Origin of the sequence: Streptomyces sp. NPDC102270, from assembly GCF_044766405.1 — a bacterium.
Classification (GTDB): Bacteria; Actinomycetota; Actinomycetes; order Streptomycetales; family Streptomycetaceae; genus Streptomyces.
Window position 1 is genome coordinate 56646 of sequence record NZ_JBIWLX010000004.1, and the last position, 55543, is coordinate 112188.

A 55543-nucleotide genomic window follows, 5' to 3' on the forward strand; every position below is an offset into this window, starting at 1 on the left:
GAACCCGGTGCTACGGCGCGGGGCGGAACTGCAGAAGCGGGCTCTGGAGGACCTCACGACAGCCGTAAGCCGCACACCCCTGGAACGGGACGTCGGCTCCGCTCGCGAGGAGCGACGGGTGCGGGCGGCCGTGGCTGAAGGTGACGGATCAGGACCCGCGCACCGGGGTGGGTGACGGTTCCGGCTACGGGGAACGCCGCACCTCCTGGAGCGGGAAGTGGTCTCCCGGCCGCGTCGAGCACCGCCATGCGTACCGCGAGACGGGTTGTACCGGGGGATCGAACTGCTCGGCCTGACGGGGCTGCTCCTCGTGATGGCGACAGTGGCACTGCTCGCGGGGCGTCATCCGGTTGGTGCGTCAGCATGCCAGGGGTGCCCCTGCCCGCAGCGCGGCGTGCCGGCGAACGGGTGGACGAGCGGACCCCTCTCTGCGGTGGCAGCCTGGGGAAGCGGCGATGCCCGACCTCACCGAGGCCTACCCGGCGGCAGGACAGGGGTTATGAGGCAGCCCGACGCGGACACGAACCGCAGGAATTTGCGGCCCGTCCCGGCGCCGACACTGTGCGAGTAGGGGCGGAGACTCCGCGTTGCCACAGTGGCGCGAAGCGATGGCAGGGAACCCGTGCTGGGCCCGTTGCTGCGTGGCGGGCGCACCGTGCCGGAGGACGCGAGCACTGGAGGTGTGTGATGAGTGCCGACCGCTCCCACGAGAGCACTGGTGGTCACGTACTGGTCCTCGCTGCCGGCTCTTCGAGCCTGCACATCGCTCTGTTCACGGCGGACGGTGAAACGGTGGCGGCTCGAGACGCCTCGAAGCCCCCGGGGCCTGCTTCGGTGGCGGAACTGCGGAACTTCCTCAGCGAGGTGCCCGCTCCTGCGTCGGTCGGTCACCGCATCGTCCACAGCGGTCCGCACCTGACCGGACATACGCTGATCGACGCACGCGTACGTGCTCTGCTGGCGGACGTCGCCGATCTCGCGCCGCTGCACGTTGCCCCTGCCCTGCCTGTCGTCGATGCCGCACGAGAACTCCTGCCCGACGTTCCTCATGTCGCCTGCTTCGACACTGTCTTTCACCAGGATCTGCCGGCAGAGGCGCGCACGTACGCCGTGCCGGAGCGATGGCGAGCCGAATACGGGCTGCGCCGGTACGGCTTCCACGGGCTTTCCTACTCGTGGGCACTGCAGAGGACGGCGCAGGCCCTGGGCCGACCCGTCGACAACCTCCAGGTCGTGCTGGTGCACTTGGGCGGCGGATGCTCGGCCTGCGCCGTCCGGAACGGACGCAGCGTGGACACCACCATGGGCCTCACTCCGCTGGAAGGCCTGGTGATGAGCCGGCGCAGCGGCAGCCTCGACCCCGGCGCGCTGCTGTGGCTGCAGCGGCGGCACGGTCTGAGCACGGACGAATTGGATGAGGCACTCCACCGGCATTCCGGTCTGCTCGGCCTCTCCGGTACTTCGGGAGACACCCGGGACCTGGTGCGCGCCCGCGCGGAGGGTGATGCCGCGGCCGCGTTGGCGCTGGCGACGTTCACACTCAGCTGCCGCAGAGGCATCGCCTCGATGGCCGCCTCGCTGGACCGGCTGGACGCGCTGGTCTTCACCGGGGAGATCGGCGAAGACCAACCCGAGGTACGCGAGGAGATCTGCTCGGCCCTGACTGTTCTCGGTATACGAGGCGGGCTGCTCGTCCCCGAACTGGAAGATCTGATGCGGGAAGGCCTCCGGCGCATCGATCAGGAGGGGAGAGGTGTCCCGGTCCTCGTGGTCGCAACCGGCGAGACACAGCAGATCGCCGCCGAGACCCGACGGGTGCTCGGCATGTGACTGGCCAAGGCGACTGCCGGCACATCCACACTTGCCTGGTTCTTGGACTTGTTCCCGTCCGCGTTCCGCCGGCCGCTCGCCTTGTCGTTCTGCTTCCCCGGTTTCACGTCGCCCGCGTCCTTCGCGTTCCCCGCGCCCTTCGCGTTCCCCGCGCCCTTCCCGTCGCCGGAGCCCTTCGCGTCGGCCGGGTCCGTGAGCGCGGCGCAGTAGACGCTCACGTTCGCCTCGCCGCCGGCCGCCGTCACGAGCCGCTGGAACGCCGGGGAGTCCGGCGCCTTGCCCCGGCCCCGGAGCTTCTCGTAGACACGGCAGTGGGCCAGGGTGTCCTTCGCGGTGGGCGGGCGCTCCGCGGGGGCGGACGCGGAGGGCCGCGCGCTGCTGTGCGACTCGGCCGCGCTGCTCGCCGAGACGCTCGGCCGTACGACCTTGCCCTCGGCCGCGCCCCCCTCCGGACCGTCGCCCGCCGAGCCGATCGCCCCGTAGGCGACACCGCCGAGGGTGAGGCTCGCGAGGAGCACGGAGAGCGTCGCCTTCAACGAACGTGTCCGGCGCCGCGGCGTGCGGGGCCGCCAGTCGTCCCGGCGCCGCGTCCGCGCCCGATGGGCCCCGGTGTCCCGCGCCGCCCGGAAGGCGGCCACGGCCCGCCGCTCCGCGTCACCGCCGGAGCTCTCCGCGCGGATGGCCACCGCGAGCAGCGCCGCGAGGGAGCCGTCGTCGTACGACGGCTCCGGCCCGGCAGCGGTGCGGTTCACGTGGACCGGCGTGGACGCGGGGGCGCCGGGGCCCCGGCGTGCCGCCGCCCGCCCGCTGGAACGCCGCCCGCCGTCGGCCGATTCCCGGCCGAGGACACCTGGGCCCGGGCCCTGCCCCTGGCCCTGGCCCCCGGCACGCGTCCGCTCCTCCTCGGGCACACCCTCGTCATACGACCGCTGCCGCCCCGGCACGGGGCTGTCACCCTGCGGCCGGCCTCCCACAACGGGGCCTGGCACTGAGCCGTCGCCGTGTTCCTGGCCCCGCACGGGCTCCTGCGGGCGCGCAGACCGGCGGCCCGCCGCGTCGCCGCTCCGCTCGTCGCCCATGCCGTGTCCGTCCCTGTCCGAGGTGGTGTCCTCACCTGTCATGTCGACTCCCCCAGCGTCCGGGGGCCGCCATCCGTCACTCTCTCGGCGCCCAGTTCGTGCGCCAGCCGCTTCAGGCCCCGGTACGCCGCGGTGCGCACCGCGCCGGGGCGCTTGCCGAGGACGCGGGCGGCGGCTGGGCCGTCCAGTCCGACCACCACCCGCAGCAGCACCGCCTCGGCCTGGTCGCGCGGCAGCCCCCGGACCAGTCGCAGGGCGTACTCGGTGGAGAGGGACTCCAGCGCCTGGTCGTGGGTGCTGTACGGACCGGGCAGGTCCAGCATGTCCTGCTCCAGCGCCGCCGACCGGGGCCGCACCTTGAGCCGGCGCAGATGGTCCAGCGCCCGGTGCCGGGCGATGGTCGCCGTCCAGCCGCGGAAGCCCGCCCCGTCGCCCCGGAACCGGCCCAGGTCCCGGGCGATCTCCAGCCAGGCGTCCGACGCCACGTCCTCCGCGTCCTCCCCGACCAGCCCGCGCAGATAGCCGAGCAGTCCGGGCTGCACCAGCCGGTAGGCGATCGCGAAGGCACTCTCGTCGCCCTCCTGGGCCCGCGCGACGGCCGCGCCCAGTTCCCCGTCGTACACCTGCACGCGGCGGGGTTCCCCTCCCTGGCCCAAAAACTTTCCCGTCCGTACCGGTTCGTGGCGATTCCGCACCGTCCGGCACGGTCACCCTGCCCATGTCCCCCACGGTCAACAGCGCCGGACCTCACAGAAGTGTCACAGCGGGCCGGACATCCCGGGCACCCCACTTCGAACACCTGTAACAACTGGCAGAGTTCGTACGCTGTATAAGTGCCACCTGTGTGACAGGTGGTTTTTCTGTGACCAAAATCAGGGGTGGGTAGTGAGTCGTCGTAAAAGCCGTGCGTACAGACCGCTCAGCATGAAGCGGAGGGCGTGGCTGACGCTCGGTGCGGTGGTTCTGGGGGGCGGCGGCATCGCGACCTACGCCGCCGCAAGTCCGTCGACCGACGCCTCGGGGGACCTTCAGCCCAAACGGCCGGTGAAGGTCTACAACCTCGCGCTGAAGGCTCCCGAGACCGGCGAGCGCGAGCTGCCGCGCACCGAGACCAAGCAGTTCTCGCTGCTCGGTATCTCCTGGACAGGGGCGACCAAGCGCCTCGACGGCAAGGCGCAGGTACGCACCCGGAGCATCGACACCGGCGCGTGGACGTCCTGGCAGGACCTGGAGACGGACGCTGACCCGGTGGAGGACGCCGACGAGCGGGCCGGGGCGCGCGGCGCGTCCGAACCGTTGTGGGTGGGCCCCTCGGACGGTGTCGAGGTACAGGTCGTCCACGAGGACGGCACCACCAGCGCCGGACTGCCCTCGGGTCTCAAGGTCAACCTGGTCGACCCGGGCATCGCGACCGCCGCGGAGCAGCGGGACGCGGGCGACGACACGGACCCGGCGGCGTATGCCGAGGACGTGACGCCGAGCCCGACCCCGACCGACACGGCCACGTCCACCGCCTCCCCGACGGCGACGCCGACACCCACGCCGACCCCGACCGCCACCACCCCCACCGCGCCCCCGTCGACGGTCCCCGAGCCGTCGATCGTCTCCCGCGCCGGCTGGGGAGCCGACGAGAAGCTCAGCCCCGACCCGTCGGAGTACAACGCGGATGTGAAGGCCGTCTTCGTCCATCACACGGCCGGGTCGAACGACTACACCTGCGCCGAATCGGCGTCGATCGTACGGGCCATCTACGCGTACCACACCGCCCCAGCCCCCAGCGGCAACGGCTGGAACGACATCGGCTACAACTTCCTCGTCGACAAGTGCGGCACGATCTTCGAGGGCCGCAAGGGTGGCGTCGACCAGCCGGTCCTGGGCGCCCACACCTACGGGTGGAACCGTGAGTCCACCGGCATCGCGGTCCTCGGCGAGTACACCGCGACGGGCGCCTCGAACGCCGCCCTCACCTCCGTCGCCCGGATCGCGGCCTGGAAGCTCGGCCAGTACGGCGTCGACCCCGACTCCACCGTCCAGCTGAAGGCCGGTGCGACCCAACAGAACCTCGCCGGTACGAGCTTCACGGCCGGTGAGTCCTACACCTTCAACCGGGTCTCCGGCCACCGCGACGGCTACGCCACCGAGTGCCCGGGCACCTCGCTCTACGCCCAGCTGCCGACCATCCGCGCCTGGGCGTCCGGCCCGGTGCAGGGCCTGGAGCTCACCTCGCTGACCGGCGCGACCCTGTCCGGCACGACGTACTACACGAAGGGCGCGATCACGGCGAAGTGGTCCACCACCACGCCGGGTTCGCTGATCTCCAAGTTCGAGCTGCTGGTGGACGGCAAGGTCGTCGCCACCGCGTCCGGTACGGCCACCTCGGCGAGCACCACCCTGGCCGCGGGCAGCCACAAGGTCGCCGTACGGGCCGTGCACCAGTCCGGCAAGGCCACTCCCGCGACCGGCGCGCTGACCGTCGTCACCGACACCACCGCGCCGACCTTCTCCACCACCCCGAAGATCACCCTGCGCACCGGCACGGTCAACCCCACCGCCGTCCCGGTCACCCTCGGCTGGAAGGCCGCCGACTCCCAGGCCCTCACGTCGGTGAGCCTGCTGTCCCCGACGACGGCCACCTTCGGCCCGACCACCACCAGCTCCAGCCGTACCGCCAAGTCCGGTACCGCGAGCGTCTGGTCGATGAAGGCGTCCGACGTCGCGGGCAACACCCGCACCTCGTCGCCCTCTTACACGCCGATGATCCTCCAGGAGACCTCGGCCACGAAGTCCGGCAGCTGGACGAGCCGTTCCTCCACCAGCTACCTCGGTGGCAAGTCGTACTCCAGCGGTTCCAAGAACGCGAGCCTGACCTGGACGTTCACCGGCAAGTCCGCCGCGTGGACGGTCTCGCGGGCGGCCACCTCCGGGCAGGCGTACGTGTACGTGGACGGCACCAAGGTCGCGACCGTGGACCTGAAGTCCTCGACCACGAAGTACCGCGACGCGATCTGGACCAAGTCCTGGTCCAGCAGCGCCAAGCACACCGTGAAGATCGTGGTGGTCGGCACCAGCGGCCGTCCGACGGTCACGACGGACGGCCTGGTCTACATCAAGTAGCCCGTCACAGCGCCGAATCCACCGGCTCGGGCGTCCGCTCCCCCGCACCCTGGGGAGTGGGCGCCCGTTCCGCGTTCACCACGACTCCCGCGATCAGCGCGGCCAGCAGCAGCGCGCCGAACGCCCACCAGGTGGCCACGTTGAAGCCGTGCACGGTCGCCTCGGCCTGCAACAGTTGTTTGTCGACGCCGGGTCCGGCGTGCGCGGTCAGGTAGGTCGCGGTCACGCTCGCGGCGATCGTGTTCAGCAGCGCCGTACCGATCGAACCGCCCACCTGCTGCGCGGTGTTGAAGGTCGCCGAGGCCGCCCCCGAGTCGCGCGGCGCGACACTTCCGGTGGCCAGCGAGATGGAGGTCATCATCGCCGTACTCATACCGAGGCCCAGCATCAGCATCCCGGGCAGGACGTGCGAGGCGTACGCCGGTTCCACGCCGACCTGCGCGATGACCGCCAACCCTCCCGCGGCCACGAGCAGTCCGGGCACCATCAGCGTCCTCGGCGGCACCTTGCTCAGCAGCCGTGCGGCGATCTGCGTCGAGCCGACGATCATCGCGGCGGTCATCGGCAGATATGCGAGCCCGGTCTTCAGCGGCGACCATCCGAGGACGCCCTGGAGGTAGTAGGTCAGAAAGAGGAACACGCCGAACATCCCGACGGTGACGAACAGGACGGTCAGGAAGGCGCCGACGCGCTGCCTGTCCTTGACCACCGACATCGGCAGCAACGGCACCCGCGCCCGGGTCTGCCACACCGCGAAGGCGGCGAGCAGGACGACTCCGGCGACCAGCAGGCCCACCACGAGCCCGTCGTCCCAACTCCGGGACGCCGCCTCGGAGAAGCCGTACACCAGCGACAGCATGCCGCCCGATCCGAGCAGCGCGCCCGGCACGTCGAGGTGGGCGTCGGGATGCCGTCCGCCGGGCGCGAGGATCGCCCATGCGCCCGCGAACGCGACCAGCGCGATGGGCACGTTGACGTACAGGCACCAGCGCCAGTCCAGATACTCGGTGAGCAGCCCGCCCGCGAGCAGCCCGATCGCGGCACCCGCCCCGACGATCGCCCCGAACACCCCGAAGGCCTTGGCCCGTTCCTTCGGTTCGGTGAACGTCGTCGCGAGCAGGGACAGCGCGGACGGCGCGAGCAGCGCGGCGAACACGCCCTGCAGTGCCCGCGCCCCGAACAGCATCCCCTGACCCGTCGCGGCCCCGCCGAGCGCGGAGGCGGCGGCGAAGCCGAGGAGTCCGATCATGAAGGCGGTCTTGCGCCCGGCGAGGTCGGCGATCCGGCCACCGAGCAGCAGAAGCCCGCCGAAGGCGAGGGTGTAGGCGGTGATGACCCACTGTCTGTTCCCGTCCGACATGTTCAGGTCGGCCTGGGCGGACGGCAGGGCGATGTTCACGATGGTCATGTCCAGCACGACCATCAACTGGGCGAGCGCGATGACCACCAGCGCCCACCAACGACGGTTGTCGGCCATGACCCCATCGTGCGCCTGCCGCCACCCCTTTGGGAACGGCAGCGTCTCTTATTACGGTTTTTTTGCGTCGCCCGCCTTGTCCGCGGGGTCAGCGCCGCACGGCACCCGTCGCATCCCGGCACAGCAGCCGCAGCGAGCCGTCCCCGGCGAAGCAGCGGCGGGCCTCGTCCACCGGGTCCCACAGCCGTCCGTCGGGCGTACGGACCCAGTGCTCGCCGCCGCTCGTCCACCACTCGGCACCGGTCTGGCGGACGACGACCTCACCGGCGTAGGCGCCGAGCCCGCGCAGCACGGTCTCCACGGCGGCGTACGGCGCCCCCTCCCGCCGTATCTCCTCGATCAGCCGGTCCACGCGCCACAGGCTCTGCGCCGAGTAGTCGAGCCGGACGCGGGCACCCTCGCGCAGGGCCGACACCGCGTCGGCGGCCCACCGCACGGGCTTGGCCGCGGCGGAGGGCCGGGGGGCGGGCGCGGCTGCCCGGCGGGTCGTCACATCAGTCGTCACATCAGTCGTCACATCAGCCATCACAGGGGAAAAAGCGTTTCGGCGGGGTGTTTCGTCACCCGGATCAGGGGCTTTCCGCCGGACCGGTGCAGGACCGACGCACCTTCGCCGCAACCCTTTCCGGACGGTCACAGGACCCTCCCGGTAGCGAGGTTGACGCGGGAGTGACGATTCGTCCCTCCCGCGCGCTCCTGTCTTCGATGAGCGACTACTTCCATCTCCGCGCGGTGCCGCCCTCGGCCCTGCGCAACAGCGCGAACTGGCTGCAACGGTTGTTCGAGGACGACTGGGACGCCGTACGCGAACGCATCGGACGACACCGGGAGGAGGTGCTGGACAAGTCCTACCTGGACCACGAACTCCTGTACGCCGGCGCCGAGGTGGTCCTCGGCGGCCTCCCGGTCCAGCCGGGCGACCACGGCAGACCCCCGTTCCTGCTCCTGACCGCGGCCCGGGCGAACCGCGTCTCCACATACCTGGGTGCGGCCGACTTCGAGGCCCTGTGGCGGGTCGTCCGCGAGGAACTGCTGCCGAGACACGGCGGGTCGGCCGCGGAACGGGAGGCGCGAGGGCTGTTCGCGGCGGCGCACCGGGACCTGACGGCGTTCTACGGACAGACCGCGCAGTACGGGGACGCGGTGGTCAAGTGGCTCGTCCGGTAAGCCGCCCGCCCGGTCAGCCACTCGCCCGGTGAGGAGCCGGTCCTCAGCCGCGCCGCCGGCTCCTGCGGGACACCACCGCGCGCAGCACCCGGCGACCCTCCGTGGAGACCTCCAGAGCGGGGCGCAGTCCTGCCGGGCCGTGGCCGGCGAGGAGTTCCAGGACGCTGATCTGGCGGCGCAGCTCGGCGGCGACGAGGGGGGACATACCCTCCGTACGGCCCTCACGGCGGGCGTCGACCGAGTCGCCGGCGCCCTTCAGGGGGTCGAGCAGCCGGTGGATCTGCAGCGCGGCGACCGAGCAGGCGTCGGCCCACGCCCGTACTCCGGCGGCGGACCGCTCGGCCGGCGCGGCGGCGAGCATCCGACGGGCCAGCCGCACGGCCTCGTCGTCACCGGAGCCGGAAGATTCACCGGTGGCCCCCTCGGCCGCCCCGAACTCCGCGTCCCCGCCCAGCTTCCCCCGCACCTGCTCCAGCCGTTCGCCCCACTCCTCGGCCCCGGCGTCGTCCGCGAGCCCGGCCCACAGGGGCCGCAGGACCTCGTCGTCGCCGCCGAGCAGCGGTACGCACCGATCCAAACAAGCCAACCCGCTGGCGGCCAGGCCGCGTTCGTCGGCCTGGCCGATCAGCTCCACCAGACTCATCCACGCCTCCCTCGCCGAGCGGCATTCCCTCACGGAACCCGCACTTCCCCTTACTGCGTGCGATGGCCCGGGAGTGTCACAGGGGCACCACACCGAGCCGGTCGAGCATACGGAAGAAGAGGTTTTCGGCCAACAGGTCGGGTTCGGCGCTCAGCACGTCCAGCAGGGGCTCCTCGGCCACCTCGTGCCCCGCCTCCGCGGCCCAGGCGACGGCCCGCGCGGCCGCGTCCCGGGGTTCGAGGAAGTAGTCCTCCAGGACCGGCCCCTCCTCGCCCAAGGCACCGGCCCCGAGGTGTCTCGCCATGGCGGCCCGGGCCAGACAGGTCGTCCAGGCCCCGCTCTCGGGCCCCGCCGCCTCCAGGACCACCGAGGCGCTGTCCATGACGTATCCGAAGAGCGCGGGCGAACCGGTCTCCAGGGCGAGGGCGTTCATGTTCCCGACCTCGCCCTCACCGCTCGCGTACTCCCAGACCTGCCATCCGCCGGGCGCCGACTCCCGCAGGACCATGCCCTCGGCACCGGCCAGCGCGTCCAGCTCGGCGAGCGGCCGCTCGCCGCGGCCCACGACGAAGTAACCCCAGTAGCCCATCCGCGGCCCCCCTGGCTGCTCGGTACGGTTCGGGCCCGAATACACCACATTCGTACGGTAGTTCGCAGCAGGATGGACCAAATCCGTCACACGGCGACGGGTGCTGGTCCCCGGCGGGCCTTCTCGTCCTGCATCCGGGTCAGCCGCAGCACGACGGCGGCGGCGAGCAGGGCGGCCACGAGGTCGAGACCGTCGGCGACCATCGCCTGCGTCACGGAGTCGTGGATCTCCTGTGCGGTGTCGGCGTCGTCGAACACGGTGTATAGGAACTCCCCGAGGGTGATCGAGAGGAGCCACAGCGTCCACCAGGCGTTGATCAGGGCATGCCCGTCGGGCTTGTCCCCCGTGCTGCTCGCGTCCCAGACGTCGGCCACGACCCGGCGCGGGTACCACAGGCTCACGATCGGCACGACCCAGCCGGCGATCACCCAGGCGCGCGCCTTGCGGTGTCCGTTCGGGGCGAACACCTCGGCGTTGAGCCGGACCCGCCACAGCCAGACGACGAAGACGACGGCGCAGGCCACCAGCAGGAGCGCCTGTGCGGCACCGGTCACGTCGGTGAGCGTGTCCGCCAGCTCGGACCGGTCCCATACGTCGGCCGCGGTGCCGCCGGCGAGGTCGCCGGCGACGTCGTACACGAGGAGGTGCCCGCCGAGGGCGCACACGTCGACGACCGCCGCCAGCGCGAGCAGCGCCGCGGTGGCCCGCCCGAGCCCGAGCGGCGAACGCAGCCGGATCGTCGGTGCGACACCGGCCGGCGGGGCCGCGAATCCGGCGGGCGTGGCGCATCCGGAGCACAGGACGCCGTCCGGTGCCGCTTCGAAGTGATGGCAGCGCGTGCAGAGCATGGTGAGGTCCCCCCGAGGTCCGGATGATCAACCGACCGCGCGGGTTCTCCCCAGAAGCTCACGCGCGGCATGCGGAACATACGGTTTGCCGGCCCGTACGTCCACCGGGAATCCCCGGTTCCTCATCCCAGCCGGTTCCCCAGCGCCTTGAACCGGGACCAGGTCAGGGCGGGCTTCCCCGGATCCCACAGCTTCTGCGTGGTGGCCCGCAGCGGCATCCGGATGCCCGACGCCACCTGGTCCTGCGTCTGCGCGTTCGGGAAGTCGCACCACACCGCGAAGTACCCGCCGAGGATCTGGCTGTCGTACTTCGAGGGGACGGCTGTCGTGCCGCGGAGGACTCGCGGGGTCCACTCCTCGTAGATCCGCTGTCCTGTCGGGTAGTAGAACTGGTTGGGCTGCCCGAGGACGTAGTAGAGGAACTTGTCGTTGTAGTTGACGACCTTGCGCCCCGCGCTCAGGTACTCCACCGGCTGCCGGGCGCCGATCTCCTTGCCCGTCCAGTACCCGACCCGGATGTCGCCGGCGGCCCGGACGGACGTCCCCCGGAAGAATCCGTCGTTCCACGCGAGCGGGGCCTTGCCGTGCGCCCGGACGGTGGCGGCGCGGTCGTTGAGCCAGCCCGTTGTCAGGTCCTCGACGCCGGCGCCGGCGCCGTAGGCCTTCCTGGCGGCGGTGGCGAGCTGCGGGTAGGTCGCCTCCGGGTCGGAGACCATCAGCGCACGGTACTCGTCGCCGCCGAGGTGCCAGTCGGCGCCGGGGAAGAGGCCGGCGTACTCCTTGAGCAGGTCGTCGACGAGCTTGGCGGATGCCGGGTTGGAGATGTCGACGGCCCCGCGCGCCGCGTTCCCCGCCGCACTGCGCAGCTGAAGCTCGGGGTGGGCGGCGAGGACGGCGCCCAGGTGCCCGGGCGAGTCGATCTCCGGCACGACGGTGATGTGCCGCTGGGCCGCGAGCGCGACGATCCTCTTCACCTGCGCCTTGGTCAGGTGCTGCGCGGACACGATCTCCGGGTGCGAGACGGACTCGATCCGGAAGGCCTGGTCGTCGGAGAAGTGCAGCTGGAGCCGGTTGAACTTCAGGTCGCCCAGCTCCCGGACCCGGTCCTCGATCCAGCCGGCCGTGAAGTTCTTGCGCGCGATGTCCAGGGAGAACCCGCGCACCGGCTTGGCGGGCCCGTCGCGCACGACGCCCTCCGGTGCCGTGGCGCCGCCGCGCACCTCCTGCTTGAGCGTGCGGGTGCCGTAGAAGACGCCCGCGTCGTCCGGCCCGCTGATGGCGACCCGCCCGCCGCGCACGGTCATGCGGTACGACTCCGGATCCGCGCCTTCGTCGTCGTCGAGCGTGAGGCGTACGTCCCCGGCGCGTACGTCGTCCTTCTGCCCGGCGTACGTCAGCCCCAGCTCTCCGGCGAGAAGGCGCCCCTCGTCGGCGAGGTCGGCGTCGTTCACGACCACGCGCAGCCCCCGGGCGGGACGCCAGCCGGGGCCGCGCGCCGGGGTGTGGGCGCGGACGGCGGGGATGGTGCGGGGGGTGGTGGACAGGGGGTAGGACCGTGTGGGGCTGGGGGCCGGGCTCGGGGATCTCGCCGGGGTCGGGGCACCTTCCGCTGCGCCGCCCGAGGGGGACTGGGCCTGGGACGTGGCCGATCCGGCCGGGCCGCTGTCGCCGCCCGCCCACAGCCCGAGGCTCACCCCGGCCGCGACGGTGACGGCCACCGCCCCCACGATCAGCCCCCGTGCCTGCTTCTCCGGTCGCTTCCTGTGCTGGCTCACATCGCCAACCTAGGGCCTCGAGGGAGCGGACCGTGTCCACCACACGTTCCGAAACTCTCCCGTGCGGGTGAAATTCGGGCATCCGTCGGACAGGTCATGTCCACTCTCGATAGCCTGAGGTCACATCGCTCACAGCTTCCCCTGCCGAAACACACGTGACGCCCACACATTCTCCCGGCCGACTGGCCATGCCGTCCCTGCCCACCGTCCTGGACGCCCTCAACAGCGCGCCCGCCGACGAGGCACGGCCCCTGCTCCTGGACTGTCTGCGCAGCCTGCGCTGGGCGGAGCGGGTCGTGGCGCACCGCCCCTATCCGACCGTGGACGCGCTGCTCGCGGCCGCGGACGAGGCGGCGTACGACCTGACGGTGTCGGATCTCTCCGAGGCCCTGGCGGCCGAGACGCTGCCCGTGCTGCCGGAGGACGCCCACTCGGCCGCCCACATGGCGATGGACGCGGCCCACGCGGCGTACGAGGCCCGCTTCGGCCACGCCTTCGTCATCTGCCTGGACGGCCTGCCCCCGGCAGAGGCCCTGGACCACGTCCTGGCGGGCATCCGGTCACGATTGACGAACGATCCGGAGGAGGAGCGGATGGTCGCGGCCGAGGAACTCCGCCGCATCGCACGGGGCCGCCTGGTGTCCGCCCTGAAGGGCGCAAGGCGGTAGACGGCACATAACAGCTCAGACCACCCCATCAGCCATCGAGTTCCCCCATCTGCGTGCCACTTTGATCACACAGGTAGGCCCCGGGTAAGCCCAGCGGCAGCGCATCGCTACGATGCTGGGGGCCGGTGGACCGTACCCGGCCGGGCCCGACCGACAGCACAAGCCGGCTGGCCCCGATACCCCGCTCCCGGAGGGACTTCCGTGCCGGCTGGAACGCTGTACCGCGGCCGGGAAGGAATGTGGTCCTGGGTGGCTCATCGAGTCACCGGCGTCCTCATCTTCTTCTTCCTGTTCGTTCACGTGCTGGACACCGCTCTCGTCCGTGTCTCACCCGAGGACTACGACAAGGTCGTAGCCACGTACAAGACCCCGCTCGTCGCGTGTCTGGAGTACGGCCTCGTGGCCGCCATCCTCTTCCACGCGCTCAACGGCCTGCGCGTCATCGCCGTCGACTTCTGGTCGAAGGGCCCGCGCTACCAGAAGCAGATGTTCTGGGTCGTGGCCGGCGTCTGGGTCGTGCTGATGCTCGGGGCGATCTACCCCGTCCTCGGCCACGCCGCTCGTGAACTGTTCGGGAGCTGATACCGATGGCGACCACTGAAACCACCCCGTCCGGTATCGGCCCCGTCGAGGGCGCCTCCGGCTACGGCGTCGACAACCCGGCGCCCCTCATCGAGGCCCCGCGCAAGCGCACCAAGAAGTCCCCGAAGTCCACGCGGGGCAACTTCGAGATGGCCGCCTGGCTGTTCATGCGCCTGTCCGGCATCGTGCTGGTCGTCCTGGTCATCGGCCACCTGCTGATCCAGCTGGTGCTGGACGGCGGCGTCTCCAAGGTCGGCTTCGCCTTCGTGGCGGGCCGCTGGGCGTCCCCGTTCTGGCAGGTCTGGGACCTGCTGATGCTCTGGCTCGCGATGCTGCACGGCGCCAACGGCCTGCGCACGATCATCAACGACTACGCGGAGCGGCCGGGCACCCGGCTGTGGCTCAAGGGCCTGCTCTACACCGCCACGGTGTTCACCATCCTGCTGGGCACGCTGGTGATCTTCACCTTCGACCCGAACATCCGCTAGGCACGGGGCTGCGAGAATCATGAAGATCCACAAGTACGACACCGTCATCGTCGGCGCCGGTGGCGCGGGCATGCGCGCGGCCATCGAGTCGACGAAGCGCAGCCGCACCGCGGTCCTGACCAAGCTGTACCCCACCCGCTCCCACACGGGCGCCGCGCAGGGCGGCATGGCCGCCGCGCTGGCCAACGTGGAGGAGGACAACTGGGAGTGGCACACCTTCGACACGGTCAAGGGCGGTGACTACCTGGTCGACCAGGACGCCGCCGAGATCCTCGCGAAGGAGGCCATCGACTCGGTCCTCGACCTGGAGAAGATGGGCCTGCCGTTCAACCGCACCCCGAACGGCACGATCGACCAGCGCCGCTTCGGCGGTCACTCCAGGAACCACGGCGAGGCCCCGGTCCGCCGCTCCTGCTACGCGGCCGACCGCACCGGCCACATGATCCTCCAGACGCTGTACCAGAACTGCGTCAAGGAGGGCGTGGAGTTCTTCAACGAGTTCTACGTCCTGGACCAGCTGATCACCGAGGTCGACGGCGTCAAGCGCTCGGCCGGTGTGGTGGCGTACGAGCTGGCCACCGGCGAGATCCACGTCTTCCAGGCGAAGGCCGTGATCTACGCGTCCGGCGGCTGCGGCAAGTTCTTCAAGGTGACGTCGAACGCGCACACCCTGACCGGTGACGGCCAGGCGGCGGTCTACCGCCGGGGCATCCCGCTGGAGGACATGGAGTTCTTCCAGTTCCACCCGACCGGCATCTGGCGCATGGGCATCCTGCTGACGGAGGGCGCCCGCGGTGAGGGCGGCATCCTGCGCAACAAGGACGGCGAGCGCTTCATGGAGAAGTACGCGCCGGTCATGAAGGACCTCGCGTCCCGTGACGTCGTCTCGCGCTCCATCTACACGGAGATCCGTGAGGGCCGCGGCTGCGGTCCCGAGGGTGACCACGTCTACCTGGACCTGACCCACCTGCCGCCGGAGCAGCTGGACGCGAAGCTCCCGGACATCACCGAGTTCGCGCGCACCTACCTCGGTATCGAGCCGTACACGGACCCGATCCCGATCCAGCCCACCGCGCACTACGCGATGGGCGGCATCCCGACCAACGTCGAGGGTGAGGTCCTGGCGGACAACACGACGGTCGTCCCGGGCCTGTACGCGGCCGGCGAGGTCGCCTGCGTGTCCGTGCACGGCGCCAACCGCCTCGGCACGAACTCGCTGCTGGACATCAACGTGTTCGGCAAGCGGGCGGGCATCGCCGCCGCCGAGTACTCCCAGAAGGCCGACTTCGTCGAGCTGCCGGAGAACCCGGCGGAGCTGGTCGTCGCCCAGGTCGAGCGCCTGCGTGACGCCACCGGCACCGAGCGGGTCTCCGTCCTGCGCCGCGAGCTGCAGGAGACCATGGACGCGAACGTCATGGTGTTCCGCACCGAGCAGACGATCAAGACGGCGGTCGAGAAGATCGCGGAGCTGCGCGAGCGCTACCTGAACGTCTCGATCCAGGACAAGGGCAAGCGGTTCAACACCGACCTGCTGGAGGCCATCGAGCTGGGCAACCTGCTCGACCTGGCCGAGGTCATGGCGGTGTCGGCGCTGGCCCGCAAGGAGTCCCGCGGCGGTCACTACCGCGAGGACTACCCGAACCGCGACGACGTCAACTTCATGCGCCACACCATGGCGTACCGCGAGGTGGGCGACGACGGCACCGAGTCCATCCGTCTCGACTACAAGCCGGTCGTCCAGACCCGCTACCAGCCGATGGAGCGTAAGTACTGATGGCAACCCCGACCCTGGACAAGGCGGATGCGGCCGGCACGCCCGAGCCCGGCTTCGCCGACTCCCCGTACATCACGGCCACCTTCCGCATCCGCCGCTTCAACTCCGAGGTCTCGGCGGAGGCGACCTGGGAAGACTTCCAGGTGGAGATCGACCCGAAGGAACGTGTCCTCGACGCCCTTCACAAGATCAAGTGGGAGCTGGACGGCACGCTGACCTTCCGCCGCTCCTGCGCGCACGGCATCTGCGGCTCGGACGCCATGCGGATCAACGGCAAGAACCGTCTGGCCTGCAAGACGCTGATCAAGGACCTCAACCCCGAGAAGCCGATCACGGTCGAGGCCATCAAGGGCCTCACGGTCCTCAAGGACCTGGTCGTCGACATGGACCCGTTCTTCCAGGCGTACCGCGATGTGATGCCCTTCCTCATCACGAAGGACACCAACGAGCCGACGCGTGAGCGTCTCCAGACGGCCGAGGACCGCGAGCGCTTCGACGACACGACGAAGTGCATCCTGTGCGCGGCCTGCACCTCGTCCTGCCCGGTCTTCTGGAACGACGGCCAGTACTTCGGCCCGGCGGCCATCGTCAACGCCCACCGCTTCATCTTCGACTCGCGTGACGAGGCGGGCGAGCAGCGCCTGGAGATCCTCAACGACCGCGACGGCGTGTGGCGCTGCCGCACGACCTTCAACTGCACGGACGCCTGCCCGCGCGGCATCGAGGTCACGAAGGCGATCCAGGAGGTGAAGCGAGCGCTGATCACGCGCCGCTTCTGATCTCCGTTCTCCTACGGTGAGGTGGGCCCCGTATCCCGGTTCGCACCGGGGCGGGGCCCTCGCTCGTTTCCCGGGCGTCCGGTGCTGCCCCCATCAGCCAACTCCCGTGTGCCCACTGTTACTTGGGGGGCGTGAGTTGCAGACTGGTCTCATGGCACTCCTGAGGAAAGCCGCCGCCGCGCTCTGCGCCGCCGCAGCGGTACTGCTCGTGACACCCCCCACTGCCTCCGCCGCCCCCTACGGACCGCCCGTCCGGGAGAACTTCGACCGGCTGCCCCTCGGTCCCGTCACCGGGGGACGCGGCTGGTCCACGGACACGGCCGACGGCACGTTGACGATCGTCCGTGGCGCCCCGGGGCACGGGCGTGAGCTGCGGATCCGTACCGAGGGCAATGGTCGGGCCTTCCTCGTGTTCGATGGGCTCTCCGCGCCCGGCAACAGCTTCTGGGGGCGGGTGCGGCTGCGGGTCGCGGGCTTTCCCACAGCGCCGGACTGGGCCCACTGGACGATCGCCGAGGCGTCCGGGGCGGACTCGCCGACGCTGGTGCGTCCGCTCGGCGGGCAGTTCGCGCCGACCGACGGCGGCAACTTCTGGGGTGTCGGGTCCGACCTCGGGCCCACCGGGGACTGGACCTCCTGGAAGACCTCCTCGCCGGCCGTCGCCGGGGCGTGGCAGTGCGTCGAGTTCCATCTCGATGCCACCGACAACCGGGTCACCGTGTACCTCGACGGCGTGGAGCACTCCGACCTGACCGTGTCCACCGAGGAGCACGGAGGCACCGCGGACGATTTCGTCTTCCCCACCTTCGACAGGCTGAAGCTGGGCTGGCAGCTCTACCAGGCGAACCCGACGCCTTCGTCGTACGACATCCGCATGGACGACATCGCACTCGGCACCCGGCGAGTGGGCGGCTGCGGAAACGGGGACTGAATCCGAGATTGCCCGGGAAGTCGTCAGGGACGGTTACGGGAACCTGTGACGGCCTTGCCGGCGGTGCTAGACGATGTTGCGGGCCAGCGTCCAGGCCACGGCCGTCGCGAGGACGGCCACCTGCGCCCGGGGGCTCAGTGTGGGACGCCAGCGCCGGCCGTGCAGGCCCGCCCACGCCCAGCGGGCCAGCAGGAGGACGGCGTACGGCGCGGCGAGCAGCAGGGCCCGGTTGTCCAGCCAGGCCTCGGCGAGGTGGCCATGCATCAGGTCGTACACCATGCGGGTGCCGCCGCAGGCCGGGCAGAGCAGGCCGGTGAGCATGCGGAACGGGCACTGCGGCAGGACATGGCCGGGCTCGTGCGGGTCGGTGCGGTAGAGGTACCCGGCACCGGCGGCTCCCGCGGCGAGCACCGCCGCCGGTGCCGTCGCGGGGTGGCGGAGCGGGGAGCGCCGTTCGGGCACCGGGATCTCGGCCCCCGGTGCCCTAGCTGCGGAGGATCCGGCCTTGTTCATCGGTGTGGTCGTTCCCGGTGAGCAGGAGGATGCCGTCGATCAGCGACCAGACGCCCAGGCCGCCGCAGGTGAAGAGCTGTGCGAGCCCCATCCCGACGTTGCCCAGGTAGAAGCGTCCCACGCCGAAGCCGCCGAGGGTGAGCTGGAGGATGCCCGCGATGACCTTCGACTTGTCGGAGTACGGCCGCCCGTACGGGTCGTAGCCGTAGGGGGCGTTGGGGTCTCCGGTGTACGTCCCCGGGGGCGGCGGGTAGTAGCCCGGCGGGGGGAACCCGGGAGGCGGGTACCCCGGCTGCTGATAGCCCGGCGGGGGGTAGCCCGGCTGGGGTCCCGGCGGCGGATACCCCGGCTGCTGTGGGCCCGGCTGGGGGTCCTGCTGTTCCTGACCCTGCTGTTCGCTCAAGGGAGACTGCTCCTGGGGACCGAAGCGGGAGGACCCGCGAAAAGACGACAATGCGCCCGGTCATCATGCCCGACGACACCGCGTCGCAGAAGCCCGTTTCCGCACCCCCGGCTTAATCTGACGGCATGTCAGATGACCAGTCGTACGAACTGCTCGGATTCGACAACGTGCTGCTGCCCGTCGGGGACCTCGGCGAGGCGCTCTCCTTCTACGGGCGCGCGGGCTTCACGGTGGGCTTCCGGCTCGACGAGGCCGGGATCGCGCTGCTGAAGGTGGGCGGTGAGACGCCCGGGATCCTGCTCCGGCAGGAGGAGGGGCTGGGGCACCGGCCGCCGCCGTGGCCCGCCACACGCGTGTGGCTGGAGGTACCGGATGCCAGGACCGCCGCCCGGGAGCTGCGGACGGCCGGGGTCGAACTGCTCGACGAGCCCTTCTCCGTGGCCACCGGCTGGACCGTCGAGGTCGCCGACCCGTGGGGGAACGTCCTCGGGTTCACCGACTACACCAAGCGTCCGGAGCTCGCCCGGCGAGCCTGAGGTCAGGCATGGTTAGGCTCTCTTTCCGTGCCTGCGAACAACGAAGGGCCCGACGAGGGCGGTACCACCGGCAAGTCCGAGCCGACGAGCAAGTCCGAACAGACTCGCGCGCTGATCCTGGAGACGGCCATGCGGCTGTTCCGGGAGCGGGGGTACGACAGGACCACCATGCGGGCCATCGCCCAGGAGGCCGGCGTCTCCGTCGGCAACGCGTACTACTACTTCGCGGGCAAGGAACACCTGATCCAGGGCTTCTACGACCGGATCGCCGCCGAGCACCGGGTGGCGGTCCGGGAGCTCCTGGCCCGGGAGAGCGACCTGGAGGCCCGGCTCGCGGGGGTCCTGAAGATCTGGCTGGACATCGCGCGGCCGTACCACGAGTTCGCGGTGCAGTTCTTCAAGAACGCCGCCGACCCCGACAGCCCGCTCAGTCCCTTCTCGCCCGAGTCGGAGCACGCGCGCGTGGAGGCCATCGCCGTGCACCGCGAGGTGCTCCGGGGCGCGACGAGGACGAAGGTGCCCGAGGAACTCCAGGACATCCTGCCCGAGTTGATGTGGCTGTCCCAGATGGGACTCGTCCTGTACTGGATCTTCGACCGCACGGAGGGCCGTGAGCGCAGCTACCGGCTCGCGGAGCGCGGTGCCCGGCTCACCGCGAGGGGCGTGTCGCTGGCCCGCTTCCGGGTGCTCAGGCCGCTCGTACGGGAGGTGCACGAGCTGTTCACGGACTTCCTGCCGGGGATGACGAAGGTGATGCCGGACCCCGGCAGGAAGGCGTAGTCACGTCAGTTGACGGCGTCCACCTCACCGTCGGCCAGTTCCACGTCGTACACCAGCGGCCCCTCGCCCACGACGACGTGCCGCGCGCGTGAGCCGTAGGACGCGGCCGTGGCCGCCAGCAGATACGTTCCCGGCTCCGGCACCGAGACGATGTACGAGCCGTCGGCCAGTGACTCCACCCGGTCCAGTTGCCGGCCCCCGGCCGACAGCAGCGTCACCGCGGCGCCCTCCAGCGGCTCCCCCTCCGTCGTACGGACGAAGCCGTGGACGGCCGATGCCGGGCCGCCGCTCGCGGGAGCTTCGGTCGGCGCGGCCGCCTCCTCCTTCGGCTCCACCGCCAGGTGCGGCAGCCGCTTCTCCAGCCCCTTGGGCAGCCACCAGTTGGAGTCGCCGAGCAGATGCATCGCGGCCGGCACCAGGGCGGTGCGCAGGATGAAGGCGTCCAGGGCCACGGCGGCCGCGAGGCCCACGCCCGCCATCGCCGCCCCGGAGTCGCCGCTGAGGACGAACGCCAGGAACACGCAGACCATGATCAGGGCGGCGGAGTTGATCACGCGGCTGGTCTCGGCCAGGCCGACGCGGACCGCGCGGGCGTTGTCCTTGGTGTGGACCCATTCCTCGTGCATCCGGCTGACCAGGAACACCTGGTAGTCCATCGAGAGGCCGAACAGCAGGGACAGCATGATGACCGGCAGGAAGGCGTTGATCGGACCCTCCTTGCCGAGGCTCAGCAGGTCGAGTCCCCAGCCCCACTGGAAGATGGCCACGAGGACGCCGAAGGAGGCGGCCGCCGCGATCAGGTTCATCACCGCGGCCGTCAGCGGCACCACCAGGGACCGGAAGGCGACCAGGAGGAGCAGGAAGCCGAGGCCGATGATGGTCGCGATGAAGAACGGGAGGCGGTCGCCGGTGACCGTCGCGAAGTCCTTGGAGACCGCCGTGACACCGCCCACGTGGGCCTGCGCCCCGGCCTGCGGGATCACCTCGTCCCGCAGGGTGTCGATGAGCCGGTCGGTCTCCTCGGACTGCGGTGACGTGGTCGGGACGACCTGGATCACCGTCACGCCCCGCGCGGGCGGCAGCGCGGCGACCCGGGCGACCCCCTCCGTGCCCTGGATGCCCTTGACGAGAGCGGTGGCGTCGCCGCCGTCGGTGACCACCTGGAGCGGTCCGTTGAAGCCGGGGCCGAAGCCCTCGGCGAGCAGGTCGTACGCCTTCCTGGTGGTCGTCGTGGTGTCGTCGTTGCCCTGGTCGGTCGCGCCCAGGCGCAGCGACAGCACCGGCAGCGCGAGGACGGCCATGACGGCGAGGGCGAGCACGGCGGTCCGGCGCGGGCGCTTCTGCACGCCCGCCGACCAGCGGGCGGCCAGTCCGCTCGTCCGCTCCGGCTCGGGCCCGGTGGCGGCGAGCCTGCGTCGCTGCCGGCGGCTGAGCACCCGCCTGCCCAGGAAGCCGAGGAGCGCCGGCAGCAGGGTGGTGGCCGCGAGGACGCTGAGGACCACGGTCAGCGAGGTGCCGATGACCACGCCGTCAAGGAAGCGCAGGTTCGTCACCAGCATCCCGGCGAGCGCGATGCACACCGTGCCGCCCGCGAACAGCACGGCACGGCCCGAGGTGTTGAGGGCGGTGACCGCCGACTCCTCCGGGTCCATGCCGCGCAGGATGCCCTTGCGGTGCCGGGTGACGATGAACAGGGCGTAGTCGATGCCGACGCCGAGGCCTATCAGGGTGGCCAGCAGGGGGGCCAGGTCGGGGATGTCGGTGCCGTGGCTGAGCAGCTGCGTCGAGAACAGGCCCATGCCGACACCGAAGACGGCGACGGCGAGCGGCAGCAGCATCGCGTAGAGCGAGCCGAAGGCCAGGAACAGCACGACGGCCGCCGCCACGATGCCGACCATCTCCGCGAGACCGGTGGGCGGCTCCTGCACCCGCTGGATGGCCTGACCGCCCAACTCGACCTGCAGTCCGGCGCGTTCGGCGCCCTGTGCGGTGTCGACGACGTCCTGGACCAGTTCCTTGGGTACGGCGTTCGCCTGGTCGGTGAAGGTGATCTGGGCGTAGGCGATCCGTCCGTCGCCGCTGATCTGGGCCGCGCCTGCCTTGTAGGGGCTGGTCACGCCACCGACGCCCCTCATGCCGGCGATCTTGTCGAGTGCGGGCTGGACGCGGGACCGTACGGCCTGGTCCCGTACCGAGCCCTCGTCGACCTTCCACACCACCGTGTCGGTGTCGCCCGCGCTCTGCGGGAACGCCTTCTCCATCAGGTCGTACGCGCGCTTGGAGTCCGTGTTCGGGAGGGAGAAGACGTTCGCGTAGTCCGTGCCCGCCGTCGAGGCCGAAAAGCCCAGGCCGAACAACGCCCCCACCCACAGCAACAGGACCACCAGCCGGTGCCGGTAACACCACCGTGCCAATGCCGCCACGCTCAACAGCTCCTTACTCGGTCGGTTGGTCCCCCAGGTCCTGCGCAACAGATTCGGTGGCGCCACGCGCGCGTGGGGGCGGCACGCCATGAGTCACAAGGAACTCCAAAGCAGCGAAGCCGCGCGGTTGTCAGTGGGCCCGTCGATACTGGGAGCATGACTGGGGGCATCGCCGGGGGAGAGACGAAGAGTCCGGGCACCGTGCTGGTGGTGGAGGACGAGGAGAGCATCGCCGACGTCCTCGCCATCGCCCTGCGCTACCACCGGTTCGAGGCGATGGTCGCGGGCTCCGTCCGCGAGGCGCTCGCGCTCACCGACCGCACCCGCCCGGACGCGGCCCTGCTCGACGTCATGCTGCCCGACGGCGACGGGCGCGCCCTCGGCCGTGAACTGCGCGCGCGGCGGCCCGACCTGGCCCTGGTCTTCCTCACCGCCCGGGACTCCCCCGCCGAGATCGTCGGCGCCCTCGGCTTCGGCGACGACTACATCACCAAGCCGTTCAACATCGACGAGGTCGTCGCGAGGATCACCGCCGTGCTGCGCCGCACCCGCCCCGCCGACGTCCTGCCGCAGCGCCCGCCGCTGCGCTACGGCGACCTGGAGCTGGACGAGACGACGTACTCGGTGCACCGCGACGGCCGCACGGTCGAGCTCACCCCCACCGAGTACGCGCTGCTGCGCTTCCTGGTGCGCAACGGCGGCCGGATCGTCCCCAAGGAGCAACTCCTGCGCCACGTCTGGCAGTACGAGCACACCCCGCCCGAGTCGACCGTCGTGGAGACCTACATCAGCTATCTGCGGCGCAAGCTGGACGCCCTGGGACCGCCGGTGATCACCACCCGGCGGGGTGTCGGATACGGGCTGGCATGAGGTTGCGCCCGCCTCGTCCCCGACCCGGCATCCACTCGCTGCGCGCCAAGCTGACGCTGGCCAATGTGGCGCTGCTCGCGATCGGCATCGTCGCGGCGACCGCCGTGAGCGTGATGGGCATGCGGTACTACCTGCTCGACCAGATCGACAGCCAGCTCCTCAAGACCCGCGACTCCCTGGCCGGTTCGCAGCTCACCCTGCGGGAGATCGACTCGCTGACCATGCTGAGCTTCGTCCGCGACCGGCTCATACCCGCCCAGCAGGACGACGACCACACGGCCGAGACCGTCTTCGCGGCCGTCGACGGCCGGGGCGAGCCGATCGGGATCCTCGGCTTCGATCCGACCGAGTCCCAGCGGGGCCTGGCGAAGGCGGCGGGCGACCCGCGCGCGCTCGCCGCCGACTCCGCGCCGCACGACGTCACCATGGACGGCTCCACCTACCGCGCCACGGCGGCCCGGCTCGGCGACGGCACGTACGCGCTGCTCGCCGCGCCCACCGACGTCCTGCACCAGGGCGTCGCCAAGGCCGTCAAGCTCGATCTCGCGATCGGCACCCTGCTGCTCGCCCTGCTGGCCTGTCTGACGATGTTCAGCGTCCGGCGCCGGATGCGGCCGCTGGAGGACATGGTGGAGACCTCGTCGGCGATCGCCGAGGGCGATCTGACCCGGCGCATCCCCTCCAGTTGCGAGGCCACCCTGGAGGTCGAGCAGCTGCGGGTCGCCCTCAACTCCATGCTCCACCAGGTCGAGTCGGCGTACCGCACGCGCGAGCGCAGCGCGGCCCAGCTGCGCAGCTTCGTCGCCGACGCCTCGCACGAGCTGCGCACCCCGCTGTCCGCGATACGCGGCTACCTCCAGCTGTACGACAAGGGCATGCTGTCCGACCCGGACGACCGCAAGCGCGCCTGGGCCAGGGTGCTCGCGGAAACCGACCGGATGGGGCGGCTCGTCGACGAGCTGCTCACCCTCGCCCGCCTCGACCAGCAGCCCGAACTGCGGTTCAGGAACGTCGACCTGAGCCGGCTGGTGCGGGACGCGGCCGAGGACCTGCGGGTGCAGCAGCCCGACCGGCCCGTCGAGGTCGCCGCCGAGGGCTCCGTGCTGGTGCGGGCCGACGAGTCGGGGCTCCGACAGGTCCTGGGCAACCTGGTGGGCAACGTGCGCACGCACACGCCCCCCGAGGTGCCGGTGCGGCTGACGGTGGAGCGCGAGGACGGGATCGTACGGCTGTGTGTCGCGGACGACGGTCCGGGGCTGTCGGCGCAGGACGCGGCCCGCGTCTTCGACCGGTTCTTCCGGGTCGGCGGCGGCGCGGGCAGCGGCCTGGGCCTGGCGATCGTGCAGGGGGTGGTGCGGGCCCACGGCGGCGAGGTGGCGGTGCGCACGGCCCCGGGCGAGGGGCTGGCGGTGACGGTCACCCTGCCGGTGCGGGTGCCGGCGGGGCAGTGACTCGACGCCGTACGTCCTGCCGTCCGCTCAGTCGGCCATCACCAGGGCCCACACGGTCCTGCCGTGCCGGCCCCGGTTCCACACCCCCCAGGCGGTGGCGAGGTTCTCCACCAGGTGCAGGCCCCGGCCGGTCTCCTCGGACTGGCCGACCACCCGCAGCCGGGGTTCCAGCAGGCCCTCGTCGGAGACCTCTATGAGGCAGGAGCCGTCCGCGAGGGCGGTCACCGCGACCTCGAACTCCCGCTCCAGGAGCGGCCCGTGGCGTACCACGTTGGTGGCCAGCTCGGACACCAGCAGGACCGCGTCGGCCAGCGCCGGATCATCCGTTCCGTGTCCCCAGTCGGCCAGATGGTCGCGGACCCGGCGCCGGGCGAGACCGACGGAAGCCGGATGCCGGGGCAGCCGGAAGGAGTTGCGTCTCAGCACGTCTGCTCCTCACCCCGCGCACACCTCCGCCACATGGTGCTGCGTCGAGTGGCTGCCCGGCGTCACCCGGGCCAATGCCGGTGCTGCGCAAACGCGCCGGATACGGCGCGATGACGTCGGGGTCAGATCCAGCTGAGGCGCCAGAGCCGGAAGACCCCGGTGCCGTCCGAGAGGTACTGGCCGCCACCGACGTCCTCGGTGGTCACGACGTAGTCCTTGGCCTGCCACAGCGGGATCACCGGGATGTCGTGGGCGATCGACGCCTGGACGTCGCGGAAGTCCTGCTCGGCCTCGCCGCGGTCGGCGTAGCGCTGGCTGTCCTGAATCAGGTGGTCGACCTCGTTGCTGCTGTAGCCGGTGTTCATGGTGCCGTCGGTGCCGACCAGCGGGGAGCCGTAGGTGTCCGGGTCGGGGTAGTCGGCGACCCAGCCGACCGCGTAGGCGTCCAGCTTCCCGGTCGCCCAGCTCTTTTGGAAGTCGGTCCATTCGTAACCCTTGAGGGTCACCTTGAACAGGCCGCTCGCCTCCAGCTGCTTCTTGAGTTCCTTGGCCTCCGCGGCGGCGGAACCGCTGTTCAGGCCGTAGCCGTAGGTGAAGTCGACCGGGGTGCTCACGCCGGCCTCGGTGAGCAGGGCGCGCGCCTTCTTGACGCTCGGCTCCGGGTAGGCGTCGAAGAACGACGTGGTGTGGCCGGTGATGCCGGCCGGGATCAGCGAGTAGAGCGGGTCGACGGTCCCCTCGTACACCGAGGCGGCCAGCTGCTCGCGGTTGATCAGCCAGGCCATGGCCTGACGCACCTTGACGTCGTGCAGCGGCCTGCCCGCGCGGGTGTTGAGGTAGAGGTTGCGGACCTCGGAGCTGTCGGCCTCCGAGACGCGCTGGCCGGGGTCGCTCGGGTTCAGCGCGGCGAGCACGCTGGGCGGCAGCTGGCGGTAGGCGACGTCGATCTGCTTCGCCTTCCAGGCACTGTTCAGCTTGGCCGAGTCGCCGTAGTAGTCGAGTTCGACTGGGCGCCCGGTGCTGCTGATCTCGCCCTTGTAGTCGCCGTTGGGCGCGAGGACCGCCTCCTTGCCCTTCGTGTACGACGTCAGCTCGTACGGCCCGGTGCCGTCGACGCCGTTGTCCTTGCGCAGGGAGTTCGCGGGGTACTTGGTGCTGTCGACGATGGCGCCGGCTCCCGTGGCCACCTTGAACGGGAAGGTGGCGTCGGGCGAGGACAGCCGGAAGGTGACCGTCCGGCCGCTGGCACCGACCGACTCCAGGGTGTCCAGCAGGGCGGCCGGACCGACGTCGGAGTTGATCTTCTTGACCCGGTCGAAGGAGTACTTGACGTCCTTCGCGGTCATCTCGCGGCCGCTCGGGAACGTGATCCCCTGGCGCAGCACACAGCGGTAGGTGCGCAGATCACTACCCTCGAAGGCACAGCTCTCGGCCGCGTCGGGCACGGGCGTGACACTGCCAGGTTCGAAGGCGAGCAGTGACTGGAAGACATTGTTGAACAGCGCCCAGGAACCGGCGTCATAGGCGCCGGCCGGATCGAGTGAGGTGACCTCGTCGGTCGTCCCCACCTTCATCGCCTTGCCCGCGCTCCCCTCTGCGGGGAGCAACTGCCAGCCCCCTACTCCCACGACTCCCAGAACGAGCAGCGTCGCGAGAATCCGCATGCGAACCGACCGCATCGGTTTGCCCTCCCCGGACCCCTGCGGGTCCCAGTGCACATGCCACCCCTAGTGGCGCGGATCACCTAATCACAGGTGTTTCACCTGGGGGAAGAGGGATTTGGGGAGTTGGGCAAGACGTTACCGCAAGGCATTTCGGCCATGTTTCACAGGGCTCCCACAGAGTCTCCCGGAGAAGATCCTCCAGACGTTGTTCAGGCCTGCTTCGACGCCAGTTCGATCACCGTGATGTCCGACGGGGCACCCACACGCGTGGGCGGGCCCCAGGCGCCGGCGCCGCGGCTGACGTAGAGCTGGGTGTCGCCGTAGCGCTCCAGACCGGCGACGGTCGGGTTCGCGAGCTCCGCGACGAGGTTGCCGGGCCAGAGCTGGCCGCCGTGGGTGTGGCCGGAGAGCTGGAGGTCGACGCCGTGGTCGACCGCGTCGTGGATCTGGACCGGCTGGTGGGCCAGGAGCACGCACGCGCGTGCCGTGTCCCGGTCGCCGAGGGCCTTGGCGAAGTCGGGGCCCTGGCCCTCGCTCTCGCCCGCGATGTCGTTGACGCCGGCGAGGTCGAACCAGGCCAGTTCGGTGCGGTCGTTCTCCAGTGGGCGCAGACCGAGCCGCCGTACCTCCTCGACCCACTGCTCGGCGCCGGAGAAGTACTCGTGGTTGCCGGTGACGAAGAACGAGCCGTGCCGTGCCTCTAGCCGGGCGAGGGGAGCGGCGGCCGGGCCGAGGTCCTTCACACTGCCGTCGACCAGGTCGCCGACGACCGCGATCAGGTCGGGCCGGGTGGAGTTGATGGTGTCGACGACCTTCTGGGCGAACCCGCGGCCGAGCACCGGGCTCAGATGGATGTCGCTGACCACCGCGATCCGGTAGCCGTGCGCCGCGCGCGGGAGCTTCGCCAGCGGCACGGTGACCCGCTTGACCCTGGGGCCGCGCAGGACGCCATAGGTGCCCTGGCCGACGGTCCCCACGGCGGCCGCTGCGGCGGCTCCGGCGACGACCCGGGAGACGAACAGGCGGCGGGAGGGGGCCGGGGTGGGCAGCCCGGGTTCCCGCGGCTCCTCGGACGCCGGCCCGCCCTCGCCCGACTCCTGCGACTTCTCGCCCGGCGCTCCCGCCGGCACCCGCTCCGGCTGCGGTACGGCTGCCACGGCCGGCTGCCCGCGCCCGTCCCGGCGTTCGAGGAAACGGCGCAGCAGGGGCCGTACGGCCTCTCCCGCCACGACCGCGAGCAGCAGGTAGATCGACAGCGCCAGCCACAGGAAGCCGGGCCACGCGAGCACGCGCTGGAGCCAGAAGGGGGCGCCCGTGCGCTCCGCGACCAGAGCGGCGACCGCCAGCACCCAGCCACCGCCGATGAGCACCGCGCCCGCGCGGCGGACCCGGCCGGGACCTTCGGTGGTGTCGCGGAACAGTCGACGCCACAGGTACCAGTTGGCCGTCACGAGGACGGTGAGGGCGAGCAGTGCGAAGACGATGACCACGGTCTGCTAACTCTCGGGGGTCGGCTGTGAGTTCCGGCGCAGTACGCGCACCGAACGCAACCCGATGAGCCCGACGACCGTCCCCAGTACGAAGGAGACGACAGCCAGCAGCAGGTGCACCCAGAAGTAGCCCGTCGGGTCGCCCGCGTCGTCGAACGCGAGCCCGCTGGCGTCCTTGACGAGGTTCTTGACGAAAGTGATCCAGATGATCCAGCTCCACACCCCGAAGGCGAGCAGGAACCAGGAGACGGGGCGGCTGAGCTTCATGGGTCCAGTATCGCGGTCCGTTGTCCGATTCGGCGGCCGGGGTGGGGAGGGCGCCGGGACTTCACCGTCCGCGGCATGTACGTTCCTGAGCGTGTCCGCACCCCACAAGAAGACCGCCGGGCGATCCCTGCTGGTCACCTCCGCCGCCCTGTCGTCCCTCGCGCTGACCGCGCCCGTCGCCCTCGCGGCTCCCCATCCGTCACCGAGCGCGTCCCCGAGCGCCACTCCCCCGGCGCGCATGTCGACCGTGGGCGGCGCGCGGCTCGGCCAGGCGGGCACACAGGTCAATCTCGCGAGCGGGGTGCCGGTGCTGCCGAAGGACATCACCGCGCGCTCCTGGATCGTCACCGACGCCGAGTCCGGCGATGTGCTGGCCTCGCACAACGCGCACTGGCGGCTGCCCCCGGCGAGCACCATGAAGATGCTCTTCGCGGACACCGTCCTGCCGAAGTTCCCCAAGACCGGCAGGCACAAGGTCGTCCCCTCCGACCTCGCGGGCATGGGCGCCGGCTCCAGCCTGGTCGGGATAAAGGAGGGCGAGACGTACACGGTCCACGATCTGTGGCTCGGCGTCTTCCTTCGCTCCGGCAACGACGCGGTACATGTCCTGTCGGCGATGAACAAGGGCGTCGTCAAAACCGTCCAGGAGATGAACGAGCACGCCGAGGAGCTCCAGGCCCTCGACACGCATGTGGTCAGCCCCGACGGCTACGACGCCCCCGGCCAGGTCTCCTCGGCCTACGACCTGACCCTGTTCGCCCGCTCCGGTCTGCAGAAGAAGGACTTCCGCGAGTACTGCTCGACGGTCACCGCGAAGTTCCCGGGCGAGTCGAAGAAGGACAAGAAGGGCAAGCCCGTCCGCAAGCCCTTCGAGATCCAGAACACCAACCGGCTGCTGAGCGGCGACTACGACATCGCGCAGTACCAGGGCATCGCAGGTGTGAAGAACGGCAACACCACCAATGCCGGCGCCACCTTCACGGGCGTCGCCGAGCGCAATGGCAGGGTGCTGCTCGTCACCGTCATGAACCCGTCGAAGGAAGAGCACAACGAGGTCTACAAGGAGACCGCAAAGCTCTTCGACTGGGGCTTCAGGGCGGCCGGAAAGGTGCAGCCGGTGGGGGAGCTGGTGCCGCCCAAGGGCGCGGCGCAGCCGGGGACCTCCGGTGAGGCCGGGGGCGGTTCCGGGGGCTCCGGGAAGTCCGCGGGTCAGGGGGCTTCGGCGAAGCCGGTCGCGTCGGCCACGGCCGACGGCGGCTCCCGCGGCATGGGGACCGCCTTCGCGATCGCCGGCGGACTCGTCGTGTTGCTCGCGGGCGCCGCGTTCCTCGTCAACCGCCGCTGGCCGCTGCCGGATCTGGTACGTCGTCGCTCGCCCCGTCCGTGAACTCCTGCTCCTTGCTCCCCGTCGCCGTCCACGCGGCGCAGAACAGCACCAGCTTCGCCGTGAAGTTGATCCACAGCAGCAGGGCGACGGGGACGCCGAACGCGCCGTACATGCTCTTCGTCGCCACGCCCTGCATATAGCCGCTCAGCAGCAGCTTCAGCAGTTCGAAGCCGACCGCGCCGGTCAGCGCGGCGACGAACAGCCGGCGGCGCCTCGGCTCGACCCCGGGCAGCAGGGTCAGCACGTACAGCAGGAGCAGGAAGTCGGCGAGTACGGCGATGACGAACGCGGCGACGCGCAGCAGGGCCCGGCCCGCGCCGCCCTCCTGGAGGCCGAGCCCGCCGCCGATCCAGTCGACCAGCCCGGAGGCGACGGTCGAGATGGCGAGCGTGACCAGGACGGCGCCGCCGAGCCCGACCAGGATGCCCAGGTCCTTGCCCTTGCGCAGGATCGGGTTCTCCTCTTCGTCGGGCAGCTCCCACACTGCGCGCAGACACTCGCGCATCCACCCGGCCCAGCCGATGCCGGTGAACAGGAGGGCGGCCGCGGCGATGAGGCCGACGGTGCCGGCGTTCTGCACCAGGTCGCCGATGTTCAGCTGGTCGGAGATGCCGGGGACCTGGTCGGCGATCTTGTCCTGGAGGTCGTTCTGCTGCTCCGTGCTGAGCGTGGCGGCGGCGATCGCGGCGGCCACGGTGAGCAGCGGGAACAGCGCGACGAAGCTGGAGAACGTCATCGCTGCGGCCAGCCGGGTCCACTTCACCCGGTCCAGCCGCTCGTACGACCGCCACGCGTGCGTGGCCGTCAGGCGCACCCAGAGCGGCCCGACGACGGGGAGTCTCTTCAGCCAGTCCATGAGCGGATCTTGCCCTCCGTGCGGAAGACCGATGTGTGAGTACCCCTTCGAACCTCCCCAGTCGGCAACTCCGGCCATATTGAGCGACATCCCATTAATCACCCATTCCGAGTAGGGAGATGAGGTTTATGAGCCGATTGCCCCTATAGCGGCGATACGGTCACCGGCATGTCTGCCGACACCGTTTCCGTCACGGGATGGGGCCGCACCGCCCCCACCGCGGCCCGTCCGATCCGCCTGCGGAGCTACGGGGAGGCCGTGGCCGCCGTCCGGGACCGCGGGGCCCGCGGCGGCATCCCGAGGGGCCTGGGGCGGGCCTGCGGGGACGCGGCGCAGAACGCCGGCGGCGCGGTGTTCGACATGACCGCTCTGAACCGCGTCCACGCGATCGACGCCGAGGGCGGCACCGTGCTGTGCGACGCGGGCGTCTCCCTGCACCGGCTCATGGAGGTGCTGCTGCCCCTGGGCTGGTTCGTTCCGGTGACGCCCGGCACCGGCTACGTCACGGTCGGCGGTGCGATCGGCGCGGACGTCCACGGCAGGAACCACCATGTGTCCGGCTCCTTCTCCCGCCATGTGCTGTGCTTCGAGCTCCTCACCGCCGACGGCGCGATCCGCACCGTGCGCTGCGGCACGCCCCTGTTCGACGCGACCACCGGCGGCATGGGCCTGACCGGGATGATCCTCACCGCGACGGTCCAGATGCAGCCGGTCGAGACCTCGCTGATGTCGGTCGACACCGAACGCACGCGGGACCTGGACGATCTGATGGTCCGTCTGACCACCGGGGATCGCGGTTACCGCTATTCGGTCGCCTGGATCGACCTGCTGGCCCGCGGGGCGGCGACGGGGCGGGCGGTGCTGACCCGGGGCGACCACGCCTCGCTGGAGACGGCGGGGCAGCTGGGGGCGGCGGGGCCGCTTGCCGGGGGCACACGCGCGCGTAGAGACCCGCCGGCCTTCCGCCCCCCGCGCTTCCCGGGCCCGCCCGCCTTCCTTCCCGAGGGTCTGGTCAACCGCACGACCGTGGGGCTGTTCAACGAGCTCTGGTACCGGAAGGCGCCCCGCGCGCGTACCGGCCGGCTGCAGAGGATCTCCGCCTTCTTCCACCCGCTGGACGGCGTGCCCCACTGGAACCGGGTCTACGGCCGCGGCGGCTTCGTGCGGTACCAGTTCGTCGTCGGACACGGCCAGGAGGAGGCGCTGCGCCGGATCGTGCGGCGGGTCAGCGGACAGCGGTGCCCGTCCTTCCTCGCCGTCCTCAAGCGGTTCGGGGACGCCGATCCCGGATGGCTCTCCTTCCCGGCGCCCGGCTGGACCCTGGCCCTGGACGTCCCGGCCGGCCTGCCGGGCCTCGGCGCCCTCCTCGACGAGCTGGACGAGGTGGTGGCCGCGGCCGGCGGTCGGGTCTGCCTCGCCGAGGACTCCCGCCTGCGGCCGGAGCTGCTCGCCGCGATGTACCCGCACCTCGACGACTTCCGCGCGCTGCGCGCGCAGCTGGATCCGCGCGGGGTGTTCGCCTCCGACCTGTCCCGCCGTCTCGCCCTCTGAGTCCTCTGAGTCCTCTGAAGATCCCCGGCCCTCCCAAGGAGCTGCTCGTGAAGGACGCCTTCGGCATCCCTCAGTCCCTGCTCGTCCTCGGCGGTACGTCCGAGATCGCGCTGGCCACCGTCCGCCGTCTCGTCGTCCGTCGCACCCGCACGGTGTGGCTGGCGGGACGCCCGTCCCCCGCCCTGGAGTCGGCCGCCACGCAATTGCGCTCTCTGGGGGCCGAGGTCCACACCGTCGCCTTCGACGCGCTGGACCCCGAGTCCCACGAGGCGGTGCTCGGGAAGGTGTTCGCCGAGGGCGACATCGACATGGTGCTGCTCGCCTTCGGGATCCTCGGCGACCAGGCCCACGACGAGCGCGAGCCGGTCGCCGCGGTGCGGGTGGCGCAGACCAACTACACGGGCGCCGTCTCGGCCGGTCTGGTGTCCGCGCGCGCGTTGCAGACCCAGGGGCACGGTTCGCTCGTCGTGCTCTCCTCGGTCGCCGGCGAGCGCGCCCGCCGCGCCGACTTCATCTACGGCTCCAGCAAGGCCGGCCTCGACGTCTTCGCACAGGGGCTCGGCGACGCCCTGCACGGCACGGGTGTGCACGTGATGGTCGTACGGCCCGGGTTCGTGCGGTCGAGGATGACGGCCGGTCTGGAGGAGGCGCCCCTCGCGACCACTCCGGAGGCCGTCGCGACGGCGATCGAGCTGGGTCTGCGGCGCCGCTCGGAGACGGTGTGGGTGCCCGGAGTGCTGCGGGTGGTGATGGCTGCGGTGCGGCATGTCCCGCGGGCGGTGTTCCGGCGGCTGCCGCTGTGACTGCGGTTACAGCAGCTGTACCAGGAGTTACAACTGGCTCGTGGGCAGGGAGCCGCGCTCCACGTGTCCCGCCTGCGGCGGTACGACCGATCTCCCGAAGGTGAACTCGCGCAGCTTGCGCCACACCCCGTCGGCGCCCTGTTCGTAGAGCGCGAAGCCGGTGCAGGGCCACTCGGCCTCGAAGTCGGCGAGCTCCTCGAAGGCACGGTCCATGGCCGCCTCGTCGATGCCGTGGGCCACCGTGACATGCGGGTGGTACGGGAACTGGAGTTCCCGCGCGACCGGTCCCGAGGCGTCACGGACCTGCTTCTGGAGCCAGGTGCAGGCCTCGGCGCCCTGGGCGACCTGGACGAAGACGACGGGTGAGAGCGGCCGGAAGGTGCCGGTGCCGGACAGCTTCATCGGGAACGGCCGGCCCGCCGCGGCGACCTCGGTGAGGTGCGCCTCGATGGCGGTCAGCGCGGTGTCCTCGACCTCTGTGGGCGGCAGCAGCGTGACATGGGTGGGGATACCGTGAGCCGCGGCGTCGCCGAAGCCCGCGCGCCGCTCCTGGAGCAGGCTGCCGTGAGGCTCCGGGACCGCGATCGACACACCGATCGTTACGGTCCCCACGTCGTCTCCTGTTCGTCCCTGTCGCCCTGTCGGATTCATTCCCGGCCGTCCGCCTATCGACTGTACGGCCACGGCTGTGCTGTGGGCAGGCGCAGGCATAGTGATGTGCAGCGCTCTGTCCGGTGGTGCTGTGTGCGGTGGTACGCCCGGTGCCCGCCGCCGGTGCCGACGGGCCGGGCGGCGATCAGTGCTTGGCGGGCAGGAAGCCGACCTTCTCGTACGTCTGGGAGAGGGTCTCCGCGGCGACCGCGCGGGCCTTCTCCGCGCCCTTGGCCAGGATCGAGTCCAGTGTCTCCGGGTCGTCCAGGTACTGCTGGGTCCGCTCCCGGAACGGCGTGACGAAGTCGACGACGATCTCGGCGAGGTCCGTCTTGAGCGCGCCGTAGAGCTTGCCCTCGTACTGGTGCTCCAGCTCCGGGACGCCGGTGCCGGTCAGGGTCGAGTAGATGGTGAGCAGGTTGCTGACGCCCGGCTTGTTCTCGGCGTCGTAGCGGATGACGGTGTCGGTGTCCGTGACCGCGCTCTTGACCTTCTTGGCGGTGGCCTTCGGCTCGTCGAGGAGGTTGATGAGGCCCTTCGGCGTGGACGCCGACTTGCTCATCTTGATCGACGGGTCCTGGAGGTCGTAGATCTTCGCCGTCTCCTTGAGGATGTACGGCTTCGGGATCGTGAAGGTCTCGCCGAAGCGGCCGTTGAAGCGGGCGGCGAGGTCGCGGGTCAGCTCGACGTGCTGACGCTGGTCCTCGCCGACCGGGACCTCGTTGGCCTGGTAGAGCAGGATGTCCGCGACCTGGAGGATCGGGTACGTGAACAGGCCGACGCTCGCGCTGTCGGCGCCCTGCCGGGCGGACTTGTCCTTGAACTGGGTCATGCGGGAGGCCTCGCCGAAGCCGGTGAGGCAGTTCATGACCCAGGCGAGCTGGGCGTGCTCGGGGACGTGGCTCTGGACGAAGAGCGTGCAGCGCTCCGGGTCGAGGCCCGCGGCGAGGAGCTGGGCCGCGGCCAGGCGGGTGTTGGCCGTGAGCTCCTTCGGGTCCTGCGGAACCGTGATCGCGTGCAGGTCGACGACCATGTAGAACGCGTCGTGGGTCTCCTGCAGGGCCACCCACTGGCGGACGGCGCCGAGGTAGTTGCCGAGGTGGAACGAGCCTGCGGTGGGCTGGATTCCGGAGAGCACGCGGGGTCGGTCTGAAGCCATGCTCACCATTCTCTCAGGTGGCGGGGGGCGATCCGGAACCAGCCGGAAACAGATGTGCCACGGGTGGGAACCGATTCGGTCCGGGCGGTGTATCCATCGTGTGAGGACCCGGGAGGGGGGCCGCATCGTCGATGAGGCCGCGGTGATCGAACGCGTACGCGCCGGAGACCCGGAGGCGTACGCGGAGCTGGTGCGGGCCCATACCGGCCTGGCGATGCGAGCGGCCACCGCGCTCGGGGCGGGAGCGGACGCGGAGGACGTGGTGCAGCAGGCCTTCGTCAAGGCGTACTGCTCGCTGGGCCGCTTCAGGGAGGGCTCGGCTTTCAAGCCGTGGTTCATGTCCATCGTGGCCAATGAGACGAGGAACACGGTGCGCACGGCGGCACGCCAGCGCACCCTCGTCGGTCGTGAGGCGGCCTTCGCGGAGGCCGAGCCGCTGATACCGGAATCGGCGGACCCGGCGGCCGCGGCCGTGGAGATAGAGCGCCGCGCCGCACGGTCACGGTGACGGCCGAGCCGCAGGGGCGGTCCCCGGTGAGCCTGTGCTGGCGTGAGCGGGGGCGCACCGTCCGGCTGGACGAGTACCCGGCCCGTCTGGACATCGGCTTCACCAAGAGTGTGCGGGAGCAGCCGGAGTGGCTCTCGCTGCGCGGGGACTCCTCGGACCCCTCGGACCTCGAAGCGGTCAAGGACACGGCTCTGTGGTTTCCGCGACCGCACCTGCTGAGCTTCTGGCTGGTGGACGCGGCGGGCTCCCACTACACCCGCGAGCAGCGCACCGCCGGGCCGACGCTGCTGTGGACGCACGGGTCGGACGTCTTGGACGTGCCGGAGGTGACGCTGCGGCTGGAGGGGGTCGCATCGAAGGCGCGGGCCGTGGACATCGCGCGCTCCCTCGGCGAGCCCGGGAGCGAGGGCGCCGGGAAGCCCTCGCATTAGTGCGGGCGAGGTGGGAACCCCGCCGGGCCGGGCGGTGTACCAGAAGTGACACGCGGCTCGCTGCGCGGGAAGCCGGGGCCGCGGCAGGAAACGCGTGATGGGTGACGAAAGGAGGTGCTCGCGAGCTTGGGGAAGCGTGGGTGCGTCGATCGAGGGGGACGGCAGTGCGGAGCAGACTCGCAGGACTTCGGCTCGGGCCGCGCAGGGCGCTCGCGGTGCTCGCACCGGTGGCGGCGGTGGCGGCGGCGGTGACCGTGCTCGCGGCGCCCGCGGCCGACGCGGCGGCACCGTCGGCGCGGGAGGCGGTCCTGGACAGGCCCCACCTGGCGATGGTCGTCACCGGCGGGTCGGGGCGGACGAAGGCCGTGCGTGCCGACGAGCCGTACTTCACTCGCCTGTGGGAGTTGCTGCAGCCCACGGACACGGGCACGGAGCGGGTCTCGGCCGCCTGGGAGGAGGTCCGGTATCCGCCGGTGCGGTTCACCGTGGTGTGGGGGCTGACGGGGGTGGGCGGCTGGCCCCGGACGGATTCGGCGCCGGGTGGTGATGTGGCGGTGGCGCGGCAGGACCAGCTGTTCCTGGCCGGGGACGGCACGCCGTGGGTGCGCTCGGATCCGGCGCCGGAGCGGGAGGACGACGACATCCGCTGGCACCGGGCGCCCCGGGCGGTGTTCGACCGGCTGGACCGGGCGGGCCTCGCGGGCGGTGCCGGTCAGGGGCAGGGCGACGGTGCCAAGGGTTCGTCCGGTCCGGAGCGTGGCGTGTGGTGGGCGGTGCCGGGGCTCGTCGCGGGATTCGCCGCGGGAGCCGGCGGCACGCGGCTGATACGCCGCGCGGCGGCCGGGCCAGGAGCCGGACCGCCGCGGGACGAACCACGCCAGGAACTCATCGATCTCTAGGAGTCACCGGTCTTTGACAACTCAAGAGAGGACTCAACGGAGGACGGGTGTCAGCCGAGGTCGATCTCCGGGTACAGCGGGAAACCGGCCACGAGGTCGGTGGCGCGGTGGGAGATCTCGTCCGCGACCTTCGGGTCCAGGACGTGCTGGGCCTTGGAGGGCGCCCCCGACTTGGTGGTGCCGGGCTCCGTGGTGGTGAGGACGCGGTCGATGAGTCCGGCGACCTCGTCCATCTCGGCGGTGCCGAGACCACGGGTGGTCAGTGCGGGGGTGCCGATGCGGATGCCGGAGGTGTACCAGGCGCCGTTGGGGTCGGCCGGGATGGCGTTGCGGTTGGTGACGATGCCCGAGTCGAGCAGGGCGGCCTCGGCCTGGCGGCCGGTGAGGCCGTAGGAGGAGGTCACGTCGATCAGGTTGAGGTGGTTGTCGGTGCCGCCGGTCACCAGGGTCGCGCCCCGGCGCATCAGACCCTCGGCCAGGGCACGGGAGTTGTCGACGATCCGCTGGGCGTAGTCCTGGAAGGAGGGCTGCCGGGCCTCGGCGAGGGCGACGGCCTTGGCGGCCATGACGTGCGGGAGCGGGCCGCCGAGGACCATCGGGCAGCCGCGGTCGACCTGGTCCTTGAGGGAGTCGTCGCACAGCACCATGCCGCCGCGCGGGCCGCGCAGGGACTTGTGGGTGGTGGTGGTGACGATCTGGGCGTGCGGGACAGGGTCGAAGTCGCCGGTGAGGACCTTGCCGGCGACGAGACCGGCGAAGTGCGCCATGTCGACCATGAGCGTGGCGCCGACCTCGTCGGCGATCTCCCGCATGATCCGGAAGTTCACCAGACGGGGGTACGCGGAGTAGCCGGCGACGATGATCAGCGGCTTGAACTCGCGGGCCGAGGCGCGCAGCGCGTCGTAGTCGACGAGGCCGGTGGCGGCGTCGGTGCCGTAGGAGCGCTGGTCGAACATCTTGCCGGAGATGTTGGGGCGGAAGCCGTGGGTGAGGTGGCCGCCGGCGTCCAGGGACATGCCGAGCATGCGCTGGTTGCCGAAGGCCTGGCGGAGCTCGGCCCAGTCGGCGTCGGAGAGGTCGTTGACCTGACGGACGCCGGCCTTCTCCAGGGCGGGGACCTCGACGCGCTGGGCGAGGACGGACCAGAAGGCGACGAGGTTGGCGTCGATGCCGGAGTGCGGCTGGACGTAGGCGTGCCGGGCGCCGAAGAGTTCCCTGGCGTGCTCGGCGGCCAGGGACTCGACGGTGTCGACGTTGCGACAGCCGGCGTAGAAGCGGCGGCCGATGGTGCCCTCGGCGTACTTGTCGCTGAACCAGTTGCCCATCGCGAGGAGGGTGGCCGGGGAGGCGTAGTTCTCGGAGGCGATCAGCTTGAGCATCTCGCGCTGGTCGTGGACCTCCTGGCCGATGGCGTCGGCGACGCGCGGCTCGACGGCGCGGATCACGTCGAGGGCGGCCCGGAAGGCCGTGGACTCGGTGGACAGGGGCTGCTCCTCTGACATGGCGGCCTCCGGGCTGCGTGGCTTGAAGCGGTCACGGATCACGGTTCGGCCCAGGCGCACGGCACTTGGTCACTCACAGGCCGCTCCCCGATGGTCCGTCCCATCCCTGCGCGCCAGTCACGGCCTGCCGGCCAGCCTACCGGGCACGCCGAAGGGCACCTGCGCGACGTCCACCATGCGAGCGACGGCTTCGAGGCCGGGACAGGGACCGGGGGCCTCAAAGCCGGCGCGGTGCAGGACCTCAGAACAGGGCGTCGGCGAGGCGGTCGATCTGGTCGGTGTCCGAGGCCCAGCAGTAGAGCATCACCTCGTCGGCGCCGATGCCGACATAGGCGTCGCCGGTCTCGCGGATCTGACGCGGTGTGGTGAGCAGACCGGCCTCCATGTATTCCACGTGGCCGCTGAAGGCGTAGTAGTCGCGGAGGTTGCGGCGGGCCCGGTCCAGGGTGTCGTCGGGGCCGAGAGCGACGTTCGCCTGGGCGACCAGGCGGGGGCGGCCGGGGCGGTCGTGTTTCTCCCAGGCCGTTTCGGCGGCGCGGAACAGGTTGGACATGAAGGAGGGCGGCAGGGCGGCGCCGAGGAATCCGTCGCCGAAGCGGCCGACGCGTTCGAGGGCAGCGGGGGCGAAGCCGCCGAACAGTACCTCCGGGCCACCGGGGGTGGCGGGGGCGGGACCGATGGGGCCGATGCCTTCGCCGTACGGCTCTCCGGACCAGGTGCGGCGCAGCAGGGTCATCTGTTCGTCGAGACGGCGGCCCCGGCGGTGGAGGTCGGTGCCGGCGGCAAGGCAGTCGTCCTCGCGGCCTCCGACACCGACGCCGAGCGTGAAGCGGCCGCCGGAGAGGCGGTCGAGGGTCGCGGTCTGCTTCGCGAGCAGGGCGGTGTTGTGGAGGGGTGCGAGCAGTACCTCGGTCTGGACGCGGATGCGGGACGTGGCGCCGGCGAGCGTCGCCAGGGTGACGAGGGGCTCGGGGTTGTCGTAGACGAGGCGGTCGAGCAGGCCGAGGGTGCTGAAGGGGCCCGCGTCGGCGCGCCGGGCCCAGGTGAGCAGCCGGGCGGGGTCGTCGACGGGAAGGCCGAGGCCGATGTTCATGGGAGAGTCCTCCGGAGGGCGTACGGGATCCGCCGGTCGGCCGGATCCGGTGCCGCCCCTCCGTGGTGCCGCGCGCTGTGCGCGGACCTGCTCCCGTTCTGCGGCGATGGTTCCAGAGAGCGTGTGCGTCAGAGTGTGGCGACCGTAACGCCGTCGGGCGGAGTGCGACAACGCGTTTTTCGCGGGCCGCTCGCGGACACGGCCTCGGGGACACGGCTCGTGTCCTGCGGACAGTGGGAGATCAGTGAGAGCCGGTCCGGAACCGACCCGCCCGTCACCGCCTCCCCTAAGGTCACTTCGTGCTCTTCGGAATGGTGTGTGCTCTCGGTGCCGCGGTCTGCTTCGGCACGGCCACCGTGCTACAGGCGATGGCGGCGCGTGCGGCGGACGCGGACGGCGGTGACGGCGAGGGGACGGCGTTCGCGGTGACGCTGTTCCTGCGGGCGGTGCGGCAGTGGCGGTATCTGGCGGGGCTGGCCCTGGACGGGGTGGGCTTCCTGTTGCAGATCGCCGCGTTGCGGTCGGTCCCGATCTACGCGGTCGGCGCGGCGCTCGCGTCGAGTCTCGCGGTGACCGCGGTGGTGTCGGCGCGGCTGCTTCGGGTTCGGCTCGGCGGGGCCGAGTGGGGCCCGGTCGGGGTGGTGTGCGCGGGGATGGCGCTGCTGGGGATCGCGTCCGGGACGGAGGGCGACCGGGGCGGCCCTGCGGCCTTGAAGTACGCGATGCTCGGAACGGCCCTGGCGGTGCTGGTCCTCGCGCTGCTGGGTGGGCGACTGCCGGACCGGGGGCGGGCGTTGGCGCTCGGGCTGGGTGCCGGGTTCGGGTTCGGGGTGGTCGAGGTGGCGGTACGCCTGATCGACTCGCTCGCGCCGTCGGCGCTGCTGGCCAACCCGGCGACGTACGCGCTCCTCGTCGGTGGTGGTGCGGCCTTTCTGTCGCTGACCTCGGCGCTGCAGCGGGGGTCGGTGACCACGGCGACCGCCGGGATGGTGATCGGGGAGACGATCGGGCCGGCGCTGGTGGGGGTGGTGTGGCTCGGGGACCGTACGCGGGAGGGGCTGACGTGGGTGGCGGTGCTGGGGTTCGCGGTGGCCGTCGCGGGGGCGCTGGCGCTGGCCAGGTTCGGGGAAGCCCCGGAGCATTCCGCTCCGCATTCTCCTTCCCGAATTCTGTAAAGGGGTTGCTCAAGTTACTTTCGGTACAGCTCGACAGAATGAGCCATGCCGACCGAAAGGCCGATAAAGAGTCACGATCCGGGCAGCCGAAAAAGCTTCGTTGAAGATTTGAACGTGCCGTGAAAGGCCCTGCGTATACGACGGCGTGCGCAGTAATCCCGTCACCGTCACCGTGGCCTATCACGTGGTGTCGGGCCGTGAGGCCGACTTCCATTCCTGGGAGTGGGCCATGCTGGCCGCGAGCGCGCAGCAGCCGGGCGTTGCGAGCGGGCACGAGCTACGAGGTCTGTCTGACGAACGCGGCCCGGTTACCCGCTCCGCCGGACGCGTACGCGTTCTACCGGGTGCTGCGCCGGGTCAACCCGGCCCCCTACGCGGCGTTCCTGCGGTTCGGGGACGTGGACGTGGCGGAGCCATCGCGGGCGGGACGATCGAGGCCTTCGCCGACGTACGGCGGTCCGCGGCGCTGTTCAACAGTGCCGCCGCCGGGGCCGCCCTGGACCACCTGCGGCCCCGGCGCCGGATCGTCCGGGCTCGTCAGCGGGCGGCGGCGGCGCTCGCGCCGGTGCTGCCGTGGTGCGGCTCGTGGCTGGAGCACGCCCCGTACGGGCCACGCCACGGAGCGCCGGTGAACGCCGGCCGAAAGTACTGAGGAAGGAGCGGCTGTGACAGAACCCGTCGTCGTGGAGGGGCTGTCGGTGTGGTCACCGGCCCGTGGGCTGACCCCTGCCGCGGAGCCGACGACACCCCTGCTCGTCGCGGACTCGTGGCTGGTGCGGGACGGCAGGGTGCGCGGGCTCGAACGCCACCGGGAGCGGTTCCTGCGGACCTGCGGCGAGGCGGGCGGGCCGCCGCTGCGTCGGCTGCTGGAGTTCTGGCGGGACATGACCGACGCGCTGCCCCGTACGGGCGAGTGGTTCCCCCGCATCGAACTCACCGCCGGTTCCCTGGAGTTGCGGCTGTTGCTGCGACACGCTCCTCCGCTCGGGACCGGCGTGCGGGTCTGGGCCACGGGCCAGGACGATCCACGGACCGTGCCCCGTCGCAAGGGGCCGGACCTCGGCGCCCTCGCCCGGGTGCGCGAGCGGGCGTCCGGCGAGGGGGCGGACGAGGCGGTGCTGGTCGCGCTCTCCGGCTCCGTGCTGGAGGCGGCCACCGCCAGCGTCCTGTGGTGGGAGGACGACACCCTGTGTCTGCCTCCGCCCCGGCTGCCGGTCCTGCCCGGGGTGACCGTCGCCCTCGTCCAGGAGCGGGCCCGACGCGAGGGCATCCCCGTCTCCCACCGCGAACGGACCGTGGCCGGGCTGGACGGCCGTGAGGTGTGGCTGGTGAACGCGCTGCACGGAATCCGGCCGGTGACGGAATGGATCGGAGGGCCGTTGCAGGCGGCACCGGCGCGGCGCGCCCCGGAATGGCGGGCGTGGCTGGACAGCCTCATGGTGCCGCTGCCGAGCAGGTGAATTCCCTACCGGAAAATGCGCCGGACCATAAACGGTCCAGCGCATTCAAAGATGCCCGAATTCAATTCTTCGGCGTCGGCTGATAACTCCCCGGCGCCATGCGCGTGGCAATGGCGATCCGGTTGTACGCGTTGATGACGGTCGCCGCCCAGATCAGCGCCGCGATCTGCGTCTCGTCGAAGACCTCAGCGGCCTCGGCGTAGACCGCGTCCGGCACCTGGCCGTCGTGCACCAGGGTCACGGCCTCGGTCAATGCCAGTGCGGCGCGATCGCGTGCGGTGAAGAAGGGGGTCTCCCGCCAGGCGTTCAGGGCGTAGATCCGCTGCTCGGTCTCGCCCGCCGCACGGGCGTCCTTGGTGTGCATGTCGAGGCAGAAGGCACAGCCGTTGATCTGCGAGGCGCGGATCCGGATCAGTTCCAGGAGTTCCGGTTCGACCTTGGCGTCATGAGCCGCGGAAACGGCGGCGGCGTGCAGGGAGCCCATCGCCGCCGACACGTCGGGAGTGATTTTCTTCAGGGCCACACGGGATATGGATGCCCTGCTGCTCATGGGGTGACTATATCCACGCGACCGTATTCCGGAATGAGGAACAGCTGAAATGGACGGCGCTATTCGGGCAATACCGCGCACAGTGCCTCCAGTGCTCCGGACCAGGCGTGGTCCGGCGGTGTCCCGTAGCCCACGACGAGCGCGTCGCGCCGCTCGACGCCGGCCTCGGGGTGCTGGTAGCGGTGCAGGCCGTGGATCGCGAGGCCCTGCCAGGCCGCCGCCCGCAGCGCCGACTGCTCGGTGCCCGGCGGGAGCCGCAGCACCACGTGCAGTCCGGCCGCGATCCCGGTGGCGTGGACCTTCGGGGCGCGCCGCGCCAGTTCGGCGACGAGGGCGTCGCGGCGGCGCCGGTAGCGCAGTCGGGCGGCGCGCACATGACGGTCGTAGGCGCCGGAGGTCAGGAACTCGGCGAGGGTCAGCTGGTCGAGGGAGCCGCAGGAGTCGATGCCGCCCTTGGCGGTCAGCACCTCCTCCATGAGGCCGGGCGGCAGCACCAGCCAGCCCAGTCGGAGGCCGGGGGCGAGGGACTTGCTGGTCGTGCCCGCGTGGACGACATGGTCGGGGTCCAGGCCCTGGAGGGCGCCGACGGGCTGGCGGTCGTAGCGGAACTCGCCGTCGTAGTCGTCCTCGACGACCAGCCCGCCGGTGCGGCGCGCCCATTCGACGACGGCCGCGCGACGGTCGCGGTGCAGGGTGCCGCCCATCGGGAACTGGTGGGCGGGGGTGAGCAGCACCGCGTCCTGGTCGCTCAACTCCCCCGGGTCCGTGCCGCGTTCGTCGAACGGCAGCGGCACGGTCCGCAGCCCGGCGGCCGCGAGCAGGTTCCAGTGCACGTCGAGGCCGTACGACTCCACGGCAACCGTGCGGGCGCCCCGGGCCCGCAGCACCGCGCCGAGGAGGCGCAGGCCGTGCGAGAAGCCGGCGCAGACCAGGATGTGTTCGGGGTCGGCGCGCACCCCGCGGGCGCGGGCGAGGTACTCGGCGAGGGCGGTGCGCAGTTCGATGCGGCCGCGCGGATCGCCGTAGTCGAGGGCCTGGTAGGAGGCGGTGGCGAGGGCGCGGCGGGCGGCCTTGAGCCACTCGGCGCGCGGGAAGGAGGCGAGGTCGGGGGTGCCGGGGACGAGGTTGTGGGTGGGGCGCCCGGGTTCGCGGGGGCGGGGTGCGGGGCCGGTGGGCGGGACCACCGTTCGCTGCGAGACGTGGGTGCCCGAGCCCTGGCGGGCGGTGAGCCAGCCCTCGGCGACCAGGTCGGCGTAGGCGTCGGCGACGGTGTTGCGGGCGATGCCCAGGTCGGCGGCGAGGGCGCGGGAGGAGGGCAGCCGGGTGGCGGGGGCGAGGCGGCCGGTGCGGACGGCTTCGCGCAGGGCGTCGGTGAGGCCCCGCCGGACGCCCCCTCCGGTGGGTTCCAGATGCAGGTCGATGCCGAAAGTGGCCCGGGGTTTCGCCATGGAAGTGGACCATACCCTTGGGCTGCCCGGCTCCTAGGGTCGAGACATGACCACAGAGGAAACCGTCCGGCACAGCCCCGAACACCCGCCCCGCCTGTCGTGGGCCCAGCACGCCCCCGAGGTCTACAAGGCGATGCTCCGCCTCGACACGGCCGCCCGGCGCGGCCTCGACCCCCGGCTGCTGGAGCTGGTGAAGATCCGCGCCTCGCAGATCAACCACTGCGCGTTCTGCATCGACATGCACTCCAAGGACGCCCTCGCGGCCGGTGAGAGCGTCGAGCGGATCATCCAGCTCGGCGCGTGGGAGGAGTCCAAGCACTTCTACACGGAGAAGGAGGTCGCGGCCCTCGAACTGACCGACGCCGTCACCGTCCTCACCGACGGCTACGTGCCGGACGAGGTGTACGAGCACGCGGCCAAGCACTTCGAGGAGGCGGAGTTGGCCCAGCTGATCGCCGCGATCACCGTGATCAACGCGTGGAACCGGTTCGGTGTGACGTGCCGTATGGTCCCGGGCCACTACGAGGCGGGGCAGCACCAGTGAGCCGTACGGACGTCCTCGACCGCGAAGTCGGCCGGGCTCTGTCCGCGCTCAGCGCCACCGCGAAACAGGGACTCGGCGACCCGGCCCTCGCCGAACTGGTCGTCATCCGGGCCTCGCAGCTCAACCACTGCGCGTTCTGCCTGGACATGCATCTGGCGATCGCCCGCGAACTCGGAGTGAGCGGGCGCCAGTTGGACCTGCTCGCCGCGTGGGAGGAGGCGGAGGGCGTGTTCGACGAGCGGGAGCGGGCCGCGCTCGCGCTGACGGAGGCGGTGACGGTCCTGACGGACGGTTTCGTGCCGGACGACGTGTACGCCGACGCCGCCAAGCACTTCGACGACGGCCGACTCGCCCATCTCATCGGGCTGATCGTCGCCATCAACAACTGGAACCGGGTGATGGTCGCCCGCCGGATCCCGCCCGGGGGTTGCCAACTGCTTGCCGGGGAGCGTGCGCACGGGCTATTTAACTCGATCGTGTGATGGTCGGCTTCCTGGCTTGCGGCGTCCTGGGCCGTTCGGCCTATGGTGATCGTGCGGCCTGGGACACCGGGTACGGCGCCAGCGTGCGGGGCCCCCGCTCCACCGGAGTGATGGTTCGGGGCCTCCCCGTCGCCCCTGGCCGTGCCCATCTGGCCAGGTCGCGCAGGGCGGCGTCCGTCAGCGGCCCCCCGGCCGCAGGGACCTCCCGGGATCGGACCATGGACAGGATCCATGTCGCTGCCTCGGGGTTGAGTACGCCGGGGACTGGGGGTACCCCCTCTGGGGGAGCGCCCAAGACCGTTCGGGGCGTGCGGCTGAGCGGACTCACTCATGCTCAGTCCACAGGAACGGTACCGGCCGTGAGCAAGGTGGACGTCTTTCGCGTCCTGCACCGCAACCCGCGTGGACACGTTCGCCTACGGCGACGGCGATCCCGAGCGGGCCATCGAGCGGGCCGCGCTGTATGTCGCCGCGGGCGCCGACTCTATCTATCCGATCGGCGCCCCGGTGGACGTACTGCCGTTGCTGCGGTCCGGGATCCAGGGGCCGCTCAACGTGTTCGGGCGGCTGGACGGCGAGGGCCCCTCGCCCACCGAACTCGGTGAACTCGGGGCCACTCGCGTCACGTTCGGGCCGGGGCTCCAGCGCAGGGCGGCCCGGCAGTTGCGGGAGATCGCCGACCGCCTTCAGAAGTAGTCGGGTTCAGGACAGGCGCGTTCAGGACAGCCACGCCTTCCACGTGGACGGGTGGCTGTCCACCCACTTCTTCGCCGCGTCCTCCGGTGTCAGCTTCTGGTCGGCGATCATCAGGGAGACCTGGTTCTGGTCCTCGGTCGTCCACTTGAACTTCTTGAGGAAGGCCGCCGCCCTGCCACCGGACTTGGCGAAGTCCGTGTTGAGGTACTTCTGGAGCGGGGTGTGCGGATAAGCGCAGGTGATCTTCGCCGGGTCCGCGTCGCAGCCCTCCTTGTAGGGGGGCAGCTTCACCTCGGTCATCGGGACCTTCTCGAACAGCCACTGGGGGGCGTACCAGTAGGTGAGGAAGGGCTTCTTCTCCTTGGCGAACTGTTTCATCTGGGTGATCTGCGCGGCCTCCGAACCGGCGAAGACCACCTGGTAGTCCAGGCCCAGGTTCTTCACCAGCGCCTTGTCGTTGGTGACGTAGGACGGGGAGCCGTCCATCAGCTGGCCCTTGCCGCCGCTCTCCGCGGTGCGCAGCTGGGAGGCGTACTTGTTGAGGTTCTTCCAGTTGGTGACGTCCGGGTGCTGCTTGGCGAAGTACGTCGGGACGTACCAGCCGATGTGCCCGGTCACGCCGAGTCCGCCGCCCGGCGTGATCGTCTTCTTGTCCTTGACGTACCGCTGTTCCTGCTCGGGGTGGCCCCAGTCCTCCAGGATGGCGTCGACCCGGCCCTGGCTGAGCGCGTCCCAGGCGGGGACCTCGTCGACCTGGACGGTGTCGACGCGGTAGCCGAGCTTGTGTTCGAGGAGGTACTGGGCGACGGCCACGTTGGCCTGGGCGCCGACCCAGGACTGCACGGACAGGGTCAGGCTCTTGGCGCCCTGGGCGTTGGCGAAGGGCGAGGCCTGCTTGGTCATGTCGGCGGCACCGCAGCCGGTGAGCAGCACCAGCGAGCTCATCGCGGCGATCGTACGAAGTCGCATGTCAGGCTCCCTTCCCCGTGCGGCGTTCGGTCGGCTGGGTGACCCGGTCGAGCATCAGGCCGAGGCAGACGATGGCGGCTCCCGCGACCAGGCCGGTCGCCAGGTCGCCCTGGGCCAGGCCGAAGACGGTGTCGTAGCCGAGCGCGCCGCCACCGACCAGACCGCCGATGACGACGACGGCGAGGACGAGGACCACGCCCTGGTTGACGGCGAGCAGCAACGCGGGCCGGGCGAGCGGGAGCTGGACCTGTCGCAGCTGCTGCCAGCTGGTCGCGCCGAGCGAGTGCGAGGACTCCATCGCGGCCGGGTCGACCTGGCGCAGGCCCTGCGTGGTGATGCGGACGACGGCGGGCAGCGCGTAGACGACGGCCGCCGCGGCGGCGGGCGCGCGGCCCACGCCGAACAGCGCGACGACCGGGATCAGGTACACGAACTGCGGCATGGTCTGGAAGACGTCCAGGACGGGCCGGAGCAGGCGTTCGACACGGTCGCTGCGGGCCGCCGCGACGGCGGTCGCGAAGCCCAGGACGAGGGTGACGGCGACCGCCGCGAGGACCTGCGACAGGGTGTCCAGCGCCGGTGTCCAGACGCCCAGAACGCCGATCGCGGCCATGGCGAGGACAGCGGTGAGCGCGGTGCGCCAGGTGCCGATCAGCCACGCCAGGGTGGCGACGATGAGCAGGACGGACCACCAGGGCAGCCCCTGGAGGCCGTCGCGGACCGGGTCGAGGACCCAGGTGGTGAAGTGGCCCGCCCAGTCGGCGGTGCCGCCGACGACGGGGACACCGGAGTAGAGGTGGTCCGTCATCCAGTCGACGGCCCGGTTGACGGGCTCGGCGATGTTCAGGGTCCAGGCGTCGGGCCAGTCGAGACGGCCCAGCAGCCGCCCGGCGACGGCCACGACGACGGTCCCGGCGAGGGCGTACGCCCATCCCGCGCGTCCCGGTCGCTCGGTGTCGTCCGCCGCGCCCGCCGCACCGGTGACCCGGTCGAGGACGACGGCGAGCAGCACGATCGGGATACCGGCCGCGAGGGCGGCGCCCACGTCGACCGAGGCCAGCGCCTGGTAGACGCGGTCACCGAGACCGGCGGCGCCGATCACGGACGCGATGACGGCCATGGACAGCGCCATCATGATGGTCTGGTTGAGGCCGAGGAGGAGTTCCTTGCGGGCCAGCGGGATACGGGCGGTCAGCAGCCGCTGGCGGGCGGTGGTGCCGAGGGACTCGACCGCCTCCAGGACCTCCTTGTCCGCGCCCTGCAGGCCGAGCGCGGTGAGGCGGGCCATGGGCGGGGCGGCGTAGACGACGGTGGCGAGGACGGCGGCGGGCACGCCCATGCCGAAGACCAGGACCACCGGGAGGAGGTAGGCGTAGGCGGGCATGACCTGCATGGTGTCCAGGACCGGGCGCAGGATCTTGTCCATGCGGCGGGACAGTCCGGCGGCGAGCCCCAGCAGGACGCCGACGACGACCGAGGCGAGCACGGCGACGACCATCAGGGCGAGGGTCTGCATGGTGGGGACCCACATGCCGAGCACACCGCAGGCGAGGAACGCCGCCGCCGTGCCCAGGGCCAGCCGGACGCCGGCGACCCGCCAGGCCACGAGGGCGCCGAGCGCGGTGACGCCGGCCCAGCCCGCGCCCAGCAGGACGAGGTACACGGCGCGTACGGAGATCACGACCGCGTTGCTGATGTAGCCGAAGAAGTAGAGGAACAGCGGGTGGCTGTCGCGGTTGTCGATGATCCAGTCGCTGGTGCTGCCGAGCGGCTTGGTGAGGTCGACGGTGAGGGCGGTCGGCCAACTGCCGCTGGCCCAGCGGGCGTTGGCGAGGGGGACGAGGACGGCGGCGGCGAGGGCGATGAGCAGGATCTTGTGGACGGCGCGGTGCTTGAGCAGACCGGTGGGCAGCGCGCGGGGCGTGGACGCGGTGACGGTCGCCATCAGACGGCCTCCTTGCGGAGCTCCGTTCCGGCCACGACGTCGATGAGACGCTCGTGGTCGACGACGCCCAGGCAGCGTCCGTTCTCCACGACGCACGCCGGCCGGCCGCTCTCGGCGACGACCCTGATGGCGTCGGCGACCACGGCGTTCGGGGCCAGCGCGCCCGGGTGGGTCGGGCCCGCGCAGTCGCCGGGCTTCATGGCCCGGCGGACCGTCATGACCTGTTCGCGCGGCACGTCCCGGACGAACTCGCGGACATAGCCGTCGGCCGGGGAGCCGACGATCTCCTCCGGGGTGCCCAGCTGGACGACCTTGCCGTCCCGCATCAGGGCGATACGGTCGCCGAGCTTCAGCGCCTCGCTCAGGTCGTGGGTGATGAAGACCATCGTGCGGCCCTCCTCGCGGTGCAGGCGGACGACCTCCTCCTGCATGTCCCGCCGGATCAGCGGGTCGAGGGCGCTGAACGGCTCGTCGAAGAGGAGGACCTGCGGGTCCACCGCGAGCGCCCGGGCGAGGCCGACGCGCTGCTGCTGGCCGCCGGACAGCTGGGAGGGCTTGCGCTGTTCCATGCCCTCCAGGCCCACCTTGGCGACGACCTCGGCGGCCCGGGCCCGGCGCTCGGCCTTGCCCATGCCCTGGATCTCCAGGCCGTACGCCACGTTGTCGAGGACCGTGCGGTGCGGGAGGAGGCCGAAGTGCTGGAAGACCATCGCGGCGCGGTGGCGGCGCAGTTCGCGCAGCCGGGACTTGTCCATCGCGCGGACGTCCTCGCCGTCGATGCAGATCGTGCCGGCGGTCGGTTCGATCAGCCGGGTCAGACAGCGCACCAGCGTGGACTTGCCGGAGCCGGACAGTCCCATGACGACGAAGACCTCGCCCTTGCGGACGTCGAAGCTCACGTCGCGGACGGCCGCCGTGCAGCCCGTCTGCGCGCGCAGGTCGGCGGGGTCGAGGGCGGACAGCTCGGCGTCCTCGGGAACGCGGTCCGCCTTGGGGCCGAACACCTTCCACAGTCCGTCGACGGAGAACACGGCCTGGTCCGTCGTCGGCGGCTTCTCCATGGTCGCGGTCGTACTCATCACGCACCACCTCCCAGCAGGTCTACGGCTTTCTCACCGACCATGAGCACCCCGATCATGGGGTTCACGGCGGTCATGGTCGGGAACACGGAGGCGTCCGCGATGCGGATGCCGTCCAGGCCGCGGATCCTCAACTCGGGGTCCACGACGGCCAGTTCGTCATCGGCGGCACCCATACGGCAGGTGCCCGCCGGGTGGTACACGGTGTGCGCGACCTTGCGGGCGTACTCGCTCAGCTCCTCGTCACCAGTGACGTCGGGGCCGGGGCACACCTCCCGCTTCAGCCAACCGGCGAGCGGTTCGGTGCGGGCGATCTCGCGGGCGATTCTGATCCCGTCGACGAGGGTGCGGCCGTCGTAGTCGTCCTCGTCGGTGAAGTACCGGAAGTCGAGGGCGGGCTTCACCTCCGGGTCCGCGCTCGTGAGGTAGAGGCGGCCGCGGCTCTTGGGCTTGGGGATGTTCGGGGTCATCGAGACGCCGTACGCCGGGCGTTCGTACCCGAGACGTTCGGGGTTGTCCGTGAAGGGGACCTGGTAGAAGTGGAACATCAGGTCGGGGCCCGCGTGGTCGGGATCGCGGCGCACGAACAGGCCCGCGTCGGAGTCCATCGCGGAGTTCTCGGGGATCGGGCCGTTCGTCTCCCAGACGATCACCGACTCGGGATGGTCGAGGAGGTTCTCACCGACGCCCGGCAGGTCGTGGACGACCGGTATGCCGAGGGCTTCGAGGTCCTCACGGGGACCGATGCCGGAGTGGAGCAGCAGACGGGGCGAGTCGACGGCGCCCGCGCACAGCAGGACCTCGCGGCGGGCCCTGATCAGGCTCTCCTCGCCGTCCTTCGCCCGCACGTGCACGCCTTCGGCACGCGTGCCGTCCAGCTCCAGCTTGTACGCCCAGGTCTCCAGCAGGATCGTGAGGTTGGGCCGCTCGTCCATCACCGGGTGCAGATACGCCACCGACGCCGAGGAGCGCTTGTTGTTCTCCGGGTGGTAGGCGAGGTCGAAGAAGCCGACGCCGTCGTCGAAGGGCTTCTTGTTGAAGCCCTCCACGCGGGGGACCTGGAGCGCCTTCTGGGCCGCGTCGACGAAGTCACGGGCGATGGCGTTCCGGTCCTTCTCGTCGACCGGGACGATGTTGTTCTTCAGCCGGGCGTAGTACGCCTCCATCGGCACCGCGCCCCAGCCCTTGGCGCCGGCCTCCTCCCACTCGTCCCAGTCGGACGGCAGCGGCTTGAAGGCGATCAGGGTGTTGTGGGAGGAGCAGCCGCCGAGGACCCGGGCGCGGCTGTGCCGGATGTGGGAGTTGCCGCGCGGCTGCTCGGTGGTCGGGTAGTCGTAGTCGAGTTCGCCGCCGAGCAGGCCCATCCAGCGGCGCAGGGTGAGGACGTCGTCCCGGCCGACATCACTGGGGCCACCCTCGATGACGGCGACGGTGACGTCGGGGTTCTCGGTGAGGCGGGCGGCTATGACGGAGCCTGCCGTTCCACCTCCGACGACGACATAGTCGTACTCCTGTTTGATCTCGGACATGGGGGTACTCCAGGGAAGTCTTGAGAGAGAGGAGAGGAGGGCGAGTGCGCTCAGCCTGCGAACCAGCGGACCGGCTTCGGCGCCAGGTTCTGGTAGACGTGCTTGCTCTCGCGGTACTCGGCGAGTCCGGCGGGGCCGAGTTCGCGGCCCACTCCGCTCTTTCCGAAGCCGCCCCACTCCGCCTGCGGGAGGTAGGGGTGGAAGTCGTTGATCCAGACGGTGCCGTGGCGCAGCCGGCCGGCGACCCGGCGGGCGCGTCCGGCGTCGGCGGTCCAGACGGCGCCGGCGAGACCGTACTCGGTGTCGTTGGCGAGGGCGATCGCCTCGTCCTCGGTGCGGAAGGTCTCGACGGTGAGGACCGGTCCGAAGACCTCCTCCCGCACGACCCGCATCTCGCGGTGGCAGCAGTCCAGGACGGTCGGCTCGTAGAAGTAGCCGTCGGCGGGACGCTCGGGCGAGGGGTCGGGGCGCTGTCCGCCGGAGCGCAGCACCGCGCCCTCGGCGAGCGCGGAGGCGACGTAGGACTCGACCTTGGCGCGCTGCTGCTCGGAGACCAGCGGCCCGCACTCGACACCGTCCTCGGTGCCGCGGCCGAGGCGGATCTTCGAGGCCCGGCGGGCGAGTTCGGCGACGAAGCGGTCCCGGAGGGACTCCTCGACGATGAGGCGGCCACCCGCGGAACAGACCTGGCCGCTGTGGATGAAGGCGGCGTTGAGGGCCTGGTCGACGGCGGTGTCGAAGCCCTCGGGGGTGGCACAGGCGTCGGCGAAGACCACGTTCGGGTTCTTGCCGCCGAGTTCGAGGGCGACCTTCTTCACCGAGACGGCGGCCGCCTGCGCGACCTTGGTGCCGCTGACCAGGCCGCCGGTGAAGGAGACCAGGTCGACGTCGGGGTGCTCGGCGAGCCGGGCGCCGACGGTGTGGCCGGGGCCGGTCACGATGTTGGCCACGCCTTCGGGCAGACCGGCCTCGACGAGCAGTTCGATGAGCGCGATCGTCGTCATCGGGGTGATCTCGCTCGGCTTGACCACGAAGGTGTTGCCGGCCGCGAGCGCCGGGGCGATCTTCCAACTGGCCTGGAGGAGCGGGTAGTTCCAGGGAGTGATCAGCGCGCACACGCCGACGGGTTCATGGACGACGACACTGTGGATGTCGGCCGAGCCGGCGTCGACGACCCGGCCGGACGCCTCACCGGCGGCCAGGTCGGCGAAGTAGCGGAAGGCGTCGGCGACACAGTCGATGTCGACCCGGCCCTCCTCCACCGTCTTGCCCGCGTCCCGGCTCTCCAGGAGGCCGAGCTCTTCGCGGTCGCGTACGAGAAGATCGGCGACGCGGCGCAGCAGTGCGGCACGTTCGGCGACGGGGGTGAGCGGCCAGGGGCCCTGTCCTGAGTCGAAGGCCTGGCGGGCGGCGGCGACCGCCAGGTCGGTGTCCTTCTCGTCGCCCTCGGCGACCACGGCGAAGGGCCGCGCGTCGGCGGGATCGAGGATCTCGCGGGTGGCTCCGGAGACGGCTGCGCGCCACTCGCCGCCCGCATGGATGGTCTGCGGCTCCTGCCGCACGTGCTGTCCGGCCATGATCGGTGTTGCCTTCCGTTCCTGTTCGGTTCCCCTGTGTCACACGGGTGTCACTGACGGGGACCGTCGTCGCATTCCCCCGCGCCTCGATTGCATGCGCAATCGCTGGCCGAAAGTGGGCTGGCTCACTGAAAATGCGGACAGAGCAGGGCGAAAGGTGCGGCGGCAGATGTGGGTGGCGCGGGTTCAGTCGATCGCCGCAGCGTCGCAGGCGTAGGGCGCGCAGAATCCGGAGAGCGCGGTGGTCAGAAGTTCGCGTTCGTCCTGGCCGCCGTCGCTCTCCGGGCCGTACACGGCGATCGCGTAGATGAAGCCGTCCTGGGCGACGAACCGCTCGTCGTAGACGTGCCAGGGGCCGACGTCCGGCTCGCCGCTGAGGGTGTCGGCCCGGTACTCCAGGCGTTCGCCGGTGAACCCGGCCTCCTCGACGGGCTGGAGGTCCAGCTTCTCGAAGCCGTCCGGCTTCGGGGTGTCGGCGGAGAGGTACAGCTTGAAGGACGCCTCCGGGGACTCCTCCGCGACCTGGTACACCTGCAGCCGGCGTTTGCCGTCCGTGCTGCGGTAGTTGACCACGTCGATGCCGTACTTGGAGGCCACGGTGGTGCGCGACCAGCCCGTGGGCCGTGCGATACGGAAGTTCTCCTCGTCCTGGTACAGCTCGTACCCGGCGGGGAGTTCGGGCGCCGAGGCGAGCGGGGACGCCGTGTCCTCGGTCGGCGTGGGGGTCGGCGACTCGTAGGTATCGCTCTGCTGCGAGACGACCCCGGTGGGCGTGGGGCTCGCGTCACCGGCCTTGTCGTCCTGGTCGCCGCCGCCGACGACCTGCGTCAGCACCAGGGTGACGGCGACCCCGACCGCCGCGACACCGGCGAGCGCGGACCACAGGAGCCTGCGGTTCGTCCCGGCGGGCGGCTCGGGGACGGCCGGCTGACCGGTGGTCGACCAGGCGGACCCCGACCACTCGGGCGACGGGCCGGACCCGCCACCGATCTGCTCGACGGAGGACCAGCCGCCGCCGGGGGCGGTGGGAGCGCCGGGCCCGTGCCAGGTGCTGCCGTCACCGCCGGCGGGCCAGCCGACGGGTGGGGCGGGCGGGGGCGGCGAGGTGGGCACGGAGGACGCGGCTCCCTTCGCGGAGCCGGACGCCGCGGCCGTGTCAGGGACCGCCTCCGCCCCGGCGGCCGGCGGCCACACGGGCGCGTCCGGCCCCGAGGAAGGCGGGGCGGTGCCGCCGGCCGACGGCACCACGTCCGGCCGGACCGGCGGCGGCGGCGGAGTGACCGGACCGGTCGCGGCCCCGCTCCCGCCGCCGTCCTCCCACCGCTGCGTCTCCTCGTTCCAGTACCGCACGCCCCCGCTCATGGCGTCCCCTTCCCACTCACCGCGTCCCCCGTTCACGCCCGTGCGTGCGGGCCGGCTCACCGTGTCCCGCACAGAGGGCACCGTACGCCTGCGCTCACAACCCCAGCAGCCCGGCCACCGCACCCGCCGACGCGACGAGGCCGACCAGCGCCTGCGAGTCGTCCAGCAGCGCCCGCAGACGTTCCCTGCGGGTCGGCCCGGCCTGCCCGGTCGTGACGATCTCCTCCTCCGTCTCGGCCAGCGCGGTGTCCAGCGCGGCCGTCTCGTCGGTGGCCCGCAGACGCGTGAGGTCCTCGCGCAGTTCCCGTACGGCGGTCAGGAGCGCCTCGGCGGTCTCGTCCCGCCGGGGCGCCGTGCCGTGGTGGCTCTCGGCGTGCGCGTGGCTGCCGATCGCGAAGGTACTGCCGTGGACGCCGCCGTTGATGCTGACGCCCGGCTCATCCGTTGCCATTGCCGCTGGTTCCCTTCTGTGCTGCCGTCCCCGCGCCGCCGGTGGTGGAGAACGCGGTGGCGTGCGAGCCCGCCGCGAAGGTGCTGCCGTGGACACCGCCCTCGACGTGCACGCCGTTGTTGATGTTCACGATCTTCTGGACGAACTCGCCGGTCTGGTAACCGGATTCGGCCAGCGCGGTCAGCACGCCGTGCGCGACCCGGTCCTGCACGCTCCTGAGGTAGCGGTAGGCGTCCATCTCCTGGAAGCGGGACCCCGCGTCCATGGACCCCAGTTCGCGCACCGACAGCGCCGGGCCGTCGGGCAGCGCGCCCGCGTAGCCGCCGGTCAGCAGCTTCCACGCGTAGGCCACGCCCCGGCCGAGGGTGACGAGGGAGCGGGCCGCGGAGCCCGGCACCCGGGCCACCGCCCAGGCCGCCTTGCCGAGCGCGTTGTTGTGCCGGTAGGTGTGGGCCGTGCGGTCGGCGTCCTTGAAGTCCTCGCGCACCGGCAGCAGCACATGCGGGGCGATCTCCAGCATGAGCATCCGGCCCTGGGTGTGGACGCGCACGAAGACCGTGACGACCAGCTCCTCCTCCCAGCCGCCCACCCGGATCCGCAGGAAGTGCCGCCGCTTCTCGGCGCCTTCCTCGACCGCGCGTGCCCGGTGGTCCTCGAAGGCCTGCGGGTGGTACGGCGCCTCCTCGCGCCGGCGCAGCCCCTCGGCGGGCAGGAACACGCACTCGTCGATCTCCAGCCAGCGCAGCCGGTCGCGGACCGTGTGCCCGGCGAACTCGGAGGGCAGCCGCAGCTGTTCGAGCAGTGGCCGGATCTTCTCCAGGATCGCGCGGTTGTTCAGCGGCAGCTGTTCCTTCTTCGTCTCGTCGGGC

52 protein-coding genes, 5 pseudogenes and 1 riboswitch (2 of these 58 only partly in view) are annotated in these 55543 nt (G+C 71.3%); of the genes and pseudogenes, 27 read left to right on the forward strand and 30 right to left on the reverse strand.

Annotated features, from left to right (window positions below; genetic code table 11):
- Both ACIRP7_RS08040 and ACIRP7_RS08045 read left to right on the forward strand, forming a co-directional pair.
- Positions 1 to 175 carry the 3' end of an FUSC family protein gene (locus ACIRP7_RS08040; RefSeq protein ID WP_403655248.1) on the forward strand. It extends 1970 nt beyond the left edge of the window, so 175 of the gene's 2145 nt are visible here — the last part of the coding sequence; the start codon falls outside the window, past its left edge; the stop codon is at positions 173 to 175.
- Between the two features lie 512 nt (positions 176 to 687).
- Complete coding sequence (locus ACIRP7_RS08045; RefSeq protein ID WP_403655250.1) at positions 688 to 1830, forward strand: acetate/propionate family kinase; 1143 nt, start codon at positions 688 to 690, stop codon at positions 1828 to 1830.
- On the opposite strand, the gene ACIRP7_RS08050 is transcribed toward ACIRP7_RS08045, so the two are convergent.
- Positions 1740 to 2951: a hypothetical protein gene (locus ACIRP7_RS08050; RefSeq protein ID WP_403655252.1), complete on the reverse strand. Its 1212-nt coding sequence runs from the start codon at positions 2949 to 2951 to the stop codon at positions 1740 to 1742. The genes ACIRP7_RS08045 and ACIRP7_RS08050 overlap by 91 nt on opposite strands.
- Positions 2948 to 3565 (reverse strand): RNA polymerase sigma factor, encoded by a 618-nt coding sequence (locus tag ACIRP7_RS08055; protein WP_403655254.1) that lies wholly within the window; start codon positions 3563 to 3565, stop codon positions 2948 to 2950. The genes ACIRP7_RS08050 and ACIRP7_RS08055 overlap by 4 nt, the downstream gene beginning before the upstream one ends.
- Positions 3566 to 3833: 268 nt before the next feature.
- Between ACIRP7_RS08055 and ACIRP7_RS08060 the strand changes: the two genes are divergently transcribed.
- Complete coding sequence (locus ACIRP7_RS08060) at positions 3834 to 6023, forward strand: peptidoglycan recognition protein (RefSeq protein ID WP_403655256.1); 2190 nt, start codon at positions 3834 to 3836, stop codon at positions 6021 to 6023.
- 4 nt (positions 6024 to 6027) lie between these two features.
- Here ACIRP7_RS08060 and ACIRP7_RS08065 read toward each other — a convergent pair whose 3' ends face one another.
- Both ACIRP7_RS08065 and ACIRP7_RS08070 read right to left on the reverse strand, forming a co-directional pair.
- Positions 6028 to 7500: an MFS transporter gene (locus tag ACIRP7_RS08065; RefSeq protein ID WP_403655258.1), complete on the reverse strand. Its 1473-nt coding sequence runs from the start codon at positions 7498 to 7500 to the stop codon at positions 6028 to 6030.
- Between the two features lie 88 nt (positions 7501 to 7588).
- Positions 7589 to 8017: a hypothetical protein gene (locus ACIRP7_RS08070; RefSeq protein ID WP_403655260.1), complete on the reverse strand. Its 429-nt coding sequence runs from the start codon at positions 8015 to 8017 to the stop codon at positions 7589 to 7591.
- 188 nt (positions 8018 to 8205) lie between these two features.
- Here ACIRP7_RS08070 and ACIRP7_RS08075 point away from each other — a divergent pair, with 188 nt between their 5' ends.
- Positions 8206 to 8667, forward strand: a complete 462-nt coding sequence (locus tag ACIRP7_RS08075; RefSeq protein ID WP_403655262.1) for a DUF1877 domain-containing protein — start codon at positions 8206 to 8208, stop codon at positions 8665 to 8667.
- A gap of 43 nt (positions 8668 to 8710) precedes the next feature.
- Here the strand turns inward: ACIRP7_RS08075 and ACIRP7_RS08080 are convergent, their stop codons facing one another.
- From ACIRP7_RS08080 to ACIRP7_RS08095, 4 genes are all read right to left on the reverse strand, one after another.
- Positions 8711 to 9310 carry a hypothetical protein gene (locus ACIRP7_RS08080; RefSeq protein ID WP_403655264.1) on the reverse strand — a complete coding sequence of 200 codons (600 nt, stop codon included), beginning with the start codon at positions 9308 to 9310 and terminating at the stop codon, positions 8711 to 8713.
- A 76-nt stretch (positions 9311 to 9386) separates the two neighbouring features.
- Complete coding sequence (locus ACIRP7_RS08085) at positions 9387 to 9899, reverse strand: hypothetical protein (RefSeq protein WP_403655266.1); 513 nt, start codon at positions 9897 to 9899, stop codon at positions 9387 to 9389.
- Positions 9900 to 9985: 86 nt separating this feature from the next.
- The gene (locus tag ACIRP7_RS08090) at positions 9986 to 10747 is read right to left on the reverse strand and encodes a DUF4328 domain-containing protein (RefSeq protein ID WP_403655268.1); all 762 of its coding nucleotides are present in this window, start codon (positions 10745 to 10747) and stop codon (positions 9986 to 9988) included.
- Between the two features lie 122 nt (positions 10748 to 10869).
- Positions 10870 to 12522, reverse strand: a complete 1653-nt coding sequence (locus ACIRP7_RS08095; protein ID WP_403655270.1) for a family 20 glycosylhydrolase — start codon at positions 12520 to 12522, stop codon at positions 10870 to 10872.
- 155 nt (positions 12523 to 12677) lie between these two features.
- Between ACIRP7_RS08095 and ACIRP7_RS08100 the strand changes: the two genes are divergently transcribed.
- The 6 genes from ACIRP7_RS08100 to ACIRP7_RS08125 all read left to right on the forward strand — a co-directional run bounded on the left by ACIRP7_RS08100 (position 12678) and on the right by ACIRP7_RS08125 (position 17744).
- Positions 12678 to 13190 carry a 2-oxo-4-hydroxy-4-carboxy-5-ureidoimidazoline decarboxylase gene (locus ACIRP7_RS08100; RefSeq protein WP_403655272.1) on the forward strand — a complete coding sequence of 171 codons (513 nt, stop codon included), beginning with the start codon at positions 12678 to 12680 and terminating at the stop codon, positions 13188 to 13190.
- Between the two features lie 201 nt (positions 13191 to 13391).
- On the forward strand, positions 13392 to 13772 hold the full coding sequence (gene sdhC, locus ACIRP7_RS08105) for a succinate dehydrogenase, cytochrome b556 subunit (RefSeq protein WP_352389094.1): 381 nt from the start codon (positions 13392 to 13394) through the stop codon (positions 13770 to 13772).
- Positions 13773 to 13777: 5 nt separating this feature from the next.
- Positions 13778 to 14260, forward strand: coding sequence for a succinate dehydrogenase hydrophobic membrane anchor subunit (locus ACIRP7_RS08110; protein ID WP_403655275.1), 483 nt, complete (start codon positions 13778 to 13780; stop codon positions 14258 to 14260).
- 19 nt (positions 14261 to 14279) lie between these two features.
- Positions 14280 to 16034 (forward strand): succinate dehydrogenase flavoprotein subunit, encoded by a 1755-nt coding sequence (gene sdhA / locus ACIRP7_RS08115; RefSeq protein WP_389811101.1) that lies wholly within the window; start codon positions 14280 to 14282, stop codon positions 16032 to 16034.
- Positions 16034 to 16813, forward strand: a complete 780-nt coding sequence (locus ACIRP7_RS08120) for a succinate dehydrogenase iron-sulfur subunit (RefSeq protein ID WP_403655277.1) — start codon at positions 16034 to 16036, stop codon at positions 16811 to 16813. The genes sdhA and ACIRP7_RS08120 overlap by 1 nt, the downstream gene beginning before the upstream one ends.
- 151 nt (positions 16814 to 16964) lie before the next feature.
- Positions 16965 to 17744, forward strand: coding sequence for a hypothetical protein (locus ACIRP7_RS08125; protein WP_403655279.1), 780 nt, complete (start codon positions 16965 to 16967; stop codon positions 17742 to 17744).
- A 66-nt stretch (positions 17745 to 17810) separates the two neighbouring features.
- Here the strand turns inward: ACIRP7_RS08125 and ACIRP7_RS08130 are convergent, their stop codons facing one another.
- Together ACIRP7_RS08130 and ACIRP7_RS08135 are read right to left on the reverse strand one after the other, a co-directional pair.
- A complete protein-coding gene (locus ACIRP7_RS08130; protein WP_403655281.1) occupies positions 17811 to 18257 on the reverse strand; it encodes a DUF2752 domain-containing protein in 447 nt (148 codons plus the stop codon).
- Entirely contained in the window at positions 18229 to 18660 is a 432-nt protein-coding gene (locus ACIRP7_RS08135; RefSeq protein ID WP_403655283.1) for a TM2 domain-containing protein, read from the reverse strand. Before ACIRP7_RS08135 ends, ACIRP7_RS08130 begins: the two co-directional genes overlap by 29 nt.
- A 125-nt stretch (positions 18661 to 18785) precedes the next feature.
- Here ACIRP7_RS08135 and ACIRP7_RS08140 point away from each other — a divergent pair, with 125 nt between their 5' ends.
- Together ACIRP7_RS08140 and ACIRP7_RS08145 are read left to right on the forward strand one after the other, a co-directional pair.
- Positions 18786 to 19196, forward strand: a complete 411-nt coding sequence (locus tag ACIRP7_RS08140) for a VOC family protein (protein ID WP_352389101.1) — start codon at positions 18786 to 18788, stop codon at positions 19194 to 19196.
- Positions 19197 to 19223: 27 nt separating this feature from the next.
- Entirely contained in the window at positions 19224 to 19976 is a 753-nt protein-coding gene (locus ACIRP7_RS08145) for a TetR/AcrR family transcriptional regulator (RefSeq protein WP_403655285.1), read from the forward strand.
- 5 nt (positions 19977 to 19981) lie between these two features.
- On the opposite strand, the gene ACIRP7_RS08150 is transcribed toward ACIRP7_RS08145, so the two are convergent.
- Positions 19982 to 22390 (reverse strand): MMPL family transporter, encoded by a 2409-nt coding sequence (locus ACIRP7_RS08150; protein ID WP_403655932.1) that lies wholly within the window; start codon positions 22388 to 22390, stop codon positions 19982 to 19984.
- A gap of 165 nt (positions 22391 to 22555) precedes the next feature.
- Between ACIRP7_RS08150 and ACIRP7_RS08155 the strand changes: the two genes are divergently transcribed.
- The gene (locus ACIRP7_RS08155) at positions 22556 to 23269 is read left to right on the forward strand and encodes a response regulator transcription factor (protein WP_403655287.1); all 714 of its coding nucleotides are present in this window, start codon (positions 22556 to 22558) and stop codon (positions 23267 to 23269) included.
- Positions 23266 to 24720: an ATP-binding protein gene (locus ACIRP7_RS08160; protein ID WP_403655289.1), complete on the forward strand. Its 1455-nt coding sequence runs from the start codon at positions 23266 to 23268 to the stop codon at positions 24718 to 24720. The genes ACIRP7_RS08155 and ACIRP7_RS08160 overlap by 4 nt, the downstream gene beginning before the upstream one ends.
- 27 nt (positions 24721 to 24747) lie before the next feature.
- On the opposite strand, the gene ACIRP7_RS08165 is transcribed toward ACIRP7_RS08160, so the two are convergent.
- From ACIRP7_RS08165 to ACIRP7_RS08180, 4 genes are all read right to left on the reverse strand, one after another.
- Positions 24748 to 25146, reverse strand: coding sequence for an ATP-binding protein (locus tag ACIRP7_RS08165; protein WP_403655291.1), 399 nt, complete (start codon positions 25144 to 25146; stop codon positions 24748 to 24750).
- A gap of 122 nt (positions 25147 to 25268) precedes the next feature.
- Positions 25269 to 26825 (reverse strand): ABC transporter substrate-binding protein, encoded by a 1557-nt coding sequence (locus ACIRP7_RS08170; protein ID WP_403655293.1) that lies wholly within the window; start codon positions 26823 to 26825, stop codon positions 25269 to 25271.
- Between the two features lie 194 nt (positions 26826 to 27019).
- Positions 27020 to 28300, reverse strand: coding sequence for a metallophosphoesterase (locus ACIRP7_RS08175; protein ID WP_403655295.1), 1281 nt, complete (start codon positions 28298 to 28300; stop codon positions 27020 to 27022).
- A 6-nt stretch (positions 28301 to 28306) separates the two neighbouring features.
- Positions 28307 to 28567, reverse strand: coding sequence for an SCO4848 family membrane protein (locus ACIRP7_RS08180; protein ID WP_352389107.1), 261 nt, complete (start codon positions 28565 to 28567; stop codon positions 28307 to 28309).
- Positions 28568 to 28658: 91 nt separating this feature from the next.
- Between ACIRP7_RS08180 and ACIRP7_RS08185 the strand changes: the two genes are divergently transcribed.
- Positions 28659 to 29954, forward strand: a complete 1296-nt coding sequence (locus tag ACIRP7_RS08185; RefSeq protein WP_403655297.1) for a D-alanyl-D-alanine carboxypeptidase family protein — start codon at positions 28659 to 28661, stop codon at positions 29952 to 29954.
- On the opposite strand, the gene ACIRP7_RS08190 is transcribed toward ACIRP7_RS08185, so the two are convergent.
- Positions 29899 to 30810 (reverse strand): YihY/virulence factor BrkB family protein, encoded by a 912-nt coding sequence (locus ACIRP7_RS08190; protein ID WP_403655298.1) that lies wholly within the window; start codon positions 30808 to 30810, stop codon positions 29899 to 29901. The two genes, ACIRP7_RS08185 and ACIRP7_RS08190, sit on opposite strands and share 56 nt — an antisense overlap.
- Before the next feature lie 168 nt (positions 30811 to 30978).
- Here ACIRP7_RS08190 and ACIRP7_RS08195 point away from each other — a divergent pair, with 168 nt between their 5' ends.
- The gene (locus ACIRP7_RS08195; RefSeq protein WP_403655300.1) at positions 30979 to 32361 is read left to right on the forward strand and encodes an FAD-binding protein; all 1383 of its coding nucleotides are present in this window, start codon (positions 30979 to 30981) and stop codon (positions 32359 to 32361) included.
- A 47-nt stretch (positions 32362 to 32408) separates the two neighbouring features.
- On the forward strand, positions 32409 to 33164 hold the full coding sequence (locus ACIRP7_RS08200; RefSeq protein WP_403655302.1) for a decaprenylphospho-beta-D-erythro-pentofuranosid-2-ulose 2-reductase: 756 nt from the start codon (positions 32409 to 32411) through the stop codon (positions 33162 to 33164).
- Positions 33165 to 33191: 27 nt separating this feature from the next.
- Here the strand turns inward: ACIRP7_RS08200 and ACIRP7_RS08205 are convergent, their stop codons facing one another.
- Both ACIRP7_RS08205 and trpS read right to left on the reverse strand, forming a co-directional pair.
- Positions 33192 to 33776, reverse strand: coding sequence for a 2'-5' RNA ligase family protein (locus ACIRP7_RS08205; protein ID WP_403655304.1), 585 nt, complete (start codon positions 33774 to 33776; stop codon positions 33192 to 33194).
- 184 nt (positions 33777 to 33960) lie between these two features.
- On the reverse strand, positions 33961 to 34974 hold the full coding sequence (gene trpS / locus ACIRP7_RS08210) for a tryptophan--tRNA ligase (RefSeq protein ID WP_403655306.1): 1014 nt from the start codon (positions 34972 to 34974) through the stop codon (positions 33961 to 33963).
- Positions 34975 to 35074: 100 nt separating this feature from the next.
- On the opposite strand from trpS, the pseudogene ACIRP7_RS08215 reads away from it, so the two are divergent.
- The 3 genes and pseudogenes from ACIRP7_RS08215 to ACIRP7_RS08225 all read left to right on the forward strand — a co-directional run.
- Positions 35075 to 35470, forward strand: a pseudogene (locus tag ACIRP7_RS08215) (RNA polymerase sigma factor); the annotation flags it as partial.
- A gap of 2 nt (positions 35471 to 35472) precedes the next feature.
- Positions 35473 to 35913: pseudogene (locus tag ACIRP7_RS08220) on the forward strand (hypothetical protein); the annotation flags it as partial.
- Positions 35914 to 36167: 254 nt separating this feature from the next.
- Entirely contained in the window at positions 36168 to 36812 is a 645-nt protein-coding gene (locus ACIRP7_RS08225; protein WP_403655934.1) for a hypothetical protein, read from the forward strand.
- A 50-nt stretch (positions 36813 to 36862) separates the two neighbouring features.
- On the opposite strand, the gene ACIRP7_RS08230 is transcribed toward ACIRP7_RS08225, so the two are convergent.
- Both ACIRP7_RS08230 and ACIRP7_RS08235 read right to left on the reverse strand, forming a co-directional pair.
- The gene (locus ACIRP7_RS08230; protein WP_403655308.1) at positions 36863 to 38314 is read right to left on the reverse strand and encodes a glycine hydroxymethyltransferase; all 1452 of its coding nucleotides are present in this window, start codon (positions 38312 to 38314) and stop codon (positions 36863 to 36865) included.
- A gap of 41 nt (positions 38315 to 38355) precedes the next feature.
- Positions 38356 to 38445, reverse strand: a riboswitch (ZMP/ZTP riboswitch).
- A 110-nt stretch (positions 38446 to 38555) separates the two neighbouring features.
- Positions 38556 to 39407 (reverse strand): LLM class flavin-dependent oxidoreductase, encoded by an 852-nt coding sequence (locus tag ACIRP7_RS08235; protein ID WP_403655310.1) that lies wholly within the window; start codon positions 39405 to 39407, stop codon positions 38556 to 38558.
- Positions 39408 to 39718: 311 nt separating this feature from the next.
- On the opposite strand from ACIRP7_RS08235, the gene ACIRP7_RS08240 reads away from it, so the two are divergent.
- The 4 genes and pseudogenes from ACIRP7_RS08240 to ACIRP7_RS08255 all read left to right on the forward strand — a co-directional run bounded on the left by ACIRP7_RS08240 (position 39719) and on the right by ACIRP7_RS08255 (position 42042).
- Positions 39719 to 40582: a hypothetical protein gene (locus ACIRP7_RS08240; protein ID WP_403655936.1), complete on the forward strand. Its 864-nt coding sequence runs from the start codon at positions 39719 to 39721 to the stop codon at positions 40580 to 40582.
- A gap of 254 nt (positions 40583 to 40836) precedes the next feature.
- Positions 40837 to 41001 (forward strand): annotated as a pseudogene (locus ACIRP7_RS08245) (aminodeoxychorismate synthase, component I); the annotation flags it as partial.
- Positions 40995 to 41234 (forward strand): annotated as a pseudogene (locus tag ACIRP7_RS08250) (monooxygenase); the annotation flags it as partial. The pseudogenes ACIRP7_RS08245 and ACIRP7_RS08250, both read left to right, overlap by 7 nt.
- 13 nt (positions 41235 to 41247) lie before the next feature.
- Positions 41248 to 42042 carry an aminotransferase class IV gene (locus ACIRP7_RS08255; RefSeq protein WP_403655312.1) on the forward strand — a complete coding sequence of 265 codons (795 nt, stop codon included), beginning with the start codon at positions 41248 to 41250 and terminating at the stop codon, positions 42040 to 42042.
- Positions 42043 to 42103: 61 nt separating this feature from the next.
- Here the strand turns inward: ACIRP7_RS08255 and ACIRP7_RS08260 are convergent, their stop codons facing one another.
- Complete coding sequence (locus ACIRP7_RS08260) at positions 42104 to 42592, reverse strand: carboxymuconolactone decarboxylase family protein (RefSeq protein WP_403655314.1); 489 nt, start codon at positions 42590 to 42592, stop codon at positions 42104 to 42106.
- Between the two features lie 59 nt (positions 42593 to 42651).
- A complete protein-coding gene (locus ACIRP7_RS08265) occupies positions 42652 to 44040 on the reverse strand; it encodes a PLP-dependent aminotransferase family protein (RefSeq protein ID WP_403655316.1) in 1389 nt (462 codons plus the stop codon).
- Between the two features lie 46 nt (positions 44041 to 44086).
- Here ACIRP7_RS08265 and ACIRP7_RS08270 point away from each other — a divergent pair, with 46 nt between their 5' ends.
- From ACIRP7_RS08270 to ACIRP7_RS08280, 3 genes and pseudogenes are all read left to right on the forward strand, one after another.
- On the forward strand, positions 44087 to 44584 hold the full coding sequence (locus tag ACIRP7_RS08270) for a carboxymuconolactone decarboxylase family protein (RefSeq protein ID WP_403655318.1): 498 nt from the start codon (positions 44087 to 44089) through the stop codon (positions 44582 to 44584).
- Positions 44581 to 45066, forward strand: a complete 486-nt coding sequence (locus ACIRP7_RS08275; RefSeq protein WP_403655320.1) for a carboxymuconolactone decarboxylase family protein — start codon at positions 44581 to 44583, stop codon at positions 45064 to 45066. Before ACIRP7_RS08270 ends, ACIRP7_RS08275 begins: the two co-directional genes overlap by 4 nt.
- Positions 45067 to 45465: 399 nt before the next feature.
- A pseudogene (locus ACIRP7_RS08280) lies at positions 45466 to 45762 on the forward strand (isocitrate lyase/phosphoenolpyruvate mutase family protein); the annotation flags it as partial.
- Positions 45763 to 45783: 21 nt separating this feature from the next.
- On the opposite strand, the gene ACIRP7_RS08285 reads toward ACIRP7_RS08280, so the two are convergent.
- From ACIRP7_RS08285 to ACIRP7_RS08320, 8 genes are all read right to left on the reverse strand, one after another.
- Positions 45784 to 46731, reverse strand: a complete 948-nt coding sequence (locus ACIRP7_RS08285) for an ABC transporter substrate-binding protein (RefSeq protein ID WP_403655322.1) — start codon at positions 46729 to 46731, stop codon at positions 45784 to 45786.
- 1 nt (position 46732) lies between these two features.
- Entirely contained in the window at positions 46733 to 48676 is a 1944-nt protein-coding gene (locus tag ACIRP7_RS08290; protein ID WP_403655324.1) for an ABC transporter permease, read from the reverse strand.
- Positions 48676 to 49755: a glycine betaine/L-proline ABC transporter ATP-binding protein gene (locus ACIRP7_RS08295; RefSeq protein ID WP_403655326.1), complete on the reverse strand. Its 1080-nt coding sequence runs from the start codon at positions 49753 to 49755 to the stop codon at positions 48676 to 48678. The genes ACIRP7_RS08290 and ACIRP7_RS08295 overlap by 1 nt, the downstream gene beginning before the upstream one ends.
- A complete protein-coding gene (locus tag ACIRP7_RS08300; protein ID WP_403655328.1) occupies positions 49755 to 51284 on the reverse strand; it encodes a GMC family oxidoreductase in 1530 nt (509 codons plus the stop codon). Before ACIRP7_RS08300 ends, ACIRP7_RS08295 begins: the two co-directional genes overlap by 1 nt.
- Positions 51285 to 51334: 50 nt before the next feature.
- Complete coding sequence (locus ACIRP7_RS08305; protein WP_403655330.1) at positions 51335 to 52861, reverse strand: aldehyde dehydrogenase family protein; 1527 nt, start codon at positions 52859 to 52861, stop codon at positions 51335 to 51337.
- A 186-nt stretch (positions 52862 to 53047) separates the two neighbouring features.
- Positions 53048 to 54223 (reverse strand): hypothetical protein, encoded by a 1176-nt coding sequence (locus ACIRP7_RS08310; RefSeq protein ID WP_403655332.1) that lies wholly within the window; start codon positions 54221 to 54223, stop codon positions 53048 to 53050.
- A gap of 94 nt (positions 54224 to 54317) precedes the next feature.
- Positions 54318 to 54674 (reverse strand): hypothetical protein, encoded by a 357-nt coding sequence (locus ACIRP7_RS08315; RefSeq protein WP_403655334.1) that lies wholly within the window; start codon positions 54672 to 54674, stop codon positions 54318 to 54320.
- A protein-coding gene (locus tag ACIRP7_RS08320; RefSeq protein ID WP_403655336.1) for a hypothetical protein crosses the window boundary here: on the reverse strand, positions 54661 to 55543 show its 3' portion. Its footprint extends 908 nt past the window's final position; only the last 883 of its 1791 coding nucleotides appear in the window; the start codon falls outside the window, past its right edge — the gene reads right to left on this strand; it ends in the stop codon at positions 54661 to 54663. Before ACIRP7_RS08320 ends, ACIRP7_RS08315 begins: the two co-directional genes overlap by 14 nt.

Bases quoted from the DNA above. Each gene is read 5' to 3' on its own strand.
- ACIRP7_RS08195 (WP_403655300.1), top strand. From the start codon at position 30,979: ATGTCTGCCGACACCGTTTCCGTCACGGGATGGGGCCGCACCGCCCCC.
- ACIRP7_RS08230 (WP_403655308.1), bottom strand. From the start codon at position 38,314: ATGTCAGAGGAGCAGCCCCTGTCCACCGAGTCCACGGCCTTCCGGGCC.
- ACIRP7_RS08240 (WP_403655936.1), top strand. From the start codon at position 39,719: ATGGTGTGTGCTCTCGGTGCCGCGGTCTGCTTCGGCACGGCCACCGTG.
- ACIRP7_RS08110 (WP_403655275.1), top strand. From the start codon at position 13,778: ATGGCGACCACTGAAACCACCCCGTCCGGTATCGGCCCCGTCGAGGGC.
- ACIRP7_RS08265 (WP_403655316.1), bottom strand. From the start codon at position 44,040: ATGGCGAAACCCCGGGCCACTTTCGGCATCGACCTGCATCTGGAACCC.
- trpS (WP_403655306.1), bottom strand. From the start codon at position 34,974: ATGGCTTCAGACCGACCCCGCGTGCTCTCCGGAATCCAGCCCACCGCA.
- ACIRP7_RS08090 (WP_403655268.1), bottom strand. From the start codon at position 10,747: ATGCTCTGCACGCGCTGCCATCACTTCGAAGCGGCACCGGACGGCGTC.
- ACIRP7_RS08170 (WP_403655293.1), bottom strand. From the start codon at position 26,825: ATGCGGTCGGTTCGCATGCGGATTCTCGCGACGCTGCTCGTTCTGGGA.
- ACIRP7_RS08060 (WP_403655256.1), top strand. From the start codon at position 3,834: ATGAAGCGGAGGGCGTGGCTGACGCTCGGTGCGGTGGTTCTGGGGGGC.
- ACIRP7_RS08310 (WP_403655332.1), bottom strand. From the start codon at position 54,223: ATGAGCGGGGGCGTGCGGTACTGGAACGAGGAGACGCAGCGGTGGGAG.
- ACIRP7_RS08305 (WP_403655330.1), bottom strand. From the start codon at position 52,861: ATGGCCGGACAGCACGTGCGGCAGGAGCCGCAGACCATCCATGCGGGC.
- ACIRP7_RS08315 (WP_403655334.1), bottom strand. From the start codon at position 54,674: ATGGCAACGGATGAGCCGGGCGTCAGCATCAACGGCGGCGTCCACGGC.
- ACIRP7_RS08065 (WP_403655258.1), bottom strand. From the start codon at position 7,500: ATGGCCGACAACCGTCGTTGGTGGGCGCTGGTGGTCATCGCGCTCGCC.
- ACIRP7_RS08235 (WP_403655310.1), bottom strand. From the start codon at position 39,407: ATGAACATCGGCCTCGGCCTTCCCGTCGACGACCCCGCCCGGCTGCTC.
- ACIRP7_RS08290 (WP_403655324.1), bottom strand. From the start codon at position 48,676: ATGGCGACCGTCACCGCGTCCACGCCCCGCGCGCTGCCCACCGGTCTG.
- ACIRP7_RS08050 (WP_403655252.1), bottom strand. From the start codon at position 2,951: ATGACAGGTGAGGACACCACCTCGGACAGGGACGGACACGGCATGGGC.
- ACIRP7_RS08260 (WP_403655314.1), bottom strand. From the start codon at position 42,592: ATGAGCAGCAGGGCATCCATATCCCGTGTGGCCCTGAAGAAAATCACT.
- ACIRP7_RS08300 (WP_403655328.1), bottom strand. From the start codon at position 51,284: ATGTCCGAGATCAAACAGGAGTACGACTATGTCGTCGTCGGAGGTGGA.
- ACIRP7_RS08045 (WP_403655250.1), top strand. From the start codon at position 688: ATGAGTGCCGACCGCTCCCACGAGAGCACTGGTGGTCACGTACTGGTC.
- ACIRP7_RS08180 (WP_352389107.1), bottom strand. From the start codon at position 28,567: ATGAAGCTCAGCCGCCCCGTCTCCTGGTTCCTGCTCGCCTTCGGGGTG.
- ACIRP7_RS08160 (WP_403655289.1), top strand. From the start codon at position 23,266: ATGAGGTTGCGCCCGCCTCGTCCCCGACCCGGCATCCACTCGCTGCGC.
- ACIRP7_RS08140 (WP_352389101.1), top strand. From the start codon at position 18,786: ATGTCAGATGACCAGTCGTACGAACTGCTCGGATTCGACAACGTGCTG.
- sdhA (WP_389811101.1), top strand. From the start codon at position 14,280: ATGAAGATCCACAAGTACGACACCGTCATCGTCGGCGCCGGTGGCGCG.
- ACIRP7_RS08130 (WP_403655281.1), bottom strand. From the start codon at position 18,257: ATGAACAAGGCCGGATCCTCCGCAGCTAGGGCACCGGGGGCCGAGATC.
- ACIRP7_RS08285 (WP_403655322.1), bottom strand. From the start codon at position 46,731: ATGCGACTTCGTACGATCGCCGCGATGAGCTCGCTGGTGCTGCTCACC.
- ACIRP7_RS08080 (WP_403655264.1), bottom strand. From the start codon at position 9,310: ATGAGTCTGGTGGAGCTGATCGGCCAGGCCGACGAACGCGGCCTGGCC.
- ACIRP7_RS08085 (WP_403655266.1), bottom strand. From the start codon at position 9,899: ATGGGCTACTGGGGTTACTTCGTCGTGGGCCGCGGCGAGCGGCCGCTC.
- ACIRP7_RS08295 (WP_403655326.1), bottom strand. From the start codon at position 49,755: ATGAGTACGACCGCGACCATGGAGAAGCCGCCGACGACGGACCAGGCC.
- ACIRP7_RS08270 (WP_403655318.1), top strand. From the start codon at position 44,087: ATGACCACAGAGGAAACCGTCCGGCACAGCCCCGAACACCCGCCCCGC.
- ACIRP7_RS08120 (WP_403655277.1), top strand. From the start codon at position 16,034: ATGGCAACCCCGACCCTGGACAAGGCGGATGCGGCCGGCACGCCCGAG.
- ACIRP7_RS08190 (WP_403655298.1), bottom strand. From the start codon at position 30,810: ATGGACTGGCTGAAGAGACTCCCCGTCGTCGGGCCGCTCTGGGTGCGC.
- ACIRP7_RS08155 (WP_403655287.1), top strand. From the start codon at position 22,556: ATGACTGGGGGCATCGCCGGGGGAGAGACGAAGAGTCCGGGCACCGTG.
- ACIRP7_RS08075 (WP_403655262.1), top strand. From the start codon at position 8,206: ATGAGCGACTACTTCCATCTCCGCGCGGTGCCGCCCTCGGCCCTGCGC.
- ACIRP7_RS08125 (WP_403655279.1), top strand. From the start codon at position 16,965: ATGGCACTCCTGAGGAAAGCCGCCGCCGCGCTCTGCGCCGCCGCAGCG.